Genomic DNA, 57,671 nt, shown 5'->3' with positions numbered 1-57,671 from the left:
TGTAGAGCCGTGGTTTGTGCCGTTCGAGGATCTGCCCGAACAGCTCGACATCCGGCCCCGTGGGCGTGAAAGGTACGGAGACGACATTGGCACGATGCGCCCGCAGGAGCGCATGAAAATTGAAATAGCAGGGATCGTCCACGAGCACGGTATTGCCCGGCTCGAGCAGGAAACGGCAGAGAAGATCGATCGCCTGCGTGCCGGATTCCGTCAGCAGGATCTGATCCGGCGACACCGTGATACCATGTTCGCCAAGGCGCCGGGCGAGCAACTGCCGCAGCGGCGGCAGGCCCAGCGGCGTCCCGTAATTGGCAAGCGCTGCCATGTCTCCACGAGCCAGCGTTCGCATCGCCCTGCGCAACGCCGCCTGCGGCAGCCAGGAGGGTGGAAGCCAGCCGCAGCCGGGCTTCAGGACATCGTCTCCCACCTCCAGCGATTGCCTGGAAATCCAGAGCGGATCGACGTTGCGATCCGATCTTGCTCCGGTCTCGGACAAGGAAAGCGGCGGCAGCGGGCCGCAGACGTAAAATCCGGCACCCGGCCGCGAACGGATCGTGCCCTCTGCGGCAAGCCGCTCATAGGCCTCGACCACGGTTGAAACAGACACCTGCATCGTCTTTGCGAAGCTGCGCACAGAGGGAAGCCGGGCGCCTGGCATCAGGCTGCGAGTGGCGATACGGTCGGAAATCGCAGCCATCACTCCCTCGATGCGCGTGCCGCCGCCTGCGCTTGCCACCGACAGACCATCCATCCGTACTGCCCCTTACACCATAACAGTTCCTATGAATTGTACTGCACCGTCTCTGGCTTGGCCACACAAATGCGTCGATACCGCGAAGATCAAGACGGAGCATGCGCGATGGACAGGACGACGACAGGATGGATCTATGGTTTGGCGGGAGTGGTCATCTTCAGCGGCTCCCTGCCGGCGACGCGGGTGGCCGTGATGGATTTCGACCCTCTGTTCCTGACGGTTGCCCGAGCCGCAATCGCCGGCCTCCTGGGCCTCGGCCTGCTATTCGCTTTTCGCGAAAAGCGCCCGACCCGCGGCGATATCACCTCGCTCGTCATCGTCGCCCTCGGCTGCGTCGTCGGCTTTCCGCTCTTGACGGCACTGGCGCTAAAGCACGTCACATCGGCCCATTCCATTGTCTTCATCGGCTTGCTGCCGCTGGCAACCGCCATCTTCGGCGTGATGCGCGGCGGCGAGCGGCCACGCCCGGCCTTCTGGATATTCTCCATCCTCGGCAGTGCGCTGGTCTGCGGCTATGCGCTTGCGCAAGGCATGTCGGCCTCGCCTGTCGGCGACCTCCTGATGCTTGCAGCCGTGATCATCTGCGGCCTTGGCTATGCCGAAGGTGCTGTGCTCTCGCGGCGGCTCGGCGGCTGGCAGGTCATCTGCTGGGCTCTGGTCCTGTCCATGCCCGTCACCGTCGCGCTCTGCTTCATGACCATGCCGCACAGCATTGACGGCATCGGCGGTCCTGCCTGGCTCGGCCTCCTCTATGTCTCGCTCTTCAGCATGCTGATCGGCTTCATCTTCTGGTATCGCGGGCTCGCCCAGGGCGGCATTGCAGCTGTCGGCCAGCTGCAATTCCTGCAGCCCTTCTTCGGCTTTGCGCTTGCCGCAGCCCTCCTCAAGGAAAGCGTCAGCTGGTCGATGCTCGTCGTGACCCTGGCCGTCGTCGCCTGCGTCGCCGGAGCGCGAAAATTCGCCCATTGAGTCCATCACCCGGCAAATCACGGCGCTTGACCCTCTAAACCGATTGGTCTATTAGCGACAAATCAGTTTAGAAGGAGCGCATCATGCCGACCCCACTCGTCCCGCCTTTCACCCGCGAAACCGCCATCGCCAAGGTCCGCATGGCAGAGGATGGCTGGAACAGCCGCGATCCGGAACGCGTCTCCAAGGTCTATACGGAAGACAGCCAGTGGCGGAACCGCGCCGAATTCCCGCGTGGCCGCAAGGAAATCGTCGAATTCCTGACGCGCAAATGGGCACGTGAACTCGACTATCGGCTGATCAAGGAACTCTGGGCCTTCGAGGGCAATCGCATCGCCGTGCGCTTTGCCTATGAATGGCATGACGACAGCGGCCATTGGTTCCGCTCATACGGCAATGAGAACTGGGAATTCGATGCCGACGGCCTGATGCAGCGCCGTTTCGCCTCCATCAACGACATGCCGATCAAAGAAGAGGACCGGAAATTCCACTGGCCGCTCGGCCGCCGTCCGGACGATCATCCCGGCCTCTCCGACCTCGGCCTTTGAGATGGTGCGTACCGTCTTCGAAAGATCCGATGCCATCGCCCTCGTTGCCGAAGTCTTCCGCGAACTCGGCTACGAAGGTGCGTCGTTGAGCGAGATCACCGCCCGCACGAAATTGTCGAAAGGCAGCCTCTATCACTTCTTTCCGGGCGGCAAGGAAGAAATGGCGGCGGAGATCATGGCCAATATCGATGCCTGGTTCGTGACGGAGATTTTCAAGCCGCTGGAAGAGGGCGAGCCACGGTCAGCGATTGCCCGCATGTGGGAGACGACAGACAGCTATTTCCGCTCCGGCCGCCGGGTCTGCCTGATTGGCGCCTTCGCGCTCGATGAAACGCGCGATCGCTTTTCCACCGCTATACGTAACTATTTCCATCGCTGGGTCGAAGCGCTTGCCGGCGCTCTGCTCAGGGCCGGAGCGCCAGGCACCGAGGCGAAAATGCTCGCCGAAGAGGCCGTCATCGGCATACAGGGCGCTTTGACCCTTGCCAGAGCCCTTGGGGATGAGGCAGTGTTTGGCAGAACCTTGGCGCGGCTGAAGCGACGGCTGGAAACGGCGCTCGGCTAAACCGTTTCATCGACACGAATCACCACATAGCCAATGCTTCGCCCCTTTTCGAACAGGCTCGCGCCGACCGCTATTCGTGCGCTTCTGCTGGCGATATCGCCGAAAATCACCTGGAAAGGACATCTTCAAGCCCTCAGGGCTGGGGATGACCACCTCAACAACCCACTGATATTAAAGAATCCTCCACAAAAGTATGTCATCGTTAATCATGTTTGATTTGCAACTATCCAAGCTCCTATGTTCAGCAGGGAATGGGAGCATCGAGGAGATGGATAGAAGATGCTGCAGCAGGTAACTGAAACCGACGACGGGCTGATCGACCGATTGCAACGTTCGGCCTTCGACTATTTCATGCTTTACACCAATCCGGAAAACGGACTGGTGGCGGATACGTCGATCAAGACGAGCCATTGCAGCATTGCTGCGGTCGGCTTTGCGCTGTCGAGCTATCCGGTCGCCGTCGAGCGTGGCTGGATTAGCCGTGCCGATGCGGCCAAACGGGTGCTGGCCGCCCTCGATTTCTTCGCCGACAGCCAGCAGGGCACCGAGCGTGGCGCCACCGGCCATCGCGGCTTCTACTATCACTTCCTTTATATGGAAACTGGCAAGCGCGCCTGGAACAGTGAGCTTTCGACGATCGACACGGGCCTGTTGCTGCTCGGCGTGCTGACCGCAGCCGCTTATTTCACCGGAAACACCCAGGTCGAGCGCGATCTCCGCAAGCAGGCGAAATTCCTCTATGAGCGCTGCGACTGGCATTGGGCCTTGAACAAGGGCCAGACCATCAGCATGGGCTGGAAGCCGGCCAGCGGTTTCCTGCGCTGGCGCTACCAGGGTTATGACGAGGCGATCTTCCTCTATGTGCTGGCGCTCGGCTCGCCCACGCATCCCGTCCCACCATCAAGCTACGACGCCTTTGCCGCGACCTACACCTGGATGATGTTCAAGGATACGCCCTTCCTATATGCTGGGCCGCTGTTCATCCACCTCTTCTCGCATGCCTGGATCGATTTTCGCGGCATCCGCGACAAGCATGTCGCCGACAAGGACACCGATTATTTCCGCAATACGCAAACGGCGATATCAGTGCAGCGCGACTATACCGAGCGCAATCCCGGCCATTTTGTCGGCTATACGAAGGATATCTGGGGCCTTTCCGCCTGCGACGGCCCGAACCCGACAGGCACCAAGCACAGCCTGCGCTATGCCCCGAAGGTCTTCGGCTATGCCGCCCGCGGCGCCCCGCTCGGTCCCGACGACGGCACCATCGCCCCATGGGGACCGCTGTCCTGCCTCGCGTTCGACCGCCAGGCCGCACTCGACGGCACGCGGGCGCTGCTTTCGACCTACCCCAACCTGCTGCTCGACGGCCGTTTCCCCGGCGGCTTCAATCCGAGCGTCAAAGGCCCCGGCCCGGAAGGATGGGTGGACGACCGCTCCGTCGCCATCGACCAGGGCCTGCTGGTCATGATGATCGAAAACGCCCGCACTGGCATGATCTGGAACCTGATGCGGCAATCTCCGATCCTCCGCACCGGCCTGGAACGCGCCGGCTTCACCGGCGGCTGGCTGGACGAAAAGCCCGCCGTCGCGTGAGAGCGGATCGAGGGTGGCAATCAGGCGTCTCCGTCAATGTCATGACGATGTGCCTGGCCCCTCACCCTAGCCCTCTCCCCGCAAGCGGGGCGAGGGGACGATAAAGCCAACCAACTAGAGCCGTTTCGCTTTTCTTCGAATCGCGAAATGCTCTATCTCTTTGTTCTCTCGCAATTCCGGACGGAAAACCGCTACGCACTTTTCCTGGAATTGCTTGCCTCTCATCCGTGTAGCGCGCTGCTTTGCGCGATAACTCCCTCGCCCCGCCTGCGGGGAGAGGGCTGGGGTGAGGGGCCGTGTTTGAAAGCGCGGCAAATACACACTCACCCGACCAGCGCCTTTGACACCTCAAAGCCTCTCGATCGCCGCGATCACCTCGGCCTCGACAGTAATCCCCTCCGTCAGCGCAAGACGCCGCGAACTCTGCCCGCGCCGGCCCGGCAGGCGGACATTCGGATCGCGGGTGATCTCACCCGCCAGCAAAGCCAGCCGTTGTGCCGTATCGGCAGCACTCATCGCCGCCGGATTGATCGCGATGATCGTTTGGCCGAGCGCCGGCGGAGCGCCTTTGTCGTCGAAGAGCGAGGAAGCCTCGAAGGCGTAGTTCGCACCGGTCAGGCCGGCGGCCAGAATTTCGACCATGAGGGCAAGTGCCGCACCCTTGGCATCGCCGGCCGGGATCATGGTGCCGGCCAAGGCTTCTTCGGCATCCGTGGTCGGCCTCCCCTCGCGGTCGAAAGCCCAGTCAGCCGGGATCGGGGCACCCTGTTGCCGCGCCGCCATCACCTTGCCACGCGCCACCTTCGACAGCGCCAGGTCGATGACAACAGGCTCCTCGCCGGGCAGCGGCGCAGCGAAAGCAATCGGATTGGTGCCGAAAACCGGTGTCTTGCCGCCCCAGGGCGCCATCGAGGCCGGCGCATTGGCGACCATCAGCGCCACCAGACCCTGATCGGCAAAACGCTCCACCGTCAGGCCCATGACACCGGCATGATGGGAGCGGCTGATGGCGGCAAGCGCAATCCCCTGTTCGCGGGCGACGGCCGGAAGCTCGGCAACAGCAAGATCGAGCGCGGGATAGGCATAGCCATTGCCGGCATCGATGCGCAGCGCGGCCGGAAAGGGCCGGCTCAGCTGCGGTGTGACGAAGCCATCGACCTTGCCGACCTTGGCCTGACCGGCATAGGCGGGGACACGGCGCAGACCATGGCCACTCTGCCCGGCAGCCTCCGCCGCGACAAGCGCGACAGCCACGGAACGAGCGTTCTCCGCACTTACCCTGTTTCGCTGCAAAGCCTCCATGACCAATGTTTCGGCTTCGGCAAGCAACAGATGCATGGGACAAGACCTTGAAAACATATGGGAAGACAAAGGCTTTCTACGCCTTCATCCTCTCCATCGCAATGCAGCAAGGCTCTCGCGCTATGCCACGTCGAACTTGACGCCCTGGGCAAGCGGCAGGGTGCGGCCGTAATTGATCGTATTGGTCGCTCGGCGCATATAGGCCTTCCAGGCATCGGATCCGGACTCGCGCCCGCCACCGGTTTCCTTCTCGCCGCCGAATGCGCCGCCGATCTCGGCACCGGAGGGGCCAAGATTGACGTTGGCGATGCCGCAATCCGAACCACGCGCGGAGACGAACGTCTCGGCTTCCCGCATGTCATTGGTGAAGATCGAGGACGACAGGCCTTGCGGCACGGCGTTATGCAGCGCCAGCGCCTTGTCGAAATCGCTGTACTTCATGACATAGAGGATCGGCGCAAAGGTCTCCTGCTCGACGGGGCCGGTCTGCTCGGGCATTTCGACGAGCGCCGGGCGGACATAGAAGGCATCGGCAGAGCCGTTTTCGACGCGCTCGCCGCCCGTCACGGTGCCGCCGGCCGCCTTCGCAGCGGCGAGGGCCGCCTGCATGCGGTCGAAGGCCTGCTTATCGATCAGCGGGCCGACCAGAGTACCGGCTTCAAGGGGATTGCCTATCGTCACCGAACCGTAGGCCTTCTGCAGACGCGGAACGAGCTGATCGTAAACGCTGTCGTGGACGAAGAGGCGGCGCAGCGTCGTGCAGCGCTGGCCGGCCGTGCCCATGGCCGAAAAGGCAACGCCACGCAGGGTGAGGTCGAGATCGGCCGTCGGGCAGACGATCGCGGCATTGTTGCCGCCAAGCTCGAGGATGGCGCGGGCGAAACGGCCTGCAAGACGCGGGCCGACGGCGCGGCCCATGGCCGTCGATCCGGTCGCCGAGACCAGCGGCACTTGGCGATGATCGACCAGCAACTCGCCAAGATCGCGGCCACCGATCAGCAGGGTCGAAAGATTGGCGGGCGCCTCGCCGCCCTCGGCGACGTAGCGCTTCAGCGCCTTTTCGAACAGGGCCTGCACGGCAAGCGCCGTCAGCGGGGTTTTCTCCGACGGTTTCCAGATGGTGGAGTTGCCGCAGACCATGGCAAGCGCCGCATTCCACGACCAGACCGCGACGGGGAAGTTGAAGGCCGAGATGATGCCGATCGCGCCCAGCGGATGCCAGCTTTCCATCATCCGGTGCTCGGAGCGCTCCGTAGCGATGGTGAGACCATAAAGCTGGCGCGAGAGACCGACGGCGAAATCGCAGATATCGATCATCTCCTGCACTTCGCCGAGGCCCTCGGAGGTGATCTTGCCCACTTCGATCGAGACGAGACGCCCAAGGGCCGCCTTGCCGGCGCGCAGCTCCTCGCCAAGCAGGCGGATCAGCTCGCCGCGCTTCGGCGCCGGCACATTGCGCCAGATAAGAAACGCGTCGTGTGCCGCCGCGATCGCAGCCTTCGCCTCATTAGTCGAATGCTCCTTCAGCCGGCCGATCTCGGCGCCGGTGACCGGTGAGGTGACGACCAGCGTTCCGCCGGTGTAGCGATCGGCCGATACGGCAAGTTCCGTCAGTATTGTCTTGGTTTCGGCAGCAAGATCTGATGTCGCGATCATCTTGTTTACTCTTCCCGTAATGCCTGTTGGATTATTTTACACCCGGGCACCGACGAAATGCGCGGCCTGGGCACCGGCCTCGTACCACATTTCCTTTGCCGCCCTGAAGCTCGGCTCGACGATATCGGTTACCGGCAGCGGCAGATCGGCCTCGGAAATCTGCCCCAGGATATGGCTGGCAAGCACCTTGCCGAACACTGTGCCGGGCGCAATCCCGCGGCCGTTATAGCCTGAGAAACCGACGACATTCCGGTCCAGCTTGTGGAAGCGCGGCAGCGCATTGTCGGTCATGCCGATCTTGCCATACCATTCGCATTCGAAGGGAATGTCGCCAAGCTGCGGAAAGAGTTTCCTGATCGAGCGCCGAGCCCAATTCTTGTGGATGGCAAGGCCGGTGTTGCGCAGCGCGCCAACGCTGCCGAATACGAGCCGGCCGGCCTGATCCATACGGAAGGACGAGAGCACTTCCTTGGTATCCCAGGCGCCTTCACGCCCCGGCAGCACGGATTTGCGCAAGTTGTCGCCGAGCGGGACGGTAGCGAAATTGAAATAGGGCAGATGCACCTGTTCGTTCCGAACCTTTTCCCACGGACCGGTGCTGTAGGCGTCCGTAGCCACCACGATCCAGTCGGCGCTCACCTTGCCGCGCTCGGTCGAAACCACCCATTTCGCACCGCTTCTTTCCGTCGATGTCACCCGGCTGCCGGTGTGAATGGCAACGCCGGCTTTGACGACGGCATGGGCAAGGCCGCGCGCATAGGCAAGCGGCTGCAGCGTGCCGGCGCGCATGTCGAGCAACGCCCCGGTGTAGGCCGAGCTGCCGACCCGGCGCTCCGTCTCCCGCGCATCCAATACCGTGACCGGCGCACCGCGCTTTTCCCATTGCCGGGCCCGCTCTTCGATTTCCTTCAGCCCCTCCGGCCCGACAGCGCAATGCAGTGTGCCGTTGCGTTCGAGTTCGCAGGCGATGCCATGCTTGTCGATCAGCTCCATAACCAGCTTCGGCCCGTTGCCGAGCAGATCGAGCAGTCGCTCGCCGTGGACGGCACCGAGTTCGCCGGGCAAATCGTCCGGCATCACCCACATGCCGGCATTGATGAGGCCAACATTGCGGCCCGCGCCGCCAAAGCCGATTTCATTGGCTTCCAGCAGCACGACGCTGGTACCAGCTTCCGCCAGATGCAACGCCGTCGAAAGACCGGTATAGCCGCCCCCGACCACCACGACATCGGCATTGATATCACCGAAAAGCGGCTTGGTTGCCGGCGGTGGGGGAGCGGTCTTTTCCCAAAGACCGTGGGAGCGCGGGTCATTCAGCATGAAATCGGTCCAATCGACAGAGATAATCGCGCCAATCTAGCGCCATGCTCGAAATTGCGGAAGCGGCAAGAGCGACATCCGATGGACATGGCATGATGCCAAAAAATCATCGGCTCTGGAGAAAAACTTGCATGGCGAAGGCGCTTTCGACCATGATAGAGAAAAGCCGGCCGCTATGGCGGCGGCAGACAGAAGCAGGACATTCTCATGAAGCCCATTTTCGTTCAGCTCCAATGCGCCCCCGGCAAGACCTATGAGGTCGCCGATGCGATCTACCAGACGGAGCTTGTTTCGGAACTGTATTCCACCAGCGGCGACTACGACCTGCTGATGAAGGTCTACATCGCCGAAGAGCAGGATATCGGCAAGTTCATCAACGACCACATCGCCAATATCCCGGGCATCGTCCGCTCGCTGACGACGCTGACCTTCCGAGCGTTTTGAGAGGCTTGGACTCGGGTCGCAATTGAAGTCACATTCGCGGGATTGCCCCTCACCTAGCCCTGCCGCAAGCGGGGAGAGGGCGGGAGTGAGGGGCAGGTCACAGGAGCAACCGACAATCATGGTGTCGCGCCACCGCACATCCACCAGACAAGCTCCTCCCACTCCGCAAATCGGCCCGACATTAACCCTCTTGTCCGAAACCGCTCGGCTTTCTGCGCAGAATTAAACCCTTTTTAACCGACCCGATGATCTGCTTTGCCAACTGATCAACGGGCGGCGCGCTGCAGCGCCGGATTGCCGGTGCATGGCGCGGCATTGGGGTCGAGGGTGGATCGATGACATCGGCTGTTGCGGATATTCAGGCGAACAAGCAGGCCGGGCCGCTGATCGTGCATGTCGTGCGTCAGTTCCTGCCGAACAAGGGCGGCCTTGAAGATGTCGTTGCCAATCTGTGCCGCCAGCTGGTTTCTCGCGGCTATCGCGTACGCGTCGTTACCTGCAACAGCCTGTTTTCCGATCCCGACCGCCAACTGCCTGAAGGCGAAACGATCGACGGCATCGAAATCGTCCGCATTCCCTGGTCCGGCTCCAGCCGATATCCGCTGGCGCCCAAGGTTTTCCGCCATCTGGCCGATGCCGACCTCGTTCATGTCCACGCCGTCGATTTCTTCTTCGATGCGCTGGCCTGGGGCAAGCTGATGCACGGACGGCCCATGGTCGCCACCACCCATGGCGGCTTCTTCCACACGCAGAAATATGCGGCCATCAAGAAGGTCTGGTTCAACACGGCAACGCGGCTTTCCGCGCTCGGTTATGCCTCTCTCATCTGCTGCAGCCAGTCCGACGCGCGGCTCTTTGCGCAGATTGCCGAAAGCCGCGTGCACCTGATCGAAAACGGCGCCGATGTCGGCAAGTTTTCCAATTGCGCCGCTTTGGAAGCACGTCGCCGCATCGTCACGATAGGCCGTTTCTCGATCAACAAGCGACTCGATCATCTGCTTGACGTCATGAAGGTGCTGGCAGGCCGCCATGAGGACTGGCATCTCGACATTATCGGCGCCGAATCGGATCTCGACCGGGCAATGCTGGAAAAGGAAATTGCCGTTCGCAATCTGGAGCGCAATGTCGCGCTGCATGTCTCGATCGACGAAGGCTCGATCCGCAACATCATCGCCCGCGCATCGCTCTTCGCCTCGGCCTCCGAGTACGAAGGCTTCGGTCTCGTGGCGATCGAAGCGATGAGCGCCGGCCTGCTGCCGGTGCTGAACGCCAACGAGGCCTATAAGGCGATGGCCGAAACCCACCCGGCCCTCATGCTCTCGGATTTCTCCAATCCGGAAGCTGCCGCCGATGCGCTGACCGCCGCCTTTGAGCGCCTACAGGGCGACGACCTGAGCCTGCGACAGGAGCTGTTGCGCGATGCCCGTGCCTATGCCTGGGACGAGGTCGCCCAGCGCTATATGGATATCTATGCGGAAACCCTGACGCCGAAAGGCAAGTCGCCTCAGTTCCTGCGCCAGCGCGGCCAGGCGGCGTAACCTTCCAGAATCCCCACCAGCCAGGCGCGCTTGTAGCGGGCCGCATCAAGGTTGAATCGCGCCAGCGCCGCCAGCCAGCCGGCGACCGGGCGAAACAGGCGATAGCTGACATAATACAAGGGAAAGGCCTGCTTGCGCATCAGCGCGCCGAAGCCGCGCCCATATTTGCGCGCACGCTCCACCTGCCGCGGCCCGTATTCGCTCGTGACCTGATCGTGATGGACGATGAGCTCGGGAAAGAACATCGCTTGTCTGCCGGCGCCAAGCGCGCGAAGCAGGAAATCCGCCTCTTCGCCGCTTTGGAACGGCGATTCCGAGCCGACGCCGAGATCCTCGTCGAAACCACCGATATCGACCAGGGCCGCACGGCGCACGAAGATGCCATTGGAATTGCCGCACCTCAGATAGTTCCACCGGGTCAGGGCAAGCTGCGTCTCACCCGTCGGGCTGACGGAGGCAAGACCTTGGGCATCAAGCGTTCGGCCGGTGACGATCGCGAGGTCGGGGTGCTCGGCAAACAAAGTCGCGGCCGTCGAAAGCGTATCGGCCTCGTACCAGCAGTCATCGTCGGGAAAACAGACGTAATCGCCCTCCGCAACCGCCATGCCTTTGTTGCGCGCCCGCGAAAGTCCCTTCGGCGAACGGACGTGACGAATGAGGAAGGAGGGGAAAAAGCGGTCGATAAGCTCGCGCAGCCGGTCGTCGAGGTTCTGATCGACGACGATGACCTCGAAATCCTTATGACTCTGCCCCACCAGCGAACGGAATAGCCGCTCCAGCTGATCGAAACGATCGATCGTGCAGACGATAAGGCTGAACAATGAAACCCTCCGCACAAGCCCTCGAGCGGCCAATATCAGAGAGAAAGAATATTAGCCGAAGTAAAAAATGAACTTAGCGCAGCATTAAACCCTAAATATTAAGGCATATGAAATAGAGCTGACGCTATCCCCACGAAAAGCCGGACATGTGCGGTAGGTTCCGGCAGTTTGAGGAGCGGTCTATCTTCATGACGAAGAGCATAATGGCAAATTCGGTTTTGAACGCGGCGGCGGGATTGACCCTGCTTGCGACCGGCTTTGCATGTTCGATCATAGCGGCGCGCCTGCTGGGCCCCGAGGCCAACGGCATCATCGCCTTTTCTCTGTGGCTGACGACGACGGGAGCACTGATCGCCGAGCTCGGCGCCGGCGTTACCCTGCTGCGCATTCTGCCCCAGCTGAAGGGGAACGGCTATTCTACCGAAGAACGGCTTGGTTTTGCCGCGTATCTTCTGCAGCCGACGATTCTCGCAACCGTGATCCTGCTTGCAGGCTACGCCGCCTATTATTGGGATACGGAGCGGCTGCATTGGGCGGGCGATGCATCCGAAGTCATTGTGATCACGGGCGTATTCTTCGTTCTTCAGTCTCTCGGCGCCTACAGCAAGAACTATCTGATCGGCGAGCAGCAAGTCGGCGCGTTCCTGCGCATCACCATAATAAGTTCGGCGCTGCAGCTCGTTACCGTCCTTGCGGGAGCGATCTTCTTCGGCGTCAGCGGCGCGCTCGCCGGCTATGCGATTGGGCAGCTGCCGATGTTCATCGCGACGCTCAGGATTGCGATCGCGCGCAAGAACAGCTGCGGCGTCGGCCTTTCCGCTCTCATCGGCTCGTCGCTCATCCTCTCGATCGAACTCATCAACAGCTCGATTTTTCTCAATCGTATCGAACTCGTCTTCCTGCAGCGCTACTGGGGCATCGAAGCGGTCGGCTTTTATGCCGTCGGCCTGTCGCTCGCCAATCTCGCACTGCAGCTGCCCGTACAATTAAGCGGCAGCCTTCTGCCCTATTATTCCGAACAGATGCATGCCCGGGCATCGGACAAGCTGCCGGTCGAGGTCTTTGCCGGCGTGGCGCGCAGCATAGCCTATATCACCCTGCCGATGAGCTTCGGACTTGCCGCCATTTCGCCGGAGCTTGTCGTGACGATCTTCGGCCCGGCCTTTGCGCCGAGCGGCGGCATGGTGGCGCTGCTGTCCCTGACCGCGGTGCCCTATGTCTTCATGCAGATTTGCACGCAATATCTTTATTCGCTGGATCGCGTGCGCGAACGCACCGTCCTCGGCGTCATCGCCAGCGTCATCATGGTCATCGGCTGCGTCATCGCCGTACCCTTTTTCGGAGGCGAGGGTGCGGCGCTGGTTCGTCTGCTCGCCTTTGTCGCCCTGTGCCTGATGACGGTACGCCGCATGGAATTCGAAGGATCGACGCGCGGTATGCTCATCAACCTTGCAAAAGTTACGGTTGCTGCCATTCTATGCGCGGTTGCAGCCTATGGTTTCGTTCAGGCGCTGACCGGTGTCGCAGGTCTCGTGGGCGCCATCATCGCCGGCGCTCTGGCCTATGGCATTGCGCTCAGAATGCTGAAAGCCGTTCCAGCCGAAGATATCGAGGTCATGCAGAAGATCGCGACGCGGTTGCCTGCACGTATCAATCCGATTGCCACTCAGGCTCTGGCCCTATTGGCCCCACGCCGAATGTGAGGAGACTAGCATGGCTGGTTGGGGAGCCGCCGAGGAAGAAGACAAAGGAAGGCAGTCGAGATCGGCAGCGGCCCCGGTAACGTTCGCCGGAACGGTCGGCCTGTTCACATCGGCCATGGCACCTTCGCGCAACACCGCCGCCCTGTTTCTCAGCCCCTGGGGCTTCGAGGAAATGTGCGTGCGCAAGTTCTGGCGGATTCTGGCCGAGGATCTTGCCGAGATCGGCGTCGCCAGTCTGCGCTTCGATTATGCCGGCACCGGCGATGCGCTCGATATCGTCGATGCGGGCGAAGGTCTGTCGCCGTGGCATGAAACCGCGCTGGCCGCCGCTACACAGTTGAAAGCGCTTTCCGGCTGTGAGCGGCTGATGCTCGTCAGCCAGGGTCTCGGCGGGACCATCGCCACTGCTCTCGCCGAGCGGCTTGCCGGCATCGACGGCATAGCCTTTCTCGCGCCCGTCATCTCTGGCCGCGCCTATCTGCGCGAACTGACCGTCTGGTCGAAGATGATCGATGAAAGCATGGGGCTTTCCGAAGCGCAGCGTCAGACCGAGGGCGTCACCGTCGCCAGCCTGCGCATGCCCGATAGCGCCGCCGATGCGGTCAGGAAGCTGAACCTCATGACGCTTGATCGACTGGCCACGCCGAATTGCTTGATACTGACACGCCCGGGCCGCCCGGGAGACGACGATTTCGCGCGTCATCTCGAAACGCTCGGCCCCCGGGTCACGCAGGCCTCCTTTGATGGTTACGACGATCTCGTCTCGAACCCGACCATCGCCACCATGCCGACGGCGGCCCGCCGGAAAATAGCCGAATGGGTGCGGTCGATCGCGGGCAACACCACTGAAATCGCATCGCCCGATCTTACGCCGCCGGTCGCGGAACCTCTCATCGGCGAAGGCTTTAGCGAGACGCCGCTGCGTTTCGGCGCGGACAATCGACTGTTCGGCATTCTCTGCGAGCCGCAGGGTGCCCGAACGGGCGCGACCGCCCTGCTCCTGACGACAGCCTATGACCGACATGCGGGCTGGGGCCGGATGTCGGTCACCATGGCACGTGCGCTTGCCCAGGACGGCATTGCCTCGCTGCGTTTCGATACGGCCAATGTCGGCGACAGCCCGCCGCTTTCCGGGGCACCCGAGCAGGTGCTCTATTCCCGCGACCAGCATCTCGATGTTATTGAGGCATTGGACTTTCTGGAGAAGCGGGGCTTGCTGCCAGCCTATGTGGTAGGACGCTGCAGCGGCGGCTATCTCGCCTTTCAGGCAGCGTTACGCGATGTGCGCTGCCGCGGCCTCATCACGGTCAATCCCTACAGCTTCCATTGGGACGAGAGTCGATCGGTCGATGAAGCGCTGCGCTTCGCTCCCCGATCGCTCGAAACCTACGGGCGCAAACTCCTGCAGATGGAAACGCTGAAGCGGCTCTTCGGCGGCCAGATCGATGCAAGGAGCGCCATATGCAACATGGCGACCGGGCTCGGACGGCGGGCGATACGGACGGCTCGCCACCTGCTCGGTACGTTCCCCATCTTTGCTGCGGCTCAAGGACCTGTGCTGGGTGGTTTCCGAACGCTTACCAAACGCGGCGTCGACATGTCCCTGATCTACAGCGCCCATGATATCGGCCTCGATCACCTGCATGACGAGTTCGGCGAAAACGGCGCGGGCCTGAGGCATTTTCCGGATATACGCCTCACCATCATTCCCGAAGCCGACCACAATCTGACCCCGCCCTATGCGCGCAAGGTCTATCTGAGGGAGGTCCGTGAGATGGGCCTAAGGCTCGCCAACCGATGATCCACTGACTGGAAAACCGCCGGAATTGTTCGCCATATCCGACACTTGCTGTATAGTCGCTTCATGAGGCTCCTGATCGTCGAAGACAACCGCGAACTGGCGTCCTGGCTCGGCAAGGCGCTGCGTCAGGCGCAGTATGTCGTCGACATCGCTTATGATGGCGAGGATGCCGAGCACATGCTGAAAGTGGCGGCCTACGCCATTGTCATCCTCGATCTGTCGCTACCGAAAATGGACGGGCTGACGCTGCTCAAGCGGCTGCGCCAGAGCGGCAACAAGGTGCCGGTCATCATCCTGACGGCCAATGCCAGTCTCGACGGCCGGGTCGCCGGCCTCGACAGCGGCGCCGACGACTATCTCGCCAAGCCTTTCGAGATTGCCGAGCTGGAAGCCCGCATACGCGCGGCCGTCCGCCGCGGCCACGATCGCGCCGCGCCGGAGATCGCCGTCGGCGACTTGGTGTTCGATGGCGGCACGCGGCAATTCTATCTGGCCGGCGAATCGCTGGCGCTGACGCCGCGCGAACATGCAGTGCTCGAACATCTCGTCATGAAAGCCGGCACGACCGTCACCAAGGCGACGCTCTCGGAAAGCGTCTTCGGCTTCGACGATCTCGCCGATACCAGCGCCATCGAGATCTATGTGCATCGCGTCCGAAAGAAGCTCGAAGGCAGCTCCGTGCAGATCGCGACACTGCGCGGCTTGGGTTACCTCCTTCGCCATGCGCAATGATGAAGCCCCCGCGTCGAAGAGAATCGTCGGCCGCAGCCTTCGCGCGCTGACGACGAGCCTGCGCGCGCAGCTGTTTGCCTGGGTCGTATTGACCCTGATCGGCGCGATCTGCATCAACCTTTATCTAAGCTTCCGTTCGGCCGATGCGACGGCCGATCTTGTCACCGACCGCACGCTGCTCGCCTCGGCCCGCGTCATCGCGGAAGCGACGCATGTCGACGGCAGCGGCACCGTGCAGATCGATATTCCCCCGGCAGCGCTGGAAATGTTCGACACCGGCTATGGCGACCGCGTCTTCTATCAGGTGGTCACGGCGTGGGGGAACCTCATCGCCGGTTTTCCCGATCTGCCACGGCCGAAACGGGATTTTAGCGGCGAGGACATGACATTTCGGACCGATGGCGTCCGCGTACTCATGCTGAGCCACCCGGTTGTTGGCCTTGATCAGGACAGCACGATTTCCGTCACCGTTGCCGTTACCCATAACAGCCAGTATGCCATGCGCCGCAGGCTGTGGCTGTCGGATTTCACCAAACAGCTCGCGCTTGTCCTGCTTGCCGGGCTGGTGACCATCATCGGCTTGCAGCGCGGGCTTGCTCCCGTGCTTCGGCTGCGTGATGCCGTGCGCGAACGCGGACGGCAGCGCCTCGATCCGCTGGACCCTCACATGGTGCAGAATGAGCTTCGGCCGCTCGTCCACGCCCTCAACGACCACATGGAGCGGGTGCAGAACCAGATGGCGGCGCAGCGTCGCTTCGTCTCGAATGCCGCTCACCAGCTGCGGACACCGCTCGCCCTGATCTCGACGCAGGCAAGCTTTGCTGCCCGTGAAACCGACAATGTCAGGCGCGACGAGGCGCTGACGGCATTGCGGTCCAGCACCCGGCAGGTGACGCGGCTTGCCAGCCAGCTCCTGACGCTTTCACGCGCTGAGCCCGGCAGCCGCCGGCCACGAAGCGATACGATCGATCTGGCGGAAACGGCCCGGCGCGTGCTGGAAACGCTCGCCGAGGAAGCCCTGCGGCGCAATATCGACCTTGGGCTCGAGGCGGATGAAACGGCGGTCCATATCGAAGGCGACGGCACCATGCTGCGCGAAATGCTGGTCAATCTCGTCGACAATGCGCTGCGCTACACGCAGCCGGGCGGCCGCGTGACGGTCGGCGTCAGTCGGGAAGGCGATACGGCTCTGCTATGGGTCGAAGACAACGGGCCGGGCATCCCGGAAGCCGAACGCACGCAGGTTTTCGAACGCTTCTATCGCATCATGGGTACCGAACCGGAGGGCAGCGGCCTCGGCCTCGCCATCGTCCGCGAAGTCGTCGATGGCGCGGGCGGCGCGGTCAGGCTAGATGACGCACCCGGCGGCGGGCTGCTGGTCAGCGTGCGGCTGCCGGCTGTTTGAAAGTGCGGGCGGCGCTGACGGCGGGATAGTCCCCTCTCCCCGCAAGCGGCAGGGGTATTGCATATGAGCGGAGATCGCCGCCGTCCTTCTTCTCCCCATCGGGGAGAAAGTGCCGCCAGGCGGATGAGGGGGTGCCTGCCAAGACCACCAAAATCCATGAATTCAAATCGATAACCCCCTCATCCGACCCTTCGGGCCACCTTCTCCCCAAGGGGAGAAGGAGCTTATGGTGCTCGCCCGCCTCCATATGCGATAGCCCTGCCGCGAGCGGGGAGAGAGAGTTCCTACATCGGCACAACAAAAAAGGCCGGGCGAAACGCCCGGCCCCTGGCCTTGGGAGGTGCCAGAAAAGCAACACTTAATGCGTGTCGAGGCTCTGCTGCGGACGCCAGCGGGTGATGCGGTTTTCGATGAGCGTCATCACATATTCGGCGCCGAGCGTGACGATCATCACCAGGATGATCGCGGCATAGAGGCCGGCTGCGTCATAGGTGCCCTTGGCAATCGAGATCAGGTAGCCGATGCCGGCCAGCGATCCGACGAACTCACCGACGATTGCGCCGATGATGGCAAAGGAGAAGGAGATGTGCAGGCTTGCAAAAATCCAGCTCATCGCCGACGGCAAAATCACCTTGCGGGTGACCTGCCAGTTGGAAGCACCGAGAATGCGGGCATTAGCAATCATGTTGCGGTCGGCTTCGCGAACGCCCTGAAAGGCATTGGCGAACACGACGAAGAACACCATGATGAAGGCCAGCGCCACCTTCGACGCCAGGCCGAGACCCATGATCATCACGAAGATCGGCGCGAGAACGACGCGCGGGATCGAGTTGATCGCCTTGATGTAGATCGAGAGGATATCGGAAGCGAGCTTGTTGCGGCCAAGGGCGACGCCGACAAGGACGCCGGTCACAGAGCCGATGATAAAGCCGATCAGCGCTTCTTCCATGGTGACACCGAGGTGATACCAGAGCGAGCCGCTCTCGGTGCCGTCGACGATCCACTCCCAGAGGCGCAGCGCGATGCCATAGGGGCTAGAATAGAAGAACGGATCGATCCAGTGCAGGTCGGAGGCGAGCTGCCAGAGGCCGAGGATGGCAAGCAAAATGCCGATCTGCCATGCCTTGACGACATACTTGCGACGAGCGAGCGCCTTCAGTGCTGCGGCTTCGATTTCCGCGTCCGAGGTGCCGGCGCGGAAGATCGGGGCATTGCCTGCTTCGAGAGCTGTGTTTGCCATGATCAATCCTCCCTTATGCCGCTTCCGCGGCACGGCGATAGCTGGTTTCGACTTCTTCGCGCAGGTCGTCCCAGATCGTCTTGCAATAATCGATGAAGTTCTGCTCGTAACGGATTTCCGAGACGACGCGCGGGCGCGGCAGGTCGATCGTGTAGACCGATTTCACCGTCGCCGGCCCGGCCGTCAGGACATAGACCTTGTCGGCGAGCGCGACAGCCTCTTCGAGATCGTGTGTCACGAAGACGACCGAGGCCTGGCGCTCGGCCCAGAGCTTCAGCAGCTCCTCATGCATGACCGTGCGCGTCTGTACGTCAAGCGCCGAGAAAGGCTCGTCCATCAGCAGGATTTCCGGCTCATTGATGAAGGTCTGCGCCAGCGAGACGCGCTTGCGCATGCCGCCCGACAGCTGATGCGGATAGTGGTGCAGGAACTTTGAAAGGCCGACGCGGGCGAGCCAGTCCTTGGCCATCTTCTCAGCCTCGGCCTTCGACTTGCCGCGGAACAGCGGGCCGGCCATGACGTTTTCGATGACATTCTGCCAGGGAAAGAGCGCATCCGTCTGGAAGGCGAAACCGACGCGCCGGTCGATGCCGTCGACCGGGCCGCCCATCAGGCGGACTTCGCCCGCGCTCGGCTTGGCAAGGCCAGTGACGAGATTGAGCGTCGTCGACTTGCCGCAGCCCGTCGGCCCGACAACCGCGACGAATTCACCGCGCTCGACGGTCATATTGAAATCGCGCAGTGCGGTCAGCGACTTGCCGGTCGGCGATACGAAACGGCGGCTGACATTGATGAGTTCGATCGCCGGGGTACGGCGTTCATCCTGTTGCATGGTGCTGATCCTGACGCGTGCCTTTAGGGCGTGCACGCAAAGCCCAGTGAACTGCGAAGTCTCTTAGACCGCCGCTTCCGGAAACTGCCGGAAGCGGCGTCATGACTGCTTACTTGACGTTCTTCACGAACTCCGTCGTGTAGGTCTTCGACAGGTCGATCGTCTTGCCCTTGACGTTCTTGGAGAACTGCGAGAGCACGGCGAGAACCGTCTTCGGACCATCTTCCGGCATCACGCCGTCGGCCGTGAACATTTCCTTGCCGGCGTCGAGAGCCTTGATGTAGCCTTCCTTGTCGCCGACGTAGAAGTCCTTCGGCATCTTCTCGGCAATTTCAGCGGCGGAATGCGTATGGATGAAGCGCAGCGTCTTGACGAAGGCGTTCGCAAGCTTCTGCACTTCTTCCTTATGGGCGTCGACCCATGCGGCATCCATATAGAGCGAAGCAGCCGGATAGGTACCGCCGAGCGCTTCCTCGGTACCCTTCAGCGTGCGCAGATCAACGAGGATCTTGGCTTCGCCGGTCTTCAGCAGGCGCGAGATCGTCGGCTCGGTGGTCATGCCCACCTGGATGGCATCCTGCTGCATGGCGGCGATGAAGGTCTGGCCGGCACCGACCGGAACCGGCGTGATGTCAGCCGGGGAGAGGCCCGCCTTCGACGCCATATAGAGCGTCAGGAAGTTGGTGGACGAGCCGAGGCCGGTGACGCCAGCACGCTTGCCCTTCAGGTCGGCGAAGGACTTGATATCCGGATATTTGGCCGAAACCAGCTCGACTTCGCCCGGTGCCTGGCTGAACTGCACGACGGACTTGATGAACTTGCCCTTGGCCTGTAGGTCGACACAGTGATCGTAGAAGCCGACGACGCCCTGAACGGCACCTGCCAGCAGCTGGTTTTCGGCGTCGACGCCGGCGGATTCGTTGAGAAGCTCGACCTCGAGGCCTTCATCCTTGAAGTAGCCGAGGGATTCGGCGAGCTTGGCCGGCAGATAGATCTGCTTTTCGTAGCCGCCCACCATGATGGAAATCTTGTCGGCAGCATTGGCGGCCGTGGCTGCAAGCGAAGCAGCAGTCATGACGAGGGAAAGGGCTACGGTATGAAAAAAGGTGCGCGATGGACGCATCAATGTCTCCTCCTGTTTTATTCTTGCGCCACACGACGCTCTGGAAAGGCGCTTCCTCCACGAAGCTCAGCGAGACTAGCGCGGGCAACCTTTCAGTCAGCTTTCAGTGCGCAACCCTGCGAGGGAACATTGTGATTTTATGAACGCGGATGCCGGCGGCTGGACTATACCGCCGGCGCCGGAAACGCTATCGCGCGCTATTTAGCGTTCTTGACGAACTCGGTCGTATAGGTCTTCGACAGATCGATCGACTTGCCCTGCACATTCTTCGAGAATTCGGAAAGTACAGCAAGAACGGTTTTCGGGCCATCTTCGGGCATCACACCATCGGCGGTGAACATGGCCTTGCCGTTTTCGAGCGCCTTCACATAGCCGTCCTTATCGCCGACATAGAAATCTTTCGGCATCTTGTCGGCGATCTCAGCGGCCGAATGGGTGTTGATGAAATGCAGCGTCTTGACGAAAGCGTTCGCAAGCTTCTGCACCTCCGCCTTGTGATCCTTGACCCACGACTCCTGCATATAGAGGGACGCGGCAGGATAGGTCCCACCCAGAGCGGCTCTTGTTCCGTCCATCGTGCGCATATCGATCAAAACCTTGGCCTCGCCGGTCTTCAAGAGACGCGAGACCGTCGGCTCGGTCGTCATGCCGGCCTGAATGGCATCCTGCTGCATGGCAGCGATGAAGGTCTGACCGGCACCGACCGGAACGGAGGTGAATTCGCCCAGCTTCAGGCCGGCCTTGATGGCCAGATACTGCGTCAGGAAATTGGTCGACGAACCGAGGCCGGTGACGCCCAGACTCTTGCCCTTGAAATCGGCGGCAGATTTGATTTCCGGATGCTTGGCCGACACCAGCTCGACTTCGCCCGGTGCCTGGCTGAACTGCACGACGGATTCGACGAATTTGCCCTTGCCCTGAAGGTCGATGCAATGATCGTAGAAGCCGACGACGCCCTGAACGGCGCCTGCCAGCATTTCGTTTTCCGCATCGACGCCTGCAGGCTCATTGAGAAGTTCGACGGTCAGCCCCTGTTCCTTGAAATAGCCAAGCCCTTCGGCAAGCTTGGCCGGCAGATAGATCTGCTTCTCATAGCCGCCCACCATGATGGAAATCTTGTCAGCGGCATTGGCCACAGTGGCAGCAAATCCGGCTGCAGCTATCGCAAGGGAAAAAATCGCGGAATATCTGAGAATGCTGGATGCACGCATGAAGTCCTCCTCTCCATTTGTGTACCGGCGCCGATTGATAACGGCACGGCACGCGCTTCCTCCTGAAGCGGAAAAGACATGCACGCCCAACCTTTCATTGAGCTGAAAGCAACTCGTCGCCCCATTTGGCAATTTACTTCAGGACGGCTGCGACTGCCGGCACCCGAACAATGTAAAAGCAGACAGCCGCACAACGGGAAGCGTCATTGCATCTTGGCATTTCTCGTATCGCGACTATTTTAGATTCAGCGCTTTCGCTGAGAGGAACCATCGATGAGGATCATTGCCGCAGCCCTTATTCTGACGGTGATGGCGATAGCCGGGCCGGCATCGGCAATTTCCCGCTATGAGTCGCTCGGCAAGACTTGCGCATCGGTGCAGCAACTGATTGCCGCCGAACGCGCGGTGATATTGCGCTATCCATCGTCCCGTGGCGGCCCCGTTCTCTACGACCGCTATGTGGCTGGCCGCGGGCAATGCGACATCTCCGACTATGCCAGCCGCAGCTACGTCCCGACGAAAGATAACCCGGCCTGTCCTGTCTATAATTGCAAGCCGTCCTCGGTCTTCAATCCGCATTGACGCGAATCAGCTTTTCTGCGGTTTATGCGTGTACGGAGTCACAAAACGTAATATAAAAAGACTTTTAGTTGAGCTCCACCCACATTTAACGCACATTTCGCGGGCAGATAGAGCACGCGCCCTTTGTCGTTAAGGGCCAAAGTATGGTGTAATCCGCCAGCCCTATTTGAATAAGGAGATTGCGCAGTGAGTGCAAAAGTACCGAACCCGATCGACGCCTATGTAGGCTCTCGCGTCCGCACGCGCCGTCTCATGCTTGGCATGAGCCAGGAGCGGCTTGCCGAACAGATCGGCGTGACGTTTCAGCAGGTGCAAAAATACGAAAAAGGCACCAATCGCATCGGTGCCAGCCGACTGCAAGCCATTGCCGGCGTGCTCGCCGTACCGGTTGCCTTCTTCTTCCAGCAAGACAATTCGCAGCCGCTGAACACCGACGGCCTCGGCGCAATCAACGGGCTGGAGGATCTGTCGGATTTCCTGACGTCCAAAGAAGGCTTGAGCCTCAACAAGGCGTTCATGAAAATCAACGATCCAAGCATTCGCCAGTCCGTGCTGACATTGATCAAATCGCTGGCAAGTACTTCCGATGCGCTGCCGGACCACCTTCCGCGCGCAACGAACGCATCGGTCGGCCTGCGCAACTAAAGCATTTGCGCAAAAGTGCGCAGCGCTTTTGCGAGGACGACATGCGCGAGATCAAGGCCCTAAAGCGCAAGGAGCGAATCCGAAGGATCGCGACTCTCTTTGGTTCCTGAACTCTCCCCGAAAATTCCAGTCCGTCTAGCCTGGCATCGGCGCGAAGCGGGCCGCCAAGATTGACATCCAGGCGGCACCAAAATCACGCTGATGGTGGAAGCATAGGCGGATTTTGCGCGCACATGGTCGACGCGAAGCGCCCTCCTACTCCTTGCATGCCGTATTTCACGCCTTGAAATTGCAAAAGCAAAATTTTGCAGCAATCACGCATCGTGTCACGCTGCATGTCACGCGCCAAGCTGCAAAACATCCGTTACGGTTTGCTCATGTTTCCGGCCAGACACGATTCGTCTGCCGGGAACGGGGGCAATAGAGGGTACGAAATGACAGCAGCACTTCCGATCGACGCAGCATACCAGGATCCGGACTCGCTCAAGGAACTGGCCTCAATCGCTCGGCTCATCACTTATGCACGGCAGAGCGCCAAAAACCTGAATGCGGAATTCCCGGTCTGGTGCCTGGACTTGGCGCTCGGCGCCGTGCTGCAGGAAATGTATGAAAATGGCTTGCCCAATCCCTTGTTTGAAGAGGGAACGGACACGGCAAACGTGGTGGCACACTGAATTAAAGTAATCCCGGCCTTTGCCGGATACGGAATGATGCCGGTATGGCTCAGCAGGCCATGTCGGCATTTTTCTTCGTGAACCAAGATCGTCGGGGACAGCCGACCAAAAGCATGTCGCGCAGAAGCCTGCAGCGGCTTTGCGACAATGACCTCCATAAAATCAAAACCCCACGAAAGAAGCGAATTCAAAAGATCGCGGCGCTTCAGCAGCCACCTTTGCGCGGCTGGACGCCAGCGGTAAAAATCCCGATGCAATGGCGCAAATGGCGCAACCGCGTTTCGCGGTCCGGCCAATCTTTCGGACGACCCGGCCTCGAAATCATTGCATCGAAGATCATGCTCATAAGCATGCGCGCTCCGCTTGCCGCATCGGCAATTTCGATCAAGCCGCGCCGCTGCTGCTCGATAAGCCAATCCGCCAGCAACTGCTGTGATTGTCTGGCGCCATAAGTATGTAGCAGCCTGGCGATTTCCGGAGATTGCTGCGACTCACTGATGGCAAGTTGAATGAAGGCGTCCCGTTCGCGCTCCTGATCTTCATCGATGTCGATCATGAATATCAGTTCGAGCGCCTTGTCGAACGGCAAATTCTCGTCTGCAGGCCGCGGCAGGGCCAGCATCGATGCGCGATGCTCGGCGATGATGGCCGCGAAGAGATCGGTCTTGCTCGGAAACAACCTGTAGAGGGTCTGCTTCGAAATCCGGCACCGGGCAGCAACCAGATCCATAGTTGTGCCGCCGTAACCCAGCTCATAGAAGGTTGCGCGCGCCTCCGCGACGATCTCCGCGCGGCGCGCATCGTCGTTCACGGTTTTCGGGCGACCGCGCGGGCGGCGCTTGGCAACCTGGTCGGCCTTGGCTGCTCGTTCCTTTGTCAGCACACCGTCTTGACCCCAACAGTCGAATACGATTGACATTTGAAGCAGTACAAATATTTTCTGTACGACTTGGTACTATAAATAAGGCAACAGGAAATAGCAACGTGCGAAAGCTCGCCCCTCCCACTTCTGTACCCGCATATCCGGTGATATCAGCCCGCCTTCCGGTTGGCCGCGGATCGCTGACCGCCGTCGGAATTGTCGCCGCGATGTTGCTGGTGGGCTGCAACCAGCAGAATTCCGCCCAGAGCACTGCTCCCGCCGTCAAGACGGAAGTGAGCGCGATGTCGCTGCATCCGCAATCCGTTGCCATCACCGCCGAACTGCCTGGCCGCACCAGCGCCTACCTCGTCGCCGAAGTGCGGCCGCAGGTTGGCGGCATCATCCGCAGCCGCAACTTCAAGGAGGGCAGCGAGGTCCGGGAAGGCGATGTGCTCTATGAGATCGATCCGTCCTCTTATCAGGCATCGTATGACAGCGCCGCAGCCTCGTTGCAGAAGGCGGAGGGCGCCGTGCCCAGCGCCCAGGCCAAGCTCGACCGCTACAAGGGCCTGAGCGCCCAGAACGCGGTCAGCAAGCAGGATTTCGATGACGCGCAGTCCACGCTCGTCCAGGCACAGGCCGATGTCGCCTCTGCCAAGGCGGCGCTCGAGACGGCACGGATCAATCTCGATTATACCAAGATGAGAGCGCCGATCTCCGGCCGCGTCGATGCCTCCACCGTTACCGTCGGCGCACTCGTTACTGCCGATCAGACCACGGCACTGACCACCATTCGCCAGCTCGATCCAATCAATGTCGACGTCACGCAGTCGAGCACCAACCTGCTCGAATTCCGCCGCGCCGTCGCCGACGGCCGGCTGAAAACGAGCGGCGACAACGTTTCCGTGCATCTGACGCTTGAGGACGGCAGCCAATACAAGGAAACCGGCAAACTGGAATTTGCCGAATCCTCCGTTGCGGAAACGGTCGGCACCATCACCGTGCGCGCCGTCTTCCCCAATCCGGATCGCATCCTGCTGCCGGGCATGTATGTGCGCGCCACCATTCAGGAAGGCATTGCCGAAAACAGCTTCCTCGTGCCGCAGCGTGCCGTGACCCGCAACACGAAGGGCGAACCGATCGCCATGTTCGTGACCGCCGAGGGCAAGGTGCAGCAGCGGGTGTTGAAGGTGGAACGCAGCATCGGCAACAGCTGGCTTGTCAACCAGGGCGTTGCCGATGGCGATCGCGTGATCGTCGAAGGCGTCCAGCGTGTTCGTGACGGTCAGGAAGTCACCGTTTCTCCGGTAACGATTGACGATGCGACCGGCGAAGTGAAGCAGGCTGCCGCCGATAGCAAGCCGTCCGCGGAGCAGGCCGGCCTGGAAAAGACCGATATGAAAGCCGCCTCCGGCGTCCAGAAGTGAGGTTAGACGATGTCTCGTTTTTTCATCGACAGGCCGATCTTCGCCTGGGTGATCGCCATCGTCATCATGCTGGCGGGCACACTTTCGATCTTCACGCTGTCGATTTCGCAATATCCGCAGATCGCCCCGACGACAGTCAGCATCAGCGCTACCTATTCAGGGGCTGACGCCGCAACCGTCGAAAACTCGGTGACCAAGGTCATCGAGCAGGGCATGACTGGGATCGACAATCTCGACTACATGACATCGACCTCGACCTCGACGGGTCAGGCCTCGATCTCATTGACCTTCACCAACAAGGCCGATCCCGACGTCGCGCAGATGCAGGTGCAGAACAAGCTGCAGCTCGTCACCGCCCAGCTGCCGCAGACCGTTCAAAATACCGGCATCACCGTTTCGAAATCGACCTCGAACTTTCTGATGGTCGTCGGCTTCGTGTCGACAGATGGCAAGCTCAACTCGAACGATCTTGCCGATTACGTCTCCAGCACCCTGAACGACACGCTGAAGCGTATCGAAGGCGTCGGCAATACGCAGATCTTCGGTGCCGGCTATGCCATGCGCATCTGGGTGGATCCGGACAAGCTTGCCAAATATCAGCTGATGGTGAGCGACGTAACGAGCGCAATCCAGGCCCAGAACTCGCAGGTCTCGGCTGGCCAGCTGGGTGCCTTGCCGCAGCGCAAGGGCCAGCAGCTCAATGCGACGGTCACGGCAAAGAGCCGCCTGCAGACGCCGCAGCAGTTCGAAAACATCATCCTCAAGAGCCAGTCCGACGGCTCGCTGGTGCGCATCAACGATGTCGCCACCGTGGAACTTGGAGCAGACAGCTATACGACGTCGACCACCTATAACGGTCATCCCTCCGCCGGTCTCGCGGTGATGCTCGCCTCCGGCGCCAACGCCATCAATACGGCCGAAGCGGTGCGGACAGCCATCGGCAATATGAGCGAGACCCTGCCGCCGAACGTCGAGATCGTCTATCCCTACGATACGACGCCCTTCGTGAAGCTCTCTATCGAGGACGTGGTCAAGACGCTGTTCGAAGCCATCGTGCTCGTCTTCATCGTCATGTTCGTCTTCCTGCAGAACCTGCGCGCCACGCTGATCCCGACGCTCGCCGTCCCGGTCGTCCTGCTCGGCACCTTCGGCGTGCTGGCAATGTTCGGCTATTCCATCAACACATTGACCATGTTCGGCATGGTGCTGGCGATCGGCCTTCTGGTCGACGACGCCATCGTCGTCGTCGAAAATGTCGAGCGCGTGATGGAGGAAGAGGGATTGTCGCCACGCGAGGCGACGATCAAGTCGATGCAGGAAATCACCGGCGCGCTGATCGGCATCGCCACGGTCTTGTCGGCCGTGTTCATCCCGATGGCCTTCTTCTCCGGTTCGGTCGGCATCATCTACCGGCAGTTCTCGGTGACGATCGTCTCGGCGATGGTACTATCAGTCATCGTCGCGCTTATCCTCACGCCGGCCCTGTGCGCCACCATTCTCAGGCAGCCCAAACATGGTGCGAAGGAAAAGGGCCTATTCGGCTGGTTCAACCGCAATTTCGAACGGGGAACGAGAGGATATCAGCGCGGCGTGCACGGCATGATCCGGCTGAGCATCGTCTTCCTGCTGGTGTTCGTCTTGATCGGCGGCGCAGTGGCCGTCCTGTTCAACCGCCTGCCGAGCTCCTTCCTTCCGGAGGAAGACCAGGGCATTCTGCTGACCGCGATCCAGCTGCCTCCGGGCGCCACGGATTCCCGTACCTGGGCGGTGCTCGACCAAGTGAGAGATTACTATCTCAACAACGAGAAGGACTATGTCGAGGGCGCATTCGCGGTCGCCGGATTCGGATTCAGCGGTCAGGGCCAGAATGTCGGCCTCGTCTTCGTCAGATTGAAGGATTTCGATCAGCGCAAGACACCGCAGTCGAAGGCACAAGCCATCGCCGGTCGCGCCATGGGAGCCTTTTCCAAGATCAAGGACGGTAGCGTCTTCGCGCTGGCACCGCCGGCAATCCCCGGCTTCGGCAGCTCGAGCGGCTTCGATTTCTTCATCAAGGATATCAATGGCGCTGGCCATGATGCACTCATAGCGGCCCGTAATCAGCTGCTTGGGGCTGCCGCACAGAACCATAAGCTGCTCGGAACGCGCCCGAACGGTCAGGAAGACACGCCGCAATATTCCGTGAATATCGATCAGGAAAAGGCAAGCGCGCTGAACATCGGCCTTTCGGATATCGACACGACGCTATCGACAGCCTGGGGCGGCACCTACGTCAACGACTTCATCGACCGCGGCCGCGTCAAGAAGGTGTATGTCCAGGCCGACAAGGATTTCCGCATGCAGCCCGAAGACCTGGGCCGCTGGTATGTGCGCAATTCCGGCGGCGACATGGTGCCATTCTCCGCTTTCTCGAGCGGCGAATGGACCTATGGTTCACCGCGTCTGGAGCGCTATAACGGCTCGTCCGCGGTCGAAATCCTCGGCTCCGCGGCGCCTGGCGTCTCCTCGGGCGACGCCATGAACGAGATCGACAAGATCATGGCGAGCCTGCCGCCCGGCTTCAGCCACGAATGGACCAGCCTGTCTGCCCAGGAAAAGCTTTCGGGTAACCAGGCTACCCAGCTCTACGCCATCTCGATCCTGGTCGTCTTCCTGGCGCTCGCCGCCCTTTATGAGAGCTGGTCGATCCCGCTTGCCGTCATGCTGTCGGTCCCGATCGGCATCTTCGGCGCACTGCTGGCCGCAACCATCTTCGGCCAGTCGAACGACGTCTACTTCAAGGTGGGCCTGCTGACAACAATCGGTCTGGCGGCAAAGAACGCCATCCTGATCGTCGAATTCGCCATCGAGCAGCAGAACCAGGGCAAAAGCCTGATCGACGCAACGCTGGAAGCATCCCGCCAGCGCTTGCGACCGATCCTGATGACCTCGCTTGCCTTCATCCTCGGCGTGCTGCCGCTGGCGGTCGCCAACGGGGCCGGTTCCGGCAGCCAGAACTCGATCGGTATCGGCGTCATGGGCGGCATGATCTCGGCAACCGTGCTCGGCATCTTCTTCATCCCGCTGCTCTTCGTCTCCGTCCGCCGTGTCTTCAAGGGCAATGTTCGGTCGACGGCAGCTCCGGAGGCCACCAACCCTGACGTGGCGCATTAAGGCCTCTCCACTCGCTCTCTCTCGAAAGAGAGCGAGTGGAGATCTCGATCAGGCACCGGATGTGTCGTCTTGAATTGCCAAATTTGTCATCAATGATGAATATGCAATCATTGATGACAGGGTATTGCTATGGCCAGTATGACGATCCGCAACATCGACGATCATTTAAAGACCCGGCTGCGCATTCGCGCCGCCGCACACGGGCGATCGATGGAGGATGAGGCGCGAGACATTCTGCGGGCGGCCTTGTCGGCGGAAGAAAAGCGTCAACCCAATTTGGCCGAGACTATCCGTCGCCGCATGGCTGCAAGTGGTGGGGTCGTGCTGGATATGGCTCCACGTGAACCAATCCGGCCGGTCGATCTCGATCCATGATCGTTCTCGACACAAATGTCATTTCTGACCTATTGGCACCATCAACATCGCCCATGGTTGAAGCGTGGCTCGCCGCCCAGCCTCCTCTCGCCATCTTTACGACGGCAACGACGCAGGCGGAAATCCTTTACAGTCTCCGGCTGCTGCCTGCGGGCCGACGCCGAAGCGAATTGGAAGCTGCTATTCTCCCCATATTCGAAGAGGATTTCGCCGGAAGAGTTCTTCCCTTCGATAGCGAAGCCGCGGGAGCTTATTCCTTCATTGCAACATCGCGGCGTCGGGCCGGCAAGCCGATCAGCCAATTCGATGCTCAGATCGCCGCAATTGTAGCGTCGCGAGGAGCAACCCTTGCCACCCGCAATGTGTCCGATTTCCTGGATACCGGAATAACTATTGTCAATCCGTGGGACTATAAGGGCTGATCCGGTCCATCCATGCACCGCTGGAGCCGGATGATTTTAGGTCGAGTCGGCCTAAGACCTGTCGTCCGAAATCCCATGACGCTTTTCGGCATCACGCTCTAACCCCTCAAGTTGATTGCGGCGATATTGGCGGTGCCGAAGCTTGCGCCTTCGGCGACCATTTTGCGTGCAGCTTGGCAAGCATCAGATAGATGATCGGCGTGGTATAAAGCGTCAGCACCTGCGACACGACGAGGCCGCCGACGATGGTAATCCCGAGCGGGCGTCGCAGCTCCGAACCGGGGCCGGTGGCGATGATCAGCGGGATGGCGCCCATCAATGCTGCCAGCGTCGTCATCAGGATCGGCCGGAAACGCTTCAGGCACGCCTGATAGATGGCCTCTTCCGAAGACAGGCCGAGTATACGCTCGCCCTGCAGCGCGAAGTCCACCATCATGATGCCGTTCTTTTTGACGATGCCGATCAAGAGAATGATGCCGATGAAGGCGATGATCGTCAGCTCGGTACCGCTGATCGCAAGCGCCAGCAGCGCGCCGAGGCCGGCGGACGGCAGCGTCGAGATGATCGTCAGCGGATGCGCCAGGCTCTCATAGAGGATGCCGAGGACGATATAGACCGTCAGCAGTGCCGCCAGCAGCAAGAGCGGCTGGCTGCCGGAAGATTGGGTGACGCTCGCCGCATCGCCGGCGAAATCCGCATGCAGCGTATCGGGCAGATGCATGTCGAGCACCGCCTTCTGGATGGCGTCGTTCGCGACCTGCAGCGGCGTATTGAGCGCCAGATTGTAGGAGATGGTGACGGAGGGATATTGACCCTGGTGATTGACCACCAGCGGCGCCAGCGTGCGGTCGATCGACGCCACTGCGCTCAACGGCACCTGCGTACCGCCGGAGGCGGGCACGTAGAGCTTCGAAATGTCATGCGGATCGAGCGCATAGTTCGGGTCCGCCTCCAGCACGACGCGATACTGGTTGCGCTGCGTGTAGATCGTCGAGATCTGCCGCTGCGCGAAGGCATTGTTGAGCGCGGAATCGATAGACTGGATGTTGACGCCGAGCTGGGAGGCGAGACTGCGGTCGATATTGACGGTCGCCTGCAGGCCGTTGGGCTGCCTGTCGGTCGCGACATCGGTCAATCCCGGCAGGGCCTGCATCCGCTCCAGCACCTTGGGCGCCCATTCCACCAGCTCGTCGTAATTCGCGCCCCAGAGCGTGAACTGATACTGCGATTGCGACTGGCGCGCGCCGGCGCGGATATCGCCCGGCGAAAACAGGAAAGTGCTGAGGCCGGGAACAGCCATCAGCTGCTTGCGCAGCCTGTCTATGACCTCGGCCGTTGGCGCACGCTCCGATTCCGGCTTCAGCGAGATGAAAAGCTGGCCACGATTGATGGAGCTGGAAAAGCCGCCACCGCCGACGGAAGAGCCAATACCGGAAACGGCGGGATCCTTCGAAGCGATATCCGCCGCCTCCTGCTGCAGCTTGACCATGGCGGGATAGGAAATATCGGTCGCAGCCTGCGTTCCGCCCTGGATGAAGCCGGTATCGTCCTGCGGGATGAAGCCCTTCGGAACCTTGACATAGAGATAGCCGGACATGACCACGCAAGCGATGATGACGGCCACGGAAAGGAAACGGTGGTGCAGCACCGCCCGTAGCGTCCGGCCATAAAAGCCGGTAATCGCACCCAGTGTGCCCTCGACGATGCGGCCGAACAGGCCAGGCCGGGCATCGATATCGTGCTGGCGCAGGCGATGGCCGCAGATCATCGGCGTCAGCGTCAGGGACACGAGCGTCGAAACGACGATGGTAAAGCCGAGCGTCAGCGAGAAGGTCTGGAAGAAGCGGCCAACGATGCCGCCCATGAAAAATAGTGGAATGAAGGCGACAAGCAACGACAGGCTGATCGAGATGACGGTAAAGCCGATCTGCTTGGCGCCTTCGAGCGCTGCCCGCATCGGCTTCATGCCCGTTTCCAGATTGGCATAGATATTCTCGATCATGACGATGGCATCGTCGACGACGAAGCCGACGGATACGGCAAGCGCCATCAGCGAGAGATTGTCGATCGACAGCCCGAAGAGCCACATTGCGGCAAAAGTGCCGGCGAGCGAGAGGGGCACCGTCACGCCAGCGGCAAAGGTCGGCGTTGCCCGTCGCAGGAAGACGAAAACAACGGCCATGACGAGGCAAATAGTGGCAAGCAGCGTCCATTGCATATCGGTGACGCTGACATGAATCGTCGTGGTGCGGTCGGAAAGAATGGAAACATTTACGCCGGCCGGAATAAGCCGCTGCAGCTCGGGGATCAGCTGCTTGACGCCATCGACGGTGGCGATGACGTTCGCATCCGCCTGCTTGGTGATGTTAAGTAGCACGGCCGGCTTGCCGTCGTACCAGGCATCCGAGCGGCTGTTGCGCACACCCGGCTCGACGGTGGCGATATCGGAGAGGCGAACCGCGGTGCCGTCGCCGCTACGCACCACGATGCGCCCGAAGGCTTCCGGCGTCTTTAACTGGCTATTGACGGCGACGGAGAAAGCGCCGCCGGCACCGTCGATCGAGCCGAAGGGGCCGAGCACGTTGGCATTGACGATCGCCGTGCGGACGGCATCGAGCGACAGGCCCATAGCCGAAAGCCGGTCCGGGTCCAGCCGGACGCGGATGGCGGGTTGATCGGCGCCGCTCACGGTCACCCCGCCGACGCCGTCCACCTGCGAAATACGCTGCACCACCACGGTATCGGCTGCGTCATAAATGGCGCTCGGAGAGACATTATCCGACGTCAGCGCCAGAATAAGAACCGGGGCCGCCGCTGGGTTGATTTTGCGGAAGGACGGGAGAGTGGGCAGATCGCCGGGCAGGTCCGTCGCGGCCGCGTTCAACGCCGCCTGCACATCCTGCGCGGCACCATCGACGCTGCGCGAGAGATCGAATTGGACGATGATCGTGCTCGAGCCGAGCGAGCTGACCGACGTCAATTGCGTAACGCCGGCAATGGTTCCGAGGTGACGCTCCAGCGGAGCGGCCACGCTCGCCGCCATACTGGCCGGATCGGCCCCTGGGCGGCTTGAGGAAACGACGATTGTCGGCAGATCGACGGTCGGCAGGCTCGCGACCGGCAGGAAGCGATAGGCAACGATGCCGAGGATCATCAGCCCGATCGCCAGAAGCGTCGTCCCGACAGGGCGTTTGATAAACGGCTCGGAGATGTTCATCTCTCGCCACCCGCCAATTCGTTCATCTCGGCGCTCGGCATGCCACTAGTGCGGCCGACGATCTTGGCGCGCAGGCGCTCGAAGGCGAGATAGATCACCGGCGTCGTATAGAGCGTCAGGAGTTGTGACAACACGAGACCGCCGATGATGGTGATCCCAAGCGGAATACGCAGCTCCGCCCCCGTACCCTGGGCCAGCGCCAGCGGCAAAGCGCCGAAGAGGGCTGCGAGCGTCGTCATCATGATCGGCCGGAAACGCAGGATCGAGGCTTTCAGAATGGCTTCGCGCGGCTCCAGGCCTTCCTTGCGCTCCGCCTCCAACGCGAAGTCGATCATCATGATCGCATTCTTCTTGACGATACCCATCAGGAGCACGATGCCGATGAGCGCGATGATCGACAGATCCTGCCCGAACAGCATCAGCGCCAGCAGCGCGCCGACACCGGCCGAAGGCAGCGTCGAGAGGATGGTCACCGGATGCACGGCGCTCTCATAGAGCAGGCCGAGCACGATATAGATCGTCACGACTGCCGCCAGGATCAGCCAGGGTTCACCCGCAAGCGAGGATGCAAATTCTTCGGCATCGCCCGAATATTTGCGCTGGATATTATCGGGCATCTCGATATCTCGCTCCGCCGCCTTGATCTCGGCGACGGCATCGCTGAGCGAGGCACCCTTGGCGAGATCGAAGCTGAGCGTCACGGCCGGGAACTGCTCATCATGGCTGATGACCAGTGGCGCGGTCGTGAAACTCGCCGTCGTGAAGGCGTTGAGCGGCACCTGCGTGTCGCTGGCGCCGGCGACATAGAGTTTATCGAGAGATTTCGGATCCGACTGATATAGCGGTGCCGCCTCCAGAATGACGCGATACTGATTGGCCTGGCCGTAGATTGTCGCGATCTGCCGCTGGCCGAAGGCATCATTCAAAGTATCGCTGACGGCCTGCATGGACACGCCGAGCCGCGAGGCGGTCTCGCGATTGACATCGACGAAGATGCGCCCGCCGCCCATCTCCACTTCGGAGGCGACATCCGTCAGCTTCGGGCTTTCCTGCAGCCGCTGGACAAGCTTCTGCGCCCAGTCGACCACCGTATTCGTGTCCGTGCCCGTCAGGGTATATTGGTAGGGCGCACGGCTGGCCCTTGTGCTGATCGAGATGTCGCGCACGCTCTGGAAGGTGACATGGATGCCGGGCAAGCCCGTCACCTCGCCGCGCATCCTCTCGATGATCTGATCGGCGGACGCGTTACGCTCACTTCGCGGCTTCAGCACGAGACTGAGATTGCCGGTATTGAGCGTCAGATTGCTGGCGCTGGCGCCTATGACGGCAACGACCCCGGCGACATCCGGATCCTTGCGCAGCCGGTCGGTCACATCAGCCTGGATCTGCTTCATGGTTTCGAAGGAGGTCGTCGGCTCGGCTTCGATGACGGCGGTGATGAGGCCCGTATCCTGGGCCGGTAAGAAGCCTTTGGGGATGACGACATAAAGCGCGACCGTCGCAGCCAGCGTCACCACCGTCACCAGCAGCATGAGACGGCTGCGATCCACGGCCCAGACAAGGCTGCGCCGATAGCCTTCAACCATCCAGTCGGTGAAACGGTCGGCACCGGCCAGAAAGCCGCCCTGATGCTCTTTTGGCTTGCGCAGGATGCGCGCGCACATCATCGGCGTGAGCGTCAGCGAGACCACGGCCGACACGACGACGGCAATGGTGAGCGTCAGCGCGAATTCGCGGAACATGCGCCCGACGATGCCAGTCATGAACAGCAGTGGAATGAAGACCGCAACCAGCGAGACGGTCAGCGAAATAATCGTGAAGCCGATTTCGCCGGCGCCCTTCAGCGCCGCCTGCATCGGGTTCTCGCCCTCTTCGATATGACGCGCGATGTTCTCGATCATTACGATGGCGTCGTCGACGACGAAGCCGGTGCCGATGGTCAGCGCCATCAGCGAGAGATTGTCGAGACTGAAGCCGGCGAACCACATGACGCCGAAAGTGGCAATCAACGAGAGCGGCAGCGCGACACCAGCAATGAAGGTCGCCGTCATCGTCCGCAGGAAGAGCAAGACGACGAGGATGACGAGACCGATACTGATGACCAGCGTCCATTGCACATCATGGATCGAAGCCCGAATGGTCTCGGTGCGATCATTGACGATATCAAGGGAGACGCCGGCCGGCATCGCCTGCTTCAGCTTTGGGATCTGCTTCAGCACATTCTCGACCGTCTGGATGACGTTGGCGCCCGGCTGACGCATGATATCGAGAATGACGGCGGGCTGGCCCTGATACCAGGCGCCGACACGGTTGTTTTCCAGTCCTTCGACGACGGTTGCGACGTCCTTCAATTGCACCGGCGCGCTGTTGCGGTAGGCAACGATGACCGATTTATAGACGTTCGGATCGACGATCTGGTCGTTGGCGGCAAGCGTGAAGCTTTGCTGCGTGCCGTCGAGCGAACCCTTCGCACCGGCAACGCTGGCATTGGTGATCGCCGTACGGATGTCCTCCAGGGCAAGTCCATAGGAGGCAAGACGCGGCAGATCCGCCTGGATGCGGATGGCAGGCTTGACGCCGCCCTGGATATTGACGTCGCCGACCCCCGACACTTCGCTCAGGCGCTGCGCCATCATGGTATCGGCAAAATCGCTGAGCTCGCGGATCGAATAGCTGTTGGAGCGCAGCGCCAGCGTCACGATCGGCGTATCGGCCGGGTTCACTTTCGAATAGGTCGGAGGATAGGGAAGCGTGCGCGGCAGGGTGGAGCCGGCGGCATTGATGGCCGCCTGCACATCCTGCGCCGCGCCATCGATATCGCGGCCAAGATCGAATTGCAGCGTGATCTGGCTGATGCCGAAGGCGCTTGATGAGGTCATCGAAGCCAGCGATGGGATCTGGCCGAGCGGCCGCTCCAGCGGCGCCGTCACCAGCGCCGCCATCGTATCGGGATCGGCTCCCGGAAGCTGCGTCGTCACCTGGATCGTCGGAAAATCCACCTGCGGCAGCGGCGCGACCGGCAGGAAGAGAAAGCCGAGAATGCCGCCCAACAGTACCGCTACCCCGAGAAGCGAGGTGGCGATCGGTCGGGAGATGAAGAGCGACGAGACGTTCATTGTTGCTGCGTCGGCGTAGCGGAGGAATTGTTGGAGGCCGAGCCGCCGCCCGTATCCGCACCCTGTTCGCCAGCGGCGCCAGGCTGACCATCCTGGCCGCGATGGCCATTATGACCGCCAGCACCGCCCTGCCCACCTTGACCACCCTGGCCATTGTGGCGGCGATGCGGACGTTCGCCCGCATTTGCGGTGCCTGGAGCAGCATTCTGTTGGTCGTTCTCTGCAACAGGCTGCCCGTTATTGTCGGTTGACGGAGCAGCCGGCGACGCCTGATCCGGATTGGCCGAAATCTGCACCTTCGACCCATTCTGAAGCCGCGCGAAACCAGTCGTCACCACTTTGTCGCCGGGCGTCACGCCATCGGCGATGACCGCAAGCGTATCGTCCTGCTGGCGCACCTTCACCGGCTTCATCGCAACAGTCTGATCCTGGCCGATGATATAGACGAAGGTGCCGTTCGGTCCGCGCTGCACGGCGCCGCTCGGAATGACGGTAACGCCCTTCAGCGTCTCCACAAGCAGGCGGGCATTGACGAAGGCGCCGGGCCACAGCGCCAGCTTGTCGTTGGGGAAATTCGCCTTCAGCTTGACCGTGCCGGTGGTGGGATCGACCTGATTGTCGACCACTCCAAGCGAACCATTGTCGACTACCGTCTCGCCATCGTTGCCCAAAGCCTGAACGGAAAGCGTTCCGGCCGCACTTGCCGCATTGACGCGGGCAAGCTGTTGCTGCGGAATGGAAAACAGCACGGAGATCGGCTTGATCTGCGAGAGCGTCACGATGCCGGTCGCATCCGAGGAGCTGACGAGATTGCCGACGTCGACGTTGCGGATGCCGGTGCGCCCGTCGAAGGCTGCCCTGATCGTCGTATAATCGAGCGTTGCCTGCGCGCTCTCGATGGCAGCCACATCCGCCTGGACCTGTGCGGTATATTGCGCCACCAACGAGGTCTGCGTATCGACCTGTTGCTGCGTGCCGGATGCGCTCTTCACCATCATCTGGTAGCGGGCTAGATCGCGCTGGGCACCCGCGAGCAGAGCTTCGTCCTGCGCCTTCTTGGCAATCGCCTGGTCGAGCTGCGCCTTATAGACGGAATCGTCGATGCGGGCGATGACGTCGCCCTTCTTGATGTCCTGGCCCTCGACGAAATTGATTTCGACAATTCGTCCGCTGACCTGCGGGCGCACCGTCACTGTATTCAGCGCCTTCACCGATCCAACGCCGTTGATGTAGACGGGGACATCGGCGGTCGTCGCATTGGCAGCAAGTACGGGAACCGGTCCGCCGAACTGCGACATGCCGCGCCGTCTGCCGCTGCCGCCGCCCTGCCCCTGGCCGCCGCGGCGCTCACCCTGGGCTTGCTCGCCTGGCGCAGCCGCGCTCTGATAGCCGAGCAGCTTCTCTGCCGGCCCAAGCCAACGATCGCGGATCGCATAGGCGCCGTACCCAACCACGCCAATCACAGCCAACCACACGACGACCCGAAACGTCCGAGCCATTCACGCACCTTCCTTCAAAGCTCGGGGTGATCGACGATCCCCCGATATTCATGGCGCGACCTTAGCTTGCATCGCGCCGCTTAGGAATTTGGTATGGCCATTAAATTTTGTCCATTTTAGCGCCACTTAGCGTAACAAACTGTAACATTGGACGAAAAACTAGGGTTGTGGTTGCAAGGTGGATGCGTCTACCCGCACAAGCCGCTGCAGCGCCTCAAAGCACGCCCCAGCCACGGTAGCGACCACGGCCTGTCATCTCGCGCAGGCCGAGTTCGGCCACCAGATTGAGCGCACCTCTGGAGGTGACGCCGACATGACGCGCGATCATCTTCGCCGAAACGATGGGCCGCGACAGCACGATATCGATGACTTCGGGCAAGCTGCTGTTGGACCGCCGATCCTTGAGCCGGAGCTCCATCTGCAGCCGGGCAAGCGAAAGGCGATCGAGCTCCTTCAGACCTGAATCGGCCGAAAGTGCCATGGCTTCGAGAAAGGCTGTCAGCCGCGTGGTGCGATCTGGCGCACGCCGGCGGTCGTGACGGACGGCTTTCAGGCCGACATTCAGGCAAAAGAGATGGGATGTGACCTTGCCCCGGCTGCGCAGATAGGCGCTGACCAGCAAGCCGCCGAGCCAATGCTGCCGCCGCAGTGGCTCTATTCGCTCCCAGGCATCGAAAAGCACCGCCGCGCCGAGAGCGGACGGCAGCAGATCCGCCTCGCGAATGACAGCGCGCCAGCTCTCCAGCCGCTCATCCTCATCCCAATCCTCATCACGGATGAGTGCAAGGGGATCGTCAACGTCAACGGTCGGCTGCCGAGCTTCCGGAACGCCGCCATTCAGGATCTTGTCGGATCGGGCGAGGATCGCGTCGATCTCGGCGAAATCAACGCCGAAATCGTCTTCCCCATCCACCAGCTCGTCCGGCTCCATGGCCGGGGCAGGCGTCGAACGCGGCGCAATGATGTCTTCGGCTTCGCCGACGTCACCGCGCAGGACGGCAAGACCCGCCGCCTCCAGGCCCCAGGAAGGATCGGCGGTCCAAAGGCGGCGCCTGCTACGCAGCACCGCATGGGCGATGGTCAACTCGTGCGTCGGTGTGCGCGTATCCATGCGCGCATCATGCAGGACGAGATCCTCCACATGCACGAGTTCGCCGCCGACCCAGAGCGCACCAGCGGCATCGAAAAAGTGCCCCCGTTCGCGAAAACCATCCGCCACCGCATGCCTCAACACACGCTCATCCAGCCGCGCCAACATATCCTCCGCCTTGACGATGGCAGGCAGAAGCGTGGCAAGTTGCAGCGTGGTCAGATCATATCGCATTGGAATCACATCATTGCATCGATCTAACGGAACTTATCATCGCCGTCCGCGGCGAGATAGGAAGGCAACCCTGTGAACTGTGGATGGCAATCACTATTTTTCTTGACCTTCCAGCGATGGGAAGGTTCATAAGGCTTTCCGACGCCCTTTCGGGCAAAGGAGTAAGACATGGCACAGCACAACGAGCACGATCACGGCCATCATGGCCACGGTCATCACCATCATCATGATGCCGACATTCAGGATGTGGTGATCCGCGATCCCGTCTGCGGCATGACCGTCGATCCCGATGCTGGCAAGCCATCGCTGGATTATCGCGGCCGTACTTTCCACTTCTGCAGTGACGGTTGCCGTACAAAGTTCCAGGCTGCACCGGAAAACTACTTCACGGCGAAAGACCCGGTCTGCGGCATGCCGGTGGACCGTGCCACCGCCCGCCACTTCCTAAAGCACGAGGGCGAAAAATTCTATTTCTGCTCGGCCAGTTGCAAGGCAAAGTTCGAGGCAAATCCAGCCTCCTATCTCGACGGTAACAAACCGGCGCCAAAGCCGGTGCCGAAGGGCACGCTCTATACCTGCCCGATGCACCCCGAGGTCATCAGCGACCATCCCGGCGACTGCCCGAAATGCGGCATGGCGCTGGAGCCGATGGGTGTTCCCGCCGCCGATCACGGCCCGAACCCGGAGCTTGCCGATTTCACTCGCCGGTTCTGGATCAGCGCCGCCCTATCACTGCCGCTGCTTGTTATCAGCATGGGTCCGATGATCGGCTTGCCCATTCGCGACTGGATCGGCGAACCTCTTGCCACATGGGTCGAACTTCTGCTCGCGACGCCGGTCGTGCTTTGGGCGGCGCTGCCCTTCTTCCGCCGCGCCTGGAATTCGCTCGTCAATCGCAGCCCCAATATGTGGACGCTGATCGGTCTCGGCGTCGGCACCGCCTATCTCTATAGCGTCATCGCCACGCTCGCCCCCGGCCTGTTTCCCATGAGCTTCCGAGGCCATGGTGAGAGCGTCCCCGTCTATTTCGAGGCGGCTTCCGTCATCGTCGCATTGGTCTTCGTCGGCCAGGTACTCGAGCTGAAGGCCCGCGAACGCACCGGCTCGGCCATTCGCGCGCTTCTCGATCTCGCCCCGAAAACAGCACGGCGCATCGGCGCCGATGGCAGCGAAACCGATGTGCCTGTCGACGAAATCCAGGCCGGCGACCGGCTACGCGTGCGCCCCGGCGAGCGCGTCCCTGTGGATGGCTCCGTCATCGAAGGGCAATCAACTGTCGACGAATCGATGATTACGGGCGAACCTCTGCCAGTCGAAAAGGCCACGGGCGACGCCGTGACCGGCGGCACCATCAACAGGAACGGCGGACTCATCATGCAAGCCGAAAAGGTCGGCGCCGAGACCACCCTCTCGCGCATCGTCGAGCTTGTCGCCAAGGCGCAGCGCTCGCGCGCGCCGATCCAGACGATGGTCGATCGCGTCTCCGCCGTTTTCGTGCCGGCTGTGGTCGCGGCCGCCATTATCGCCTTCGCCGTCTGGGCCTTTGTCGGGCCGGAGCCGAGGCTGGCGCATGCGCTGCTTGCCGCCGTCGCCGTGCTGATCATCGCCTGCCCCTGTGCGCTGGGGCTGGCAACGCCTATGTCGATCATGATCGCCACGGGCCGAGGCGCACATGAGGGCGTACTCGTGCGCGATGCCGAGGCGCTGGAACGCTTCGCCAAGGTGGACACGCTGATCGTCGACAAGACAGGCACGCTGACCGAGGGCAAGCCGAATCTGACCGACATCGTCCCCGCGACAGGCACAGACGAGGCCCGCCTGCTCTCGCTTGCTGCCAGCCTGGAGCGCGGCTCAGAACACCCGCTTGCCGAAGCGATCGTCGCCGGCGCCGAGGAGCGCAAGGCGCGATTCGTCGAGATCTCCGGCTTTGCGGCGGTGACAGGCAAAGGCGTCGAGGGCCACACCGGCGAAGCCGCGATCGCCCTCGGCAACGCGGCGATGATGTCCGATCTTGGCGTCTCGATCGAGGCCTTGAAGGCCGAGACGGAGCGCTTGCGCGGCGAAGGCAAGACCGTCATGTTCGTCGCCATCGACAGGAAGCTTGCCGGCCTCGTCGCCGTCGCCGACCGGATCAAGCCGACCACGGCCGCCGCCATCAAGGCGCTGCATGAGAGCGGCCTGACCATCGTCATGGCAACCGGCGACAACGGCAAGACCGCCGCTGCCGTCGCGAAGCAGCTCGGCATCGACGAAGTACGCGCCGACATGCTGCCGGAAGGCAAGAAGGCACTGATCGACGAACTACGCGCCAAAGGCCGCATCGTTGCCATGGCCGGCGACGGCGTCAACGACGCTCCCGCGCTTGCATCAGCCGATGTTGGCATCGCCATGGGCACGGGCGCCGACGTCGCCATGGAAAGCGCCGGCATCACGCTGGTGAAGGGCGATCTCAACGGCATCGTGCGGGCGCGCCACCTCTCGGAAGCGACCATCCGCAACATCAAGCAGAACCTTGCCTTCGCCTTTGGCTACAATGCGCTCGGCGTGCCGCTCGCAGCCGGCGTGCTCTATCCGGTCTTCGGCCTGCTTCTGTCGCCGATGATCGCTGCAGCGGCGATGAGTCTGTCCTCGGTCTCGGTGATCGCCAACGCACTCCGGCTGCGGTTGGTGAAATGAGGACATCGACCGCGTTTGTTCGCCTTCTCCGCACCCACGCGGCCCCTCACTCCTGCCCTCTCCCCGCCAGCGGGGAGAGGGGGCTTTGATCTAATAGCCTACGATCTGCCTGCAAATTCGCCGTCTGGCGCGGTCGTCCCTTCTCCCCGCCAAGCGGGGAGAAGGCTAGGATGAGGGGCATACTCGCAGGCGCGGCATCGGCAGATGCACCTGACTTGCCCGAATTCGCTTACCCAACCCGCTCCACAGCAATCGCCGTTGCCTCGCCGCCGCCGATGCAAAGGGCTGCGACGCCCTTCCTTGCACCCTGACGCTCGAGCGCATGCAGCAGCGTCACGATCAGCCGCGCACCGGTCGCACCGATGGGATGGCCGAGCGCGCAGGCGCCACCGTTGACATTGAGACGATCGCGAGCAATGCCGAGCTCCTTGGCAGCTGCCATGGCGACAACGGCGAAGGCCTCGTTGATCTCGAAGAGATCGACATCGCCGATCTTCCATCCGGTCTTATCGAGCAGCTTGCGGATCGCCGGGATCGGCGCGGTGGTGTACCAGGCCGGCTCCTGGGAATGCGTCGCATGCGCCTTGATCTCGGCAAGAATGGGCAATCCCTCGCGCTCGGCAACCGAGCGGCGTGTCAGGATAAGCGCGGCCGCACCATCGGCATTGGCTGAGGCGCTGGCCGCCGTAATCGTGCCATCCTTGCGGAAGGCGGGCTTCAGTGTCGGGATTTTTTCCGGCGAGACCTTTTGCGGATGCTCGTCCTTGGCAATGGTAATGGGGCCGCCCTTCGCCATGATGGAAACCGGGGTGATTTCGGCTTCGAAGGCGCCGTTCTCCGTTGCGGCACGGGCGCGCGATAAGGTCTCGACCGCATAAGCATCCTGATCGTCGCGGCTAAACTGATAGGCCTCAACCGCCAGCTCGCCGAAATCGCCCATGGAACGGCCCTTCTCGTAGGCGTCCTCGAGCCCGTCGAGCATCATGTGATCGAAGATGCGGTCATGGCCCATGCGATAGCCGCCGCGAGCCTTGGCCAGCAGATACGGCGCATTCGACATGGATTCCATGCCGCCGGCAACGGCGATCGAGACCGAACCAGCGAGAAGTAGGTCATGCGCCAGCATGGTGGCCTTCATGCCGGAACCGCAGACCTTGTTGATCGTGGTGGCGCCGACGGCATCCGGCAGGCCGGCCCCGCGCGCAGCCTGTCGGGCCGGCGCCTGTCCCTGCCCCGCAGGCAGGACGCAGCCAAACAGAACTTCATCCACTTTCTCCGCCGAAAGACCGGCACGCCTCAGCGCCGCGCGGATGACATGCGCGCCAAGCTCGTGCGCCTGCAAGGGCGAGAGATCTCCCTGGAAACGGCCCAGCGGCGTGCGGGTAGCGGAAACGATGACGATGGGATCGGTAGCGGACATGACATCTCCTCACGGACAGCAAACCATATCTTCGGACCATTCCTATCACGTTAGATGATGATCGTCATCTAAATATCGCAGAAAGTAGGATACAGCCAACGGCGCACATGATTGCCTTCCTCGCGCAGAGAGCTTAAGGATATCCATAGAATTTAAAGGGATATTCCATGCCGCTTTACATCAAGGACGATGCCATTGATCGATTGGCGCGGCGCTATCAGGCGCTGACCAAGGCCACGACCAAGACGGAAGCCGTGCGGCTTGCCTTGCAGAAGGCGCTGGATGAGGAGCTGACCAAGCCGGCGCTTGCCGACGTCGCGGTCACTTTCTGCCGCAATCTCAAACAGAAGGCCACCGCCAAAAGCGAAAGCGCCGGCATAGCGGAAGAGATTTGATGTTTATCGACGCTTCAGTGCTGTCGGCGATGATGACCGACGAGGAGGAGGCGCGTGCCTTCGCCATCCGCATGCAGCCGGCAACAGCGCGAATGACTTCGCCGCTTGTCGCGGCGAATGCCGCAATCCTTGTCTCCGATACTTTGGGATTGTCGCCGACCGAGGCCGGCGAAGCTGTCCGCACGTTTCTGCAGCTTATGAACGTTCAGCTGCTTGCTGTGCCGCCCCGCGCCGCCACCTTGGCGACGGAGGCCTACGAGCGCTATGGCCAAGGCGACCATATGGCGCGCCTCAGCCTTGACGATTGCATGACCTATGCCTGCGCTCGCTATTATCGCCAGCCGCTATTGTCGAAAAGCGACCGGTTCAAGCAGACGGATATCGAGCTGGCTTAAGACCAGCTCGAGCCATCACGCCGTTACGGGCAAAGCGAAGCGGAGCCTGCACTATAGGTGCTCGAACGAGCGCCGACGGAGTTAGGGGCAGCAGCGCATTGCAGGCGGGAAATGGAGTCGCCGGCGCGGATCGGACCTGTCACCGACGGATCGGTGTTGATGGTGCCGTCCGGGAGAATTGCGTCCTTGGAATGGTCGACATTGCCAACATCGGCCTGGAACGCCTCGACATTGACGCGCTTGGGATGATGCTTGTGAGCCTGCTCCGCCATGGCGGCGCTGGACATGCCGAGGACGAGAGCGGAGATGGCGAGGGTTCTGAGCAGCATGGGACTGCCTCCTGTGGGAGTTGACGCGGATTGCATATGGGAACTGGCAGCCCACATTACAGCGGCTTGCCTGTCAATATCGTTAAGAATTTGAAGGTTTTGATCAGGTCTTCACTTTATGGCGGGATACCTCTGCACCGGCATCGTGCGGCAGGCTGATAAAACGCAATGCGGAGATGCCACCGATAAGGCCAACGATGAGGAAAGCCCAGCGAAAATCGACAAGCGAAAGCGTTTCCCCACCATGAATCGTGCGCGAGAGATTGAGAACCGCAGCAGCGACGGCAACGCCAAGCAGCAGTGAAACCTGCTGCAGCATGCTCGACAATGTGGAGGCGGAGCTGCGCTGCGCGGCATGGATATCGGCAAACCCCAGCGTATTCAGCGCCGTGAAATTCATCGACCGCGAAAGCCCGGCGATGAATAGCAGACAATATATCAATAACTCCGGCGTCGACGGAGACAGAAACGCGCATCCGGCAATGCTGGCCGACGAGATCAGACCGTTGACCACGAGCACGTTGCGGAAGCCGAAGATTCTCAACATCTGCGTGGTGATCGCCTTCATGCCGAGATTGCCGGCGAAATAGAAGAGCAGATAGGTGCCGGCATCGATCGCCGTGCGCCCGAAGCCGACCTGGAAGAGCAGCGGGATCAGGAACGGCGTGGCGTTGATCGCCACACGGCTCGCCGTGCCGGCCGAAAGCGTCGACATGGCGAAGGTCTGCACCTTGAAGGCGGAGAGATCGAGCAAGGGCGCATCAACCGTCATAAAATGCCGGGTGGCGATGATGGAAAACACCACGCCTGCAGCGATCAACCCTATGCTGGGCGCCAGCCCCGTCGTGCCCTGCACCACGAATTCAAGGCCGGCAAGCAAGAATGTCAGCCCTGCCGCCGATTGCAGGAAGCCGACGAAATCGAGGCGGGCGACCTTTTCCTCCCGCTGATCCGGCACGAAGCGCAGGACGAGACCCAGACCGATAATGCCGATGGGGATATTGATCAGGAAGTTCCAATGCCAGCTGAGATAGGTGGTGATGAAGCTGCCGAGGACGGGGCCGATGACAGGCGCCGTCAGCGCCGGCCAGGTGATCATCGACATCGCATGCACCAGATCGGACTTGCGCGCGTTTTTCAGCACGATGATGCGGCCGACCGGCGTCATCAGCGCGCTGCCGACACCCTGCACGGCGCGGGCAATGATGAACTCGGTCAAATTCCCCGAAAGACCGCAGAACAGCGATGCCACGGTGAAGATGGTGATCGACGCCAGGAACACCCGCCGTGCACCATAGCGATCGCCGGCCCAGCCGGCCAGCGGCACGAAGGCGGCCATGGTGAGAAGATAGACCGTGATGCCGATGCTCATCGACACCGGCTCGACTCCAAAAGTTGTCGCCATCTGCGGCAGCGAGGTGGTGACAATGGTGCCGTCCAGGATCTGCATGAAGAAGGAGACGGCGACGACGAAGGCGATGATGCGGGACTGCCGGCCGAAACTTGCTTCGGAAGGCTCTTCTATGGTCCTGGCAACGGTCATGAGATGAAATTTCGGATATTGGCGTTCAAGGAAGCCGAGTACTCCCGGCAACAATCATACGATCATTGAATACGCCCATCATGGCGGCTTGCAAAGCCACAAACCCAGACGTCGCCATCAAAAATTGCCACGGTGACATAAGAACCGCGATTCGGGAGGGCCAGTGCAGGGTACTCACCCGCAAAGCGCCGAGAGCGTCAATCGTCCGAGTAACGCTGCTCCCGCCAGGGATCGCCATACATGTGATAGCCGTTCTTCTCCCAGAAGCCGGCCCTGTCGGCACCGATGAGCTCGATGCGGTTCAGCCACTTGGCGCTCTTCCAGAAGTAAAGATGCGGCACGACGAGACGCATCGGGCCGCCATGCTCGCCGGTCAGCGGCTGGCCCTCCCAGGCGGTGGCCAGAATCGCATCCTCAGCCGCGAAATCCGCAAGCGGCAGATTAGTAGTATAGCCGTCATAGCTCGTCAGCAGCACATGCTGCGCCTCCGCCGTCGGCATGGCGAGATCGAGGAGATCGCGTGTAGAAACCCCTTCCCAGCGATTGTCGTAGCGTGACCAGGTCGTCACGCAGTGGATATCGCTGACACGGGTGCTTTGCTCTATCGCCTGGAAAGCGGCCCAATCGAGGCTGAGTCGATTTTCCACGAAGCCGATTACATCGAGCCGCCAACTCGACAGAGAAATTTGCGGCTGCACGCCGAGATCCAGCACCGGCCAGTTCTTCACGAGATGCTGCCCCGGCGGCAGCCGCTCCGTCTCCGGCCGGCTGATACGCCCCGTCAGAAACTTGCCCTCCGCCGCCCAGCGGCGCTTGGAAGTCGTAAGCTTGCTATCGGCGGGGATCTGATCGTCGCTCATGCAGCTATCCTCTTTCTACTAGATAGAAATAGGATGACCGAGCTGGACAGGTGTCAAGTCAAGGAACGGCAGATAGCTGACTATATTACCGCGATGGCGATATGGAACAGCTGCGCCTTACCCGAGATCGAGTGCCCCCCGGCGCTGTCGTTGGAAATCAAAAGGCAATCGCCAGCATCAAGCGCCATGCCATCGATTTCGGCATTGCCGCGATGGCAAAGAACCAGATTGGTCCCGGTCTCGAAAGCGACCTCCCTATGTTCATCTATAGCAACCCGCCGCACGGAATGCGTAAAACGGCCCCGCCGCGTCATCACATTGAGATCGGTAATCGTGCCGTCGATCAGCGTCGCCGAAGTCGGCGCATCGGCAGCAAAGGGCAGCGGCTCGCTCGCCTGCGTCAGACGCTCGGGCGCGCGCCCCTCAATGAAGAGTGTCATGCCCTCACCCTCGAGAATGGATAGTGTGCGATCAATGCCGGGAAAGACCGAGAACGGCCCATCTGTGGCAACAGTCGCCATGCTGACGCGCCAGTCGAAGTCGGCAAGCCCGGCGCCGTCGGGCGAAACGGCGATCTCCACCGTTTCGCCGCCGCCGTTTTTCCAGGGCATGCGCTTGTGGTCACTGGCGCGCAGCAGCTTCATCTTAGTTCCCCAGGATGGCCGGCAGGCGCAGGCCCTGCTTCTTGGCCCAGTCGAGCGCGATGTCGTAACCGGCATCGGCGTGGCGCATGACGCCGGTCGCCGGGTCGTTCCAGAGAACGCGCTCCAGGCGCTTGGCCGCATCATCCGTGCCGTCGGCGCAGATGACCATGCCGGAGTGCTGGGAAAAGCCCATGCCGACGCCGCCGCCATGATGCAGCGATACCCAGGTGGCGCCGGACGCGGTGTTGAGCAGGGCGTTCAGGAGCGGCCAGTCGGAAACGGCATCCGAGCCGTCCTTCATGGCTTCCGTTTCCCGGTTCGGCGAGGCGACCGAGCCGGAGTCGAGATGGTCGCGGCCGATGACGACGGGCGCCTTCAGCTCGCCGTTCCTGACCATTTCGTTGAAGGCAAGTCCGAGGCGGTGGCGATCGCCGAGACCGACCCAGCAAATGCGCGCCGGCAGACCCTGGAAGGAAATGCGCTCGCGCGCCATGTCGAGCCAATTGTGCAGATGTTTGTTGTCGGGCAGCAGCTCCTTCACCTTGGCATCAGTCTTGTAGATATCTTCCGGATCACCCGAAAGGGCAGCCCAGCGGAAGGGGCCGATGCCGCGGCAGAAAAGCGGGCGGATATAGGCCGGCACGAAGCCCGGGAAAGCGAAGGCGTTTTCGAAACCCTCTTCCTTGGCGACCTGGCGGATGTTGTTGCCGTAGTCGAGCGTCGGCACTCCGGCATCCCAGAAGGCGACCATGGCTTCGACATGCACCTTCATAGAGGCACGGGCGGCAGCTTCGACGGCCTTCGGATCGCTCTCGCGCTTGGCCCTGTGTTCGGCGACCGTCCAGCCGATCGGCAGATAGCCGTTCAGCGGGTCGTGAGCGGAGGTCTGGTCGGTGACGATATCCGGGCGCGGGCCACCGGCCTTCATGCGCTTCACCAACTCAGGGAAGATCTCGGCGGCATTGCCGAGCAGGCCGACGGACTTGGCTTCACCAGCCTTCGTCCACTTGTCGATCAAAGCAAGCGCTTCGTCGAGCGTCTTTGCCTTCTCGTCGACATAACGGGTGCGCAGGCGGAAATCGATGCGGGTTTCGTCTGATTCGACGGCAAGGCAGCAGGCGCCGGCCATGACGGCCGCCAGCGGCTGTGCCCCGCCCATGCCGCCGAGACCACCCGTCAGGATCCACTTGCCCTTGAGATTGCCGTTATAGTGCTGGCGACCGGCTTCGACGAAGGTTTCGTAAGTGCCCTGCACGATGCCCTGCGTGCCGATATAGATCCACGAGCCGGCCGTCATCTGGCCATACATGGCAAGGCCCTTCTTATCCAGCTCGTTGAAGTGATCCCAGGTCGCCCAATGCGGCACGAGGTTGGAGTTGGCGATCAGCACGCGCGGCGCATCCTTGTGGGTGCGGAACACGGCAACCGGCTTGCCGGACTGCACCAGCAGCGTCTCGTCTTCGTTGAGCGTCTTCAGCGTCGCGGCGATACGGTCGAAGTCGTCCCAGGTGCGGGCGGCGCGGCCGATGCCGCCGTAGACGACCAGCTCGTTCGGGTTTTCCGCAACGTCCGGATCGAGATTGTTCATCAGCATGCGCAGCGGCGCTTCGGTCAGCCAGCTCTTGGCGTTGAGCTCCGGACCACGAGGCGCGCGGATTTCGCGGATATTATGGCGTGGGTTGGTCATGTCACATCTCCAAGGAGGGCAGGATGTTGGTTGAAATCGAGGCATTGAGCACGCCGGAGCCGATAAGCTCGCTGGCGGCTTTCAGGTCGTTCGCCATGTAGCGGTCCTCTTCCAGCGACGGCACGGCGGCGCGGATCGAAGCAATGGCAAGGGTCAGTTCCGGGCTGGTCGTCAGCGGCGCGCGCAGCTCGACGCCTTGGGCGGCGGTCAGCGCCTCGATGCCGATGATGCCGAAGAGGTTTTCGGTCATTTGCAGCAGGCGGCGCGCGCCATGACAGGCCATGGAAACATGGTCTTCCTGGTTGGCGGAGGTCGGGGTCGAGTCGACGGAGGCCGGATGCGACATCTGCTTGTTTTCGGACATCAGCGCCGCCGAGGTCACTTCGGCAATCATCAGGCCCGAGTTCAGGCCTGGCTTCTTGGCGAGGAAGGCCGGCAGGCCGTAGCTGAGCGCGGGATCGACGAGCAGCGCAATGCGGCGCTGTGCGATCGCGCCGATTTCGCAAACGGCGATCGCAATCTGGTCGGCAGCAAAGGCAACCGGCTCGGCATGGAAATTGCCGCCGGAAACGACAGAATTGTCAGACAGGACAAGCGGATTGTCGGTGACGGCATTGGCCTCGACTTCAAGCGTGCGGCCGACAGAGCGCAGGAGGTCGAGGCAGGCGCCATCGACCTGAGGCTGGCAGCGGATGCAATAGGGATCCTGCACACGCTCGTCGCCTTCGATATGGCTTTCGCGGATCACGGAACCGGCCAGCAGCCCGCGAAGGGCTGCGGCGGTATCGATCTGACCCTTATGGCCGCGCAGCGTATGAATATCGGGATGGAATGGGGCGGAGGAGCCCATCGCAGCATCCGTCGACATCGCGCCGGTGATGAGGGCGGCCTGGGCGGCACGATGGGCGCGGAAGAGACCCGCAAGCGCAAGACCGGTCGAGACTTGCGTACCGTTGATCAGCGCCAGCCCTTCCTTGGCGGCGAGCACGACCGGCCTCAGGCCGGCCTTTTCGAGCGCCGCCGCGCCGGAAAGCCGCTCGCCGGCATAAAAGGCTTCCCCATGCCCCATCATGACGGCGGTCATATGCGCGAGCGGCGCGAGATCGCCCGAAGCACCGACGGAACCCTTTTCGGGAATGACGGGGACGACGCCCTTTTCGAGCATGCCTTCGATCAGCCGCACCAACTCCAGCCGCACGCCGGAGGCACCGCGCCCGAGCGAAATGAGCTTCAGCGCCATGATGAGGCGAACGACGTTTTCAGGCAGCGGCTGACCGACGCCGCAGCAATGCGAGAGGATGAGATTGCGCTGGAGCGTCGCGACATCGGCGCTGTCGATCTTGATCGATGCCAGTTTGCCGAAGCCAGTGTTGATGCCGTAAACCGGCGCATTGCCGGCAGCGATTTCGGCAATACGGGCGGCCGCCTTGGCGATGTCGGCATCGAAGGACGCATCGAGCTTAGCCGGCTCACCGCTCCAATAGATCGTCGCCAGCTGCTGCAGCGAGACGGAACCCGGATGGAGAACGACAGTCATCGGTTGAACCTCTTTCCCTTAAAGACATGTGCATGGAGGGGATTGAAGCCGATGCGGTAGACCAGCTCCGCCAGGCTTTCGACATCCCAGATGGCAAAATCGGCCGACTTGCCGGCCTCGAGCGTCCCCGTTTCGCTCAGAAGACCAAGGGCACGCGCGCCTTCGCGGGTGGCGCCGGCGATGCATTCCTCGACCGTCAGGCGGAAAAGGGTGGCCGCCATGTTCATGGTCAGCAGCAGCGAGGTCAGCGGCGAAGTGCCGGGATTGGAGTCGGTCGCAATGGCGATCGAGACGCCCGCTTCACGCAGGGCCTGAACCGGCGGCTTCTGTTTCTCGTTGATGGCATAGAAGGCGCCGGGCAGCAGCACGGCAACCGTACCCGCCGCAGCCATCGCCTTGACGCCATCCTCATCGAGATATTCGACGTGATCGGCTGATAAAGCACCATAGGAGGCGGCAAGCTTGGCACCGCCGAGATTGGAAAGCTGTTCGGCATGCAGCTTCACCGGAATACCGAGCGACTTGGCAAGATCGAAGACGCGCGCGATTTCCGCCGTCGAAAAGGCGATGCCTTCGCAGAAGCCGTCGACGGCATCGACAAGACCTTCGGCATGGGCCTGGCTGAGGCCCGGCAGCACGACGTCAGTGATATAGTCGCCATTACGACCTTTATACTCCGCTGGCGCCGCATGCGCGCCGAGATACGAGGTGACGACGCGAACCGGGCGGACTGTCTCCAGCTTGCGCGCGGCCCGCAGCATCTTCAGTTCGGATTCAATGTTGAGGCCGTAACCTGACTTTACTTCGATTGTCGTTAGGCCTTCGGATAGCAGCGTATCGAGGCGCGGCAAGGCCACAGCGACAAGCTCATCCACCGACAGCGCCCGCGTTGCATTGACGGAGGAGACGATACCGCCGCCGGCACGGGCGATTTCTTCGTAGCTCGCGCCTTCCAACCGCATTTCGAATTCGCGGGCGCGATTGCCGCCATAAACGATATGCGTATGGCAATCCACGAGCCCGGGTGTCACCCAGCGCCCTTCGAGGTCGATGCTTTCGGCGCCCGATGTATCGGGCAGATCGGCTTCGCTGCCGGCAAAGACGATACGGCCGCCCTTGGTCAGGATCGCGCCCTTCTCGATAGTACCGAGCCGGGCCTCGCCCTCTTTCAAGGTTGCAAGGCGAGCGTTGCGCCAGACGCGGCTTGCCGTATCGCCGTCCTTGCCATCTTCGGAAAAATTATTCCCACCCATCAGCTTTACGCCTTTCCTCGTTGGCTCATAATGTATATACATAATCGAAAGGCTGACAAGAGGGATTTTGGACTCCATGTCCGAAAGGAAAGGGTGAGACCATGACGAGACTTCATGCACGCTCGGCACTGCTTGGCGACGGATGGCACGAGAATGTAAGGCTGACCCTCGAAGGCGGCCGCATCGCCGAGATCGCGACCGATGTCGCTCCCGAAGCCGGCGACGACAGGCAGGATGTTCTGGTTCCGGCGATGCCGAACCTGCACAGCCACGCCTTCCAGCGCGCCATGGCCGGCCTTGCCGAAGTCCGCGGCCCGGCCAATGACAGCTTCTGGAGCTGGCGCACCGTCATGTACAAATTCGCTTTGTCGATGACGCCGGACCATGTCGAGGCCGTCGCCGCACAGCTCTATATGGAAATGCTCGAAGCCGGCTTCTCCCGCGTCGGTGAATTCCACTATTTGCATCATGACAAGGATGGCAGCCATTACGCCAATATCGCCGAGCTGGCCGAGCGCATTGGCGCCGCCAGCTCAGAAACCGGCATTGCGCTGACGCTGCTGCCCGTCTTCTACGCTCATTCCGGCTTCGGCGGTGCCGCTCCCATCGACGGCCAGCGCCGCTTTATCAATTCGATCGAGAGCTTCGAAGCCCTTATGGCCGGCTGCCGCCCGGTCACGAGCCGCCTGCCTGGCGCCGAACTCGGCATCGCGCCGCACAGCCTGCGGGCCGTGACACCGGAAGAGCTGGCAAAGCTCGTGCCGATCGCCGGCGATGGGCCGATCCACATCCATGTCGCCGAGCAGGTGAAAGAAGTGGAGGATTGCATCGCCTGGTCGGGTGCCCGGCCGGTGCAATGGCTGCTCGACAATGCGCCCGTCAATGAGCGCTGGTGCCTGATCCATGCCACGCACATGACCGAGGATGAGACGCGGCGCATGGCTAGAAGCGGCGCGATCGCCGGCCTTTGCCCGATCACCGAAGCCAATCTCGGCGATGGCGTGTTCCCGGCACCGCTATTCTTGGAGGAAGGCGGCCACTACGGCGTCGGTTCCGATTCCAATATTCTCATCTCCGTGCCGGAGGAGTTGCGGCAGCTCGAATATTCGCAGCGCCTGGCGCTACGCGCCCGCAACGTCATTGCCACGACGGGCGGTTCGACCGCCCGCATGCTGTTCGACGGCACTCTGGCGGGCGGTGGCGCGGCTCTCAAGGCACCGGCCGGCCTCGCCGTCGGTAATCACGCCGATATCGTTTCGCTCGATGTAAGTGCGGTACCCTATCTCTCCGGCGACCGTATTCTCGATCACTGGACCTTCGCCGGCGGCGTCACCGTGGACGGCGTGTGGGCCCTGGGTAAAAAGCAGGTGGACGGGGGCCGACATCTGAGGAGAGAGGCAATCACCACGCGATTCCGCAAGGCGATGGCTGAACTTATCGGTTAAAAACCGCTTTTCCTCCCATCGATTGACCCCTAAATAACTTGCGGGAAATCCCATGTCTCACACGGAACAGATGGGTGGCATGACCACGAGCAAAGAGGCGACCCTCCATCAGCGCATCTTGAGCGATATCGAAGGCCGGATCGTTTCCGGCGCCTGGCCTCCAGGGCATCGCATCCCGTTCGAGATGGACCTGGCGGAGCAGTATGACTGCTCGCGCATGACGGTAAACAAGGTGCTGACCCAGCTTGCGCGTGCCGGCTTGATCGAGCGGCGAAAGCGCTCGGGCAGCTTCGTCACGCATCCGCAGGCACAATCCGCCGTGCTTGAGATTCACGACATCAAGTCCGAGGTCCTGTCACTCAATCTGCCCTACTCGCACAGGCTGATAAAGCGTGCCGAGCGGCGTGGGCGGCCGGAGGACGCGCGCAGGCTGCAGTTCGTCGGCTCTATCCCGGTGATAGAGATCACCTGCATCCACTATGCCGGTCCGCGCCCCTTCTGCCTGGAAAATCGCGTCATCAATCTCGACGCGGTGCCGGAAGCGGCGAAGGCAGACTTCGAAACGCTGCCGCCAGGCCCCTGGCTCCTCAACCAGGTGCCGTGGAGCACCGCCGAACATCAGATCCGTGCCATATCGGCCGAAGGCGACGCCGCCGCCAATCTCGATATCCAGAAGGGTGCGGCATGCCTCGTCGTCGAACGGCGCACCTGGAGCGCCGCCGGTCCGATAACCCATGTCCGCCTCACCTATCCCGGTGATCGTCACAGCCTTGTGGCGCGCTTTACGCCCGCAAGCTGACCATTCCCGGCGCCAACTTAGGGGCGCTGCGGCGACTCTGTCGGCGGCGGAATGAGGCTATCGGATTGCCGGACAGGCTGGGCAGGATCGACCAGCAGGATACTGAGCGCAATCAGAACCAGTGCCAGAATCAGGAGGATTCCGATCAAAAGCGGACGAATCGCGGTCATTTCGTTCTCCAATCTCCCCAGCCCAGCGACAAGCGCGATAGGGAATTCGAGATAACCAGCGCAGTCTAACGGTAAACGTTAAGCAATGCTTGATGTTCTGCGAAAAAATGGGCTTTTTCCAGGAATTTCTGCCCGCGCCGAACGGGATAGCAATCTCACGCTTGTTTGAATGGCGGGTGATGGAAGCGGCGCATAGGATCGCGATGTAGATGGCTTCGAAGCCGCCCCGCGGCTTCCGTCGACCAATTCCAACCTTCTTACCAAGCACGACCGGCGCATCGCGCGGCCGATATTTCAAGGGAGACCCCACCCATGGATCGCAAACGTCTGATCGCGGCTGCGCTGATGCTCTCCGTCCCCATGCTTGCCGCGTTGCAAAGCGCCGAGGCTGCCGAGCGTGTAAGGGTGCGTGGCACCGTGGAAAGCCTCGATGGCGACACGCTCAAGGTCAAGTCCCGCGACGGCAAGGACGTGACAGTCGCGCTGAGATCCGGCTGGAACGTCGGCGGCGTCGTCAAGGCCGCCGTCAGCGACATCAAGCCCGGCGACTTCGTCGGCATCGCCTCGCAGCCGACCGACAGCGGCATCAATGGCGCGATCGAAGTCGTCATCTTCCCGGCCTCGATGAAGGGAACCGGCGAAGGCGATCGCCCCTGGGATTCAGCGCCGAACAGCTCGATGACCAACGCCACGGTCGCCAATGCCGTGACGTCCGTCAGCGGCCCGACATTGACCCTCACCTACAAGGGCGGCGAACGCAAGATCAAGATTCCGGATGGCACGCCCGTAGTAACACTGACATCGGCAACGAAAGCAGATCTGAAGCCCGGTGCCGGCGTCTTCATCACCGGCGAGCAAACCGGCGAAACCACCGTCTCCGCCGACCGGGTTGCCGTCGGCCTCAACGGCACCGTGCCGCCGATGTGATCGCTCCGATCCAGTAACTCCTTTTCCCTTGTCGATGTCGGCGAACGACTGATACGCCGTGTCGTCGGCTCGACGCCATATGACGACGGCCGATAGTTATTCGCCGACATGCAGCATGGCCTCGGCCAACGAAATGTCCGACTTGATCTCCCGCGTCGACATCGACGTCACGGTATGCCGGACGCCCGGCAGCCGGTTGAGCTCCTGCCGAAGCAACCGGTCGAGCGCCGCCATATCGGTCGCCAGAATATGCAGGAGATAATCCGCCTCGCCCGTTGTCGCATGACAGCGCCAGATCAGCGGATGGCGGCGTACGGCGGCTTCGAAGGCATCGAAGCGCTCGACATCGATCGACACCTGCACGAAAGCCTCCAGCCCGAAGCCGAGCTTGGCCGGGTCGAGAAGCGTCCTGTATCCCCGGATCATACCCGCTTCCTCCAGCGCTTTTACGCGCTTCCAGCATGGCGTCTTGCTGAGACCGGCCAGATCGGCAAGCGCAGCAAAGGAGAGGCGGGCATCAGCCTCCAGCGCGGTAATGATCTTACGATCTACGGCATCTAACTCCATCGTTCTCTCCATAGCCACAAAGATGATCGATCGTACTCTATTTTTTCCAAAATGGATGACAAATAGGAACAATGTTCAAGCTGAATTTCGTATCCTTGAAAGCGAGCAAATATGCTGGACGGCCGAAGGCCGGAACAAAGGGGACGAAGATGCAGAAGAAAGACTATTACGCGCGCATCGAGGCGCCCGAAATGCGCGACTACGGCGTCTACCTACAGTGCGACAAGCTGCTCGCCTGTCAAAAGCCGTTGAACGGCATGGTCAACGGCGACGAACTGCAGTTCCAGATCGTCCATCAGGTCGAAGAACTCTGGATGAAGCTGATGGCCTATACGCTGGTCGATGTCATCGGCTTCATGGAGGAGCGCAACACGCATCGCGTCGTGACCCTTATGGGCCGCGTGCACCGGATCATGCGCATGATGACGACCCAGCTCGATCTTCTGGAAACCATGTCCCCGAAGGAATATCAGCAGATCCGCCTGCAGCTCGGCAATGGCAGCGGCCAGGAATCGCCCGGCTTCGGGTTTCTGCTGCGCATGCCACCGGATCTCTGGCACGCCTTCAAGGCGAACTATCTCGATGCCGCCGGCCTGACGGTCGCGGATATCTATGACGATAAATACGATCACGGCGACAGCTACGTGGTGGCCGAAGCGCTGGTCGAGTATGACGAACTGTTCCAGAAATTCCGCGCCAATCACATCTATCTGATTCAGCGCTCCATCGGCCTCGGCTCTAAATCGTTGAAAGGTCGTCCCGTGGAGCTGCTACAGGCCGGCACGCGCCATCGCTTCTTCCCCGATCTGTGGGATATTCGCCACGAAATGACCGATCGCTGGGGTGGCCAATATGGCGTCGTCCGCGATTCCATTTCCAAGCACGACGCGGCCGAATAGGTTCTGACCGGCGACCGTCTTCCGCCGCTTCGGTGGCGGAGGGCCGCCCGGACAAGATTAAGCGAGCTGCGCCAAGCCTCAGCACTCACGCTCTAAGACGCATCGGCCCGCCATGGGCAAAAGACACCGTCTCGCCGCTCGCAACCTCCTGGTTGATCCAACCTTCCCTTCACAGACGCAGGCATTACCAGCGCCGCCCACCCCGACACCCGTCTCCTAAAGCGCGTCGCGATCTTTCAGAGTCGTTTCCCGCGCTTTAGGTTTTTGATTTTGTGCATGTCGTTGTCGCAAAACCGCTGCACACTTTTGCGCGACATGCTTTAGGCAAACGACCGGCAGGCCACAGCCTCGGCTGGAAGCGATGCAATGACCATTGAAATATAGCCTATTGCATAATTTTGTTATCGGTCATATTTATTTAGTGGTCTCATAGCACGATCCTCCCGGAGCCCCGCATGACGCAAGTTCAGGAAGCTGCAGTACAGGGGCGCGCATGGCAGTTTGCCAGCCGCGACGAGGACGATCGTCCGAGCCTTCCCGAAGTCAATGCCACGGTTAAGGTTCCTCATGGCGGCAGCTGGATTCGGCGCTTGATTGCTTTCGTCGGCCCCGGTTACATGATCTCCGTCGGCTATATGGACCCCGGCAATTGGGCGACCGATCTCGCCGGCGGCGCGCAGTTCGGTTATACGCTTCTCACCGTCATCATGCTGTCGAACCTGATGGCGATCCTGCTGCAAGCGCTTTCCGCAAGGCTCGGCATCGCCACCGGCCGTGATCTCGCCCAAGCCTGTCGCGATCACTATCCACGGCCGGTCAATCTGGCACTGTGGTTCGCCTGCGAGCTCGCCATCATTGCCTGCGATCTTGCCGAAGTCATCGGTACGGCGATCGCATTGCAGCTGCTCTTCGGAATTCCGCTGATCGGCGGCGCGCTGATCACCGCGCTCGACGCATTTTTGTTGCTGCTGATGATGAGCAAGGGCTTCCGCTACCTCGAAGCTTTCGTCATCGCGCTGCTGACCGTCATCGCCATCTGTTTTGCCATCCAGATCGCCGCGGCCGCACCGCCGGTGGCCGCGATCCTCCAAGGCTTCATCCCCTCGCCCGAAATCGTCACCAATCACGAGATGCTCTATATCGCCATGGGCATCATCGGCGCGACGGTCATGCCGCACAATCTCTATCTGCATTCCTCCATCGTCCAGACCCGCGCCTACAAACGCACTGAAGAGGGCCGTCGCGATGCGATCAAATGGGCAACCATCG

The 57,671-nt window shown here is 61.4% G+C and carries 49 protein-coding genes (2 of these 49 only partly in view); 25 read left to right on the top strand and 24 right to left on the bottom strand.

Annotation, left to right across the window (positions count from 1 at the left end; all coding sequences use genetic code 11):
• A protein-coding gene (locus FBZ97_RS21955; protein ID WP_113420391.1) for a PLP-dependent aminotransferase family protein crosses the window boundary here: on the bottom strand, positions 1-751 show its 5' portion. It extends 659 nt beyond the left edge of the window; the window shows 751 of its 1,410 coding nt (coding positions 1-751); its start codon is at positions 749-751; its stop codon lies beyond the left edge, outside the window.
• A gap of 108 nt (positions 752-859) precedes the next feature.
• On the opposite strand from FBZ97_RS21955, the gene FBZ97_RS21950 reads away from it, so the two are divergent.
• The 4 genes from FBZ97_RS21950 (at position 860) to FBZ97_RS21935 (ending at position 4,432) form a co-directional block, all read left to right on the top strand.
• Positions 860-1,723, top strand: a complete 864-nt coding sequence (locus tag FBZ97_RS21950; RefSeq protein WP_113420392.1) for a DMT family transporter — start codon at positions 860-862, stop codon at positions 1,721-1,723.
• 83 nt (positions 1,724-1,806) lie between these two features.
• Positions 1,807-2,271 carry a nuclear transport factor 2 family protein gene (locus tag FBZ97_RS21945; protein WP_113420393.1) on the top strand — a complete coding sequence of 155 codons (465 nt, stop codon included), beginning with the start codon at positions 1,807-1,809 and terminating at the stop codon, positions 2,269-2,271.
• Position 2,272: 1 nt separating this feature from the next.
• Complete coding sequence (locus FBZ97_RS21940) at positions 2,273-2,836, top strand: TetR/AcrR family transcriptional regulator (RefSeq protein WP_145321969.1); 564 nt, start codon at positions 2,273-2,275, stop codon at positions 2,834-2,836.
• A gap of 279 nt (positions 2,837-3,115) precedes the next feature.
• Entirely contained in the window at positions 3,116-4,432 is a 1,317-nt protein-coding gene (locus FBZ97_RS21935) for a glucoamylase family protein (protein ID WP_145321967.1), read from the top strand.
• 348 nt (positions 4,433-4,780) lie between these two features.
• Here the strand turns inward: FBZ97_RS21935 and FBZ97_RS21930 are convergent, their stop codons facing one another.
• The 3 genes from FBZ97_RS21930 to FBZ97_RS21920 all read right to left on the bottom strand — a co-directional run bounded on the left by FBZ97_RS21930 (position 4,781) and on the right by FBZ97_RS21920 (position 8,710).
• Positions 4,781-5,770 carry an Ldh family oxidoreductase gene (locus FBZ97_RS21930; RefSeq protein WP_113420396.1) on the bottom strand — a complete coding sequence of 330 codons (990 nt, stop codon included), beginning with the start codon at positions 5,768-5,770 and terminating at the stop codon, positions 4,781-4,783.
• 84 nt (positions 5,771-5,854) lie between these two features.
• A complete protein-coding gene (locus FBZ97_RS21925; protein ID WP_113420397.1) occupies positions 5,855-7,390 on the bottom strand; it encodes an aldehyde dehydrogenase family protein in 1,536 nt (511 codons plus the stop codon).
• A 36-nt stretch (positions 7,391-7,426) separates the two neighbouring features.
• Complete coding sequence (locus FBZ97_RS21920) at positions 7,427-8,710, bottom strand: FAD-binding oxidoreductase (RefSeq protein WP_145321965.1); 1,284 nt, start codon at positions 8,708-8,710, stop codon at positions 7,427-7,429.
• A gap of 207 nt (positions 8,711-8,917) precedes the next feature.
• Here FBZ97_RS21920 and FBZ97_RS21915 point away from each other — a divergent pair, with 207 nt between their 5' ends.
• The gene (locus FBZ97_RS21915; RefSeq protein WP_015341532.1) at positions 8,918-9,154 is read left to right on the top strand and encodes an Lrp/AsnC ligand binding domain-containing protein; all 237 of its coding nucleotides are present in this window, start codon (positions 8,918-8,920) and stop codon (positions 9,152-9,154) included.
• Positions 9,155-9,489: 335 nt separating this feature from the next.
• Positions 9,490-10,692 carry a glycosyltransferase family 4 protein gene (locus FBZ97_RS21910; RefSeq protein ID WP_145321963.1) on the top strand — a complete coding sequence of 401 codons (1,203 nt, stop codon included), beginning with the start codon at positions 9,490-9,492 and terminating at the stop codon, positions 10,690-10,692.
• Here the strand turns inward: FBZ97_RS21910 and FBZ97_RS21905 are convergent.
• On the bottom strand, positions 10,659-11,513 hold the full coding sequence (locus FBZ97_RS21905) for a glycosyltransferase family A protein (protein WP_145321961.1): 855 nt from the start codon (positions 11,511-11,513) through the stop codon (positions 10,659-10,661). The genes FBZ97_RS21910 and FBZ97_RS21905 overlap by 34 nt on opposite strands.
• A 188-nt stretch (positions 11,514-11,701) precedes the next feature.
• Between FBZ97_RS21905 and FBZ97_RS21900 the strand changes: the two genes are divergently transcribed.
• The 4 genes from FBZ97_RS21900 to FBZ97_RS21885 all read left to right on the top strand — a co-directional run bounded on the left by FBZ97_RS21900 (position 11,702) and on the right by FBZ97_RS21885 (position 17,154).
• Positions 11,702-13,216, top strand: coding sequence for a polysaccharide biosynthesis C-terminal domain-containing protein (locus FBZ97_RS21900; protein ID WP_113420400.1), 1,515 nt, complete (start codon positions 11,702-11,704; stop codon positions 13,214-13,216).
• A gap of 10 nt (positions 13,217-13,226) precedes the next feature.
• Complete coding sequence (locus FBZ97_RS21895; protein ID WP_113420401.1) at positions 13,227-15,017, top strand: alpha/beta fold hydrolase; 1,791 nt, start codon at positions 13,227-13,229, stop codon at positions 15,015-15,017.
• Positions 15,018-15,080: 63 nt separating this feature from the next.
• Entirely contained in the window at positions 15,081-15,749 is a 669-nt protein-coding gene (locus tag FBZ97_RS21890) for a response regulator (RefSeq protein ID WP_095433066.1), read from the top strand.
• On the top strand, positions 15,739-17,154 hold the full coding sequence (locus FBZ97_RS21885) for a sensor histidine kinase (RefSeq protein WP_113420402.1): 1,416 nt from the start codon (positions 15,739-15,741) through the stop codon (positions 17,152-17,154). The genes FBZ97_RS21890 and FBZ97_RS21885 overlap by 11 nt, the downstream gene beginning before the upstream one ends.
• Positions 17,155-17,512: 358 nt before the next feature.
• Here the strand turns inward: FBZ97_RS21885 and FBZ97_RS21880 are convergent, their stop codons facing one another.
• From FBZ97_RS21880 to FBZ97_RS21865, 4 genes are all read right to left on the bottom strand, one after another.
• The gene (locus tag FBZ97_RS21880) at positions 17,513-18,394 is read right to left on the bottom strand and encodes an ABC transporter permease (RefSeq protein ID WP_113352962.1); all 882 of its coding nucleotides are present in this window, start codon (positions 18,392-18,394) and stop codon (positions 17,513-17,515) included.
• 13 nt (positions 18,395-18,407) lie between these two features.
• The gene (locus FBZ97_RS21875; protein ID WP_113249660.1) at positions 18,408-19,226 is read right to left on the bottom strand and encodes an ABC transporter ATP-binding protein; all 819 of its coding nucleotides are present in this window, start codon (positions 19,224-19,226) and stop codon (positions 18,408-18,410) included.
• 109 nt (positions 19,227-19,335) lie between these two features.
• Entirely contained in the window at positions 19,336-20,349 is a 1,014-nt protein-coding gene (locus tag FBZ97_RS21870) for an ABC transporter substrate-binding protein (RefSeq protein WP_069611619.1), read from the bottom strand.
• A gap of 197 nt (positions 20,350-20,546) precedes the next feature.
• Positions 20,547-21,560, bottom strand: coding sequence for an ABC transporter substrate-binding protein (locus tag FBZ97_RS21865; protein ID WP_113420404.1), 1,014 nt, complete (start codon positions 21,558-21,560; stop codon positions 20,547-20,549).
• A 273-nt stretch (positions 21,561-21,833) separates the two neighbouring features.
• On the opposite strand from FBZ97_RS21865, the gene FBZ97_RS21860 reads away from it, so the two are divergent.
• The 3 genes from FBZ97_RS21860 to FBZ97_RS21850 all read left to right on the top strand — a co-directional run bounded on the left by FBZ97_RS21860 (position 21,834) and on the right by FBZ97_RS21850 (position 23,461).
• Positions 21,834-22,142: a hypothetical protein gene (locus FBZ97_RS21860; protein WP_113331586.1), complete on the top strand. Its 309-nt coding sequence runs from the start codon at positions 21,834-21,836 to the stop codon at positions 22,140-22,142.
• A gap of 186 nt (positions 22,143-22,328) precedes the next feature.
• A complete protein-coding gene (locus tag FBZ97_RS21855; protein WP_113331585.1) occupies positions 22,329-22,787 on the top strand; it encodes a helix-turn-helix transcriptional regulator in 459 nt (152 codons plus the stop codon).
• A 434-nt stretch (positions 22,788-23,221) separates the two neighbouring features.
• Positions 23,222-23,461, top strand: coding sequence for a hypothetical protein (locus FBZ97_RS21850; protein ID WP_092719326.1), 240 nt, complete (start codon positions 23,222-23,224; stop codon positions 23,459-23,461).
• Positions 23,462-23,666: 205 nt separating this feature from the next.
• Here the strand turns inward: FBZ97_RS21850 and FBZ97_RS21845 are convergent, their stop codons facing one another.
• Positions 23,667-24,344 (bottom strand): TetR/AcrR family transcriptional regulator, encoded by a 678-nt coding sequence (locus FBZ97_RS21845; RefSeq protein WP_233788632.1) that lies wholly within the window; start codon positions 24,342-24,344, stop codon positions 23,667-23,669.
• A gap of 101 nt (positions 24,345-24,445) precedes the next feature.
• Between FBZ97_RS21845 and FBZ97_RS21840 the strand changes: the two genes are divergently transcribed.
• From FBZ97_RS21840 to FBZ97_RS21825, 4 genes are all read left to right on the top strand, one after another.
• Entirely contained in the window at positions 24,446-25,750 is a 1,305-nt protein-coding gene (locus tag FBZ97_RS21840) for an efflux RND transporter periplasmic adaptor subunit (protein ID WP_113331583.1), read from the top strand.
• A gap of 9 nt (positions 25,751-25,759) precedes the next feature.
• Positions 25,760-28,903, top strand: coding sequence for an efflux RND transporter permease subunit (locus FBZ97_RS21835; RefSeq protein ID WP_145321959.1), 3,144 nt, complete (start codon positions 25,760-25,762; stop codon positions 28,901-28,903).
• Between the two features lie 129 nt (positions 28,904-29,032).
• Positions 29,033-29,278 carry a plasmid stabilization protein gene (locus FBZ97_RS21830; protein WP_113421190.1) on the top strand — a complete coding sequence of 82 codons (246 nt, stop codon included), beginning with the start codon at positions 29,033-29,035 and terminating at the stop codon, positions 29,276-29,278.
• Positions 29,275-29,700 carry a type II toxin-antitoxin system VapC family toxin gene (locus FBZ97_RS21825; RefSeq protein WP_145321957.1) on the top strand — a complete coding sequence of 142 codons (426 nt, stop codon included), beginning with the start codon at positions 29,275-29,277 and terminating at the stop codon, positions 29,698-29,700. The genes FBZ97_RS21830 and FBZ97_RS21825 overlap by 4 nt, the downstream gene beginning before the upstream one ends.
• 106 nt (positions 29,701-29,806) lie before the next feature.
• On the opposite strand, the gene FBZ97_RS21820 is transcribed toward FBZ97_RS21825, so the two are convergent.
• The 4 genes from FBZ97_RS21820 to FBZ97_RS21805 all read right to left on the bottom strand — a co-directional run bounded on the left by FBZ97_RS21820 (position 29,807) and on the right by FBZ97_RS21805 (position 38,856).
• Positions 29,807-32,917, bottom strand: a complete 3,111-nt coding sequence (locus FBZ97_RS21820; protein ID WP_145321955.1) for an efflux RND transporter permease subunit — start codon at positions 32,915-32,917, stop codon at positions 29,807-29,809.
• Positions 32,914-36,033 carry an efflux RND transporter permease subunit gene (locus FBZ97_RS21815; RefSeq protein WP_113421193.1) on the bottom strand — a complete coding sequence of 1,040 codons (3,120 nt, stop codon included), beginning with the start codon at positions 36,031-36,033 and terminating at the stop codon, positions 32,914-32,916. Before FBZ97_RS21815 ends, FBZ97_RS21820 begins: the two co-directional genes overlap by 4 nt.
• The gene (locus FBZ97_RS21810) at positions 36,030-37,532 is read right to left on the bottom strand and encodes an efflux RND transporter periplasmic adaptor subunit (protein WP_113421194.1); all 1,503 of its coding nucleotides are present in this window, start codon (positions 37,530-37,532) and stop codon (positions 36,030-36,032) included. Before FBZ97_RS21810 ends, FBZ97_RS21815 begins: the two co-directional genes overlap by 4 nt.
• Positions 37,533-37,746: 214 nt before the next feature.
• Positions 37,747-38,856 carry an RHE_PE00001 family protein gene (locus FBZ97_RS21805; RefSeq protein ID WP_113421195.1) on the bottom strand — a complete coding sequence of 370 codons (1,110 nt, stop codon included), beginning with the start codon at positions 38,854-38,856 and terminating at the stop codon, positions 37,747-37,749.
• A 168-nt stretch (positions 38,857-39,024) separates the two neighbouring features.
• On the opposite strand from FBZ97_RS21805, the gene FBZ97_RS21800 reads away from it, so the two are divergent.
• Complete coding sequence (locus FBZ97_RS21800; RefSeq protein WP_145321953.1) at positions 39,025-41,532, top strand: heavy metal translocating P-type ATPase; 2,508 nt, start codon at positions 39,025-39,027, stop codon at positions 41,530-41,532.
• Between the two features lie 229 nt (positions 41,533-41,761).
• Here FBZ97_RS21800 and FBZ97_RS21795 read toward each other — a convergent pair whose 3' ends face one another.
• On the bottom strand, positions 41,762-42,952 hold the full coding sequence (locus FBZ97_RS21795) for an acetyl-CoA C-acyltransferase (RefSeq protein ID WP_113353749.1): 1,191 nt from the start codon (positions 42,950-42,952) through the stop codon (positions 41,762-41,764).
• Positions 42,953-43,119: 167 nt separating this feature from the next.
• Between FBZ97_RS21795 and FBZ97_RS21790 the strand changes: the two genes are divergently transcribed.
• The gene (locus tag FBZ97_RS21790) at positions 43,120-43,347 is read left to right on the top strand and encodes a type II toxin-antitoxin system VapB family antitoxin (RefSeq protein WP_113353750.1); all 228 of its coding nucleotides are present in this window, start codon (positions 43,120-43,122) and stop codon (positions 43,345-43,347) included.
• Entirely contained in the window at positions 43,347-43,742 is a 396-nt protein-coding gene (locus FBZ97_RS21785) for a type II toxin-antitoxin system VapC family toxin (RefSeq protein ID WP_113353751.1), read from the top strand. Before FBZ97_RS21790 ends, FBZ97_RS21785 begins: the two co-directional genes overlap by 1 nt.
• Before the next feature lie 23 nt (positions 43,743-43,765).
• Here the strand turns inward: FBZ97_RS21785 and FBZ97_RS21780 are convergent, their stop codons facing one another.
• From FBZ97_RS21780 to hutI, 7 genes are all read right to left on the bottom strand, one after another.
• On the bottom strand, positions 43,766-44,071 hold the full coding sequence (locus tag FBZ97_RS21780; protein ID WP_112341489.1) for a hypothetical protein: 306 nt from the start codon (positions 44,069-44,071) through the stop codon (positions 43,766-43,768).
• Between the two features lie 103 nt (positions 44,072-44,174).
• Entirely contained in the window at positions 44,175-45,614 is a 1,440-nt protein-coding gene (locus FBZ97_RS21775; RefSeq protein WP_113353752.1) for an MFS transporter, read from the bottom strand.
• Positions 45,615-45,811: 197 nt separating this feature from the next.
• Positions 45,812-46,474, bottom strand: a complete 663-nt coding sequence (locus FBZ97_RS21770) for a sulfite oxidase-like oxidoreductase (RefSeq protein ID WP_113353753.1) — start codon at positions 46,472-46,474, stop codon at positions 45,812-45,814.
• A gap of 80 nt (positions 46,475-46,554) precedes the next feature.
• Positions 46,555-47,118, bottom strand: a complete 564-nt coding sequence (locus FBZ97_RS21765; RefSeq protein ID WP_145321951.1) for a HutD family protein — start codon at positions 47,116-47,118, stop codon at positions 46,555-46,557.
• A 1-nt stretch (position 47,119) separates the two neighbouring features.
• Entirely contained in the window at positions 47,120-48,805 is a 1,686-nt protein-coding gene (hutU, locus tag FBZ97_RS21760; RefSeq protein WP_113331567.1) for a urocanate hydratase, read from the bottom strand.
• A 1-nt stretch (position 48,806) separates the two neighbouring features.
• The gene (gene hutH / locus FBZ97_RS21755) at positions 48,807-50,342 is read right to left on the bottom strand and encodes a histidine ammonia-lyase (RefSeq protein WP_145321950.1); all 1,536 of its coding nucleotides are present in this window, start codon (positions 50,340-50,342) and stop codon (positions 48,807-48,809) included.
• Entirely contained in the window at positions 50,339-51,595 is a 1,257-nt protein-coding gene (gene hutI / locus FBZ97_RS21750) for an imidazolonepropionase (RefSeq protein ID WP_113331565.1), read from the bottom strand. The genes hutH and hutI overlap by 4 nt, the downstream gene beginning before the upstream one ends.
• A 101-nt stretch (positions 51,596-51,696) precedes the next feature.
• Here hutI and FBZ97_RS21745 point away from each other — a divergent pair, with 101 nt between their 5' ends.
• Both FBZ97_RS21745 and hutC read left to right on the top strand, forming a co-directional pair.
• Positions 51,697-53,040 (top strand): formimidoylglutamate deiminase, encoded by a 1,344-nt coding sequence (locus FBZ97_RS21745; protein WP_113331564.1) that lies wholly within the window; start codon positions 51,697-51,699, stop codon positions 53,038-53,040.
• A gap of 79 nt (positions 53,041-53,119) precedes the next feature.
• Positions 53,120-53,839 (top strand): histidine utilization repressor, encoded by a 720-nt coding sequence (gene hutC, locus FBZ97_RS21740; protein WP_113331602.1) that lies wholly within the window; start codon positions 53,120-53,122, stop codon positions 53,837-53,839.
• Between the two features lie 17 nt (positions 53,840-53,856).
• On the opposite strand, the gene FBZ97_RS34505 is transcribed toward hutC, so the two are convergent.
• On the bottom strand, positions 53,857-54,009 hold the full coding sequence (locus FBZ97_RS34505) for a hypothetical protein (RefSeq protein ID WP_173002556.1): 153 nt from the start codon (positions 54,007-54,009) through the stop codon (positions 53,857-53,859).
• A gap of 312 nt (positions 54,010-54,321) precedes the next feature.
• On the opposite strand from FBZ97_RS34505, the gene FBZ97_RS21735 reads away from it, so the two are divergent.
• Positions 54,322-54,936, top strand: a complete 615-nt coding sequence (locus FBZ97_RS21735; protein ID WP_113331563.1) for a hypothetical protein — start codon at positions 54,322-54,324, stop codon at positions 54,934-54,936.
• Between the two features lie 96 nt (positions 54,937-55,032).
• Here the strand turns inward: FBZ97_RS21735 and FBZ97_RS21730 are convergent, their stop codons facing one another.
• Positions 55,033-55,503, bottom strand: coding sequence for an Lrp/AsnC family transcriptional regulator (locus FBZ97_RS21730; protein WP_113331562.1), 471 nt, complete (start codon positions 55,501-55,503; stop codon positions 55,033-55,035).
• Positions 55,504-55,652: 149 nt separating this feature from the next.
• Here FBZ97_RS21730 and FBZ97_RS21725 point away from each other — a divergent pair, with 149 nt between their 5' ends.
• Positions 55,653-56,402, top strand: coding sequence for a tryptophan 2,3-dioxygenase family protein (locus FBZ97_RS21725; RefSeq protein WP_069611656.1), 750 nt, complete (start codon positions 55,653-55,655; stop codon positions 56,400-56,402).
• Between the two features lie 455 nt (positions 56,403-56,857).
• Positions 56,858-57,671: the 5' portion of an Nramp family divalent metal transporter gene (locus FBZ97_RS21720; protein ID WP_145321948.1), read on the top strand. Its footprint extends 545 nt past the window's final position; 814 of the gene's 1,359 nt are visible here — the first part of the coding sequence; its start codon is at positions 56,858-56,860; its stop codon lies off the right edge, out of view.

Origin of the sequence: Rhizobium sp. ERR 942 (genome assembly GCF_007828395.1) — a bacterium.
Lineage (GTDB): Bacteria > Pseudomonadota > Alphaproteobacteria > Rhizobiales > Rhizobiaceae > Rhizobium > Rhizobium dioscoreae.
This window is presented reverse-complemented; position numbering and strand designations above follow the sequence as displayed.

What these genes read in the sequence shown, in the direction of transcription:
- FBZ97_RS21765 (WP_145321951.1), bottom strand. Translation starts at nt 47,118, where the DNA reads ATGAAGCTGCTGCGCGCCAGTGACCACAAGCGCATGCCCTGGAAAAAC.
- FBZ97_RS21895 (WP_113420401.1), top strand. Translation starts at nt 13,227, where the DNA reads ATGGCTGGTTGGGGAGCCGCCGAGGAAGAAGACAAAGGAAGGCAGTCG.
- FBZ97_RS21800 (WP_145321953.1), top strand. Translation starts at nt 39,025, where the DNA reads ATGGCACAGCACAACGAGCACGATCACGGCCATCATGGCCACGGTCAT.
- FBZ97_RS21745 (WP_113331564.1), top strand. Translation starts at nt 51,697, where the DNA reads ATGACGAGACTTCATGCACGCTCGGCACTGCTTGGCGACGGATGGCAC.
- FBZ97_RS21930 (WP_113420396.1), bottom strand. Translation starts at nt 5,770, where the DNA reads ATGCATCTGTTGCTTGCCGAAGCCGAAACATTGGTCATGGAGGCTTTG.
- FBZ97_RS21950 (WP_113420392.1), top strand. Translation starts at nt 860, where the DNA reads ATGGACAGGACGACGACAGGATGGATCTATGGTTTGGCGGGAGTGGTC.
- FBZ97_RS21830 (WP_113421190.1), top strand. Translation starts at nt 29,033, where the DNA reads ATGGCCAGTATGACGATCCGCAACATCGACGATCATTTAAAGACCCGG.
- FBZ97_RS21910 (WP_145321963.1), top strand. Translation starts at nt 9,490, where the DNA reads ATGACATCGGCTGTTGCGGATATTCAGGCGAACAAGCAGGCCGGGCCG.
- FBZ97_RS21945 (WP_113420393.1), top strand. Translation starts at nt 1,807, where the DNA reads ATGCCGACCCCACTCGTCCCGCCTTTCACCCGCGAAACCGCCATCGCC.
- FBZ97_RS21850 (WP_092719326.1), top strand. Translation starts at nt 23,222, where the DNA reads ATGACAGCAGCACTTCCGATCGACGCAGCATACCAGGATCCGGACTCG.
- FBZ97_RS21925 (WP_113420397.1), bottom strand. Translation starts at nt 7,390, where the DNA reads ATGATCGCGACATCAGATCTTGCTGCCGAAACCAAGACAATACTGACG.
- FBZ97_RS21880 (WP_113352962.1), bottom strand. Translation starts at nt 18,394, where the DNA reads ATGGCAAACACAGCTCTCGAAGCAGGCAATGCCCCGATCTTCCGCGCC.
- hutH (WP_145321950.1), bottom strand. Translation starts at nt 50,342, where the DNA reads ATGACTGTCGTTCTCCATCCGGGTTCCGTCTCGCTGCAGCAGCTGGCG.
- FBZ97_RS21780 (WP_112341489.1), bottom strand. Translation starts at nt 44,071, where the DNA reads ATGCTGCTCAGAACCCTCGCCATCTCCGCTCTCGTCCTCGGCATGTCC.
- FBZ97_RS21775 (WP_113353752.1), bottom strand. Translation starts at nt 45,614, where the DNA reads ATGACCGTTGCCAGGACCATAGAAGAGCCTTCCGAAGCAAGTTTCGGC.
- FBZ97_RS21815 (WP_113421193.1), bottom strand. Translation starts at nt 36,033, where the DNA reads ATGAACGTCTCGTCGCTCTTCATCTCCCGACCGATCGCCACCTCGCTT.
- FBZ97_RS21810 (WP_113421194.1), bottom strand. Translation starts at nt 37,532, where the DNA reads ATGGCTCGGACGTTTCGGGTCGTCGTGTGGTTGGCTGTGATTGGCGTG.
- FBZ97_RS21735 (WP_113331563.1), top strand. Translation starts at nt 54,322, where the DNA reads ATGGATCGCAAACGTCTGATCGCGGCTGCGCTGATGCTCTCCGTCCCC.
- FBZ97_RS21920 (WP_145321965.1), bottom strand. Translation starts at nt 8,710, where the DNA reads ATGCTGAATGACCCGCGCTCCCACGGTCTTTGGGAAAAGACCGCTCCC.
- FBZ97_RS21835 (WP_145321959.1), top strand. Translation starts at nt 25,760, where the DNA reads ATGTCTCGTTTTTTCATCGACAGGCCGATCTTCGCCTGGGTGATCGCC.
- FBZ97_RS21805 (WP_113421195.1), bottom strand. Translation starts at nt 38,856, where the DNA reads ATGCGATATGATCTGACCACGCTGCAACTTGCCACGCTTCTGCCTGCC.
- FBZ97_RS21940 (WP_145321969.1), top strand. Translation starts at nt 2,273, where the DNA reads ATGGTGCGTACCGTCTTCGAAAGATCCGATGCCATCGCCCTCGTTGCC.
- FBZ97_RS21860 (WP_113331586.1), top strand. Translation starts at nt 21,834, where the DNA reads ATGAGGATCATTGCCGCAGCCCTTATTCTGACGGTGATGGCGATAGCC.
- FBZ97_RS21870 (WP_069611619.1), bottom strand. Translation starts at nt 20,349, where the DNA reads ATGCGTCCATCGCGCACCTTTTTTCATACCGTAGCCCTTTCCCTCGTC.
- FBZ97_RS21915 (WP_015341532.1), top strand. Translation starts at nt 8,918, where the DNA reads ATGAAGCCCATTTTCGTTCAGCTCCAATGCGCCCCCGGCAAGACCTAT.
- hutU (WP_113331567.1), bottom strand. Translation starts at nt 48,805, where the DNA reads ATGACCAACCCACGCCATAATATCCGCGAAATCCGCGCGCCTCGTGGT.
- FBZ97_RS21785 (WP_113353751.1), top strand. Translation starts at nt 43,347, where the DNA reads ATGTTTATCGACGCTTCAGTGCTGTCGGCGATGATGACCGACGAGGAG.
- FBZ97_RS21790 (WP_113353750.1), top strand. Translation starts at nt 43,120, where the DNA reads ATGCCGCTTTACATCAAGGACGATGCCATTGATCGATTGGCGCGGCGC.
- FBZ97_RS21890 (WP_095433066.1), top strand. Translation starts at nt 15,081, where the DNA reads ATGAGGCTCCTGATCGTCGAAGACAACCGCGAACTGGCGTCCTGGCTC.
- FBZ97_RS21885 (WP_113420402.1), top strand. Translation starts at nt 15,739, where the DNA reads ATGCGCAATGATGAAGCCCCCGCGTCGAAGAGAATCGTCGGCCGCAGC.
- FBZ97_RS21820 (WP_145321955.1), bottom strand. Translation starts at nt 32,917, where the DNA reads ATGAACATCTCCGAGCCGTTTATCAAACGCCCTGTCGGGACGACGCTT.
- FBZ97_RS34505 (WP_173002556.1), bottom strand. Translation starts at nt 54,009, where the DNA reads ATGACCGCGATTCGTCCGCTTTTGATCGGAATCCTCCTGATTCTGGCA.
- hutI (WP_113331565.1), bottom strand. Translation starts at nt 51,595, where the DNA reads ATGGGTGGGAATAATTTTTCCGAAGATGGCAAGGACGGCGATACGGCA.
- FBZ97_RS21770 (WP_113353753.1), bottom strand. Translation starts at nt 46,474, where the DNA reads ATGAGCGACGATCAGATCCCCGCCGATAGCAAGCTTACGACTTCCAAG.
- FBZ97_RS21865 (WP_113420404.1), bottom strand. Translation starts at nt 21,560, where the DNA reads ATGCGTGCATCCAGCATTCTCAGATATTCCGCGATTTTTTCCCTTGCG.
- FBZ97_RS21795 (WP_113353749.1), bottom strand. Translation starts at nt 42,952, where the DNA reads ATGTCCGCTACCGATCCCATCGTCATCGTTTCCGCTACCCGCACGCCG.
- hutC (WP_113331602.1), top strand. Translation starts at nt 53,120, where the DNA reads ATGACCACGAGCAAAGAGGCGACCCTCCATCAGCGCATCTTGAGCGAT.
- FBZ97_RS21935 (WP_145321967.1), top strand. Translation starts at nt 3,116, where the DNA reads ATGCTGCAGCAGGTAACTGAAACCGACGACGGGCTGATCGACCGATTG.
- FBZ97_RS21725 (WP_069611656.1), top strand. Translation starts at nt 55,653, where the DNA reads ATGCAGAAGAAAGACTATTACGCGCGCATCGAGGCGCCCGAAATGCGC.
- FBZ97_RS21900 (WP_113420400.1), top strand. Translation starts at nt 11,702, where the DNA reads ATGACGAAGAGCATAATGGCAAATTCGGTTTTGAACGCGGCGGCGGGA.
- FBZ97_RS21875 (WP_113249660.1), bottom strand. Translation starts at nt 19,226, where the DNA reads ATGCAACAGGATGAACGCCGTACCCCGGCGATCGAACTCATCAATGTC.
- FBZ97_RS21730 (WP_113331562.1), bottom strand. Translation starts at nt 55,503, where the DNA reads ATGGAGTTAGATGCCGTAGATCGTAAGATCATTACCGCGCTGGAGGCT.
- FBZ97_RS21825 (WP_145321957.1), top strand. Translation starts at nt 29,275, where the DNA reads ATGATCGTTCTCGACACAAATGTCATTTCTGACCTATTGGCACCATCA.